Origin of the sequence: Halopenitus persicus (assembly GCF_900107205.1) — an archaeon.
GTDB lineage: Archaea > Halobacteriota > Halobacteria > Halobacteriales > Haloferacaceae > Halopenitus > Halopenitus persicus.
In genome coordinates this window covers 305288-361177 of sequence record NZ_FNPC01000001.1, presented here as the reverse complement: position 1 = coordinate 361177, position 55890 = coordinate 305288, and the positions used below count along the sequence as shown (strand labels likewise).

Annotated in this window: 55 protein-coding genes, 1 tRNA gene and 2 pseudogenes (2 of these 58 only partly in view); 27 read left to right on the top strand and 31 right to left on the bottom strand. The window is 66.7% G+C overall.

The features are described 5' to 3' along the window. From BLV25_RS01850 to BLV25_RS17220, 3 genes are all read right to left on the bottom strand, one after another. Positions 1 to 531: the 5' end (the start) of an extracellular solute-binding protein gene (locus BLV25_RS01850; protein ID WP_092730495.1), read on the bottom strand. 666 nt of this gene lie to the left of the window's left edge; 531 of the gene's 1197 nt are visible here — the first part of the coding sequence; its start codon is at positions 529 to 531; its stop codon lies off the left edge, out of view. Between the two features lie 38 nt (positions 532 to 569). Next, the gene (locus tag BLV25_RS01845) at positions 570 to 1748 is read right to left on the bottom strand and encodes a hypothetical protein (protein ID WP_021072896.1); all 1179 of its coding nucleotides are present in this window, start codon (positions 1746 to 1748) and stop codon (positions 570 to 572) included. A gap of 362 nt (positions 1749 to 2110) precedes the next feature. Continuing rightward, complete coding sequence (locus BLV25_RS17220; protein WP_021072897.1) at positions 2111 to 2275, bottom strand: DUF7838 family putative zinc beta-ribbon protein; 165 nt, start codon at positions 2273 to 2275, stop codon at positions 2111 to 2113. A 391-nt stretch (positions 2276 to 2666) separates the two neighbouring features. Here BLV25_RS17220 and BLV25_RS01840 point away from each other — a divergent pair, with 391 nt between their 5' ends. Beyond that, positions 2667 to 3755, top strand: coding sequence for a sensor histidine kinase (locus BLV25_RS01840; RefSeq protein WP_081758066.1), 1089 nt, complete (start codon positions 2667 to 2669; stop codon positions 3753 to 3755). A gap of 64 nt (positions 3756 to 3819) precedes the next feature. Here the strand turns inward: BLV25_RS01840 and BLV25_RS01835 are convergent, their stop codons facing one another. Then, positions 3820 to 6234, bottom strand: coding sequence for a putative sodium/potassium/calcium exchanger (locus BLV25_RS01835; RefSeq protein ID WP_092730493.1), 2415 nt, complete (start codon positions 6232 to 6234; stop codon positions 3820 to 3822). 225 nt (positions 6235 to 6459) lie between these two features. Between BLV25_RS01835 and BLV25_RS17215 the strand changes: the two genes are divergently transcribed. Continuing rightward, entirely contained in the window at positions 6460 to 6624 is a 165-nt protein-coding gene (locus BLV25_RS17215; RefSeq protein WP_021072901.1) for a hypothetical protein, read from the top strand. 279 nt (positions 6625 to 6903) lie between these two features. Here the strand turns inward: BLV25_RS17215 and BLV25_RS01830 are convergent. Then, positions 6904 to 6977 (bottom strand) — tRNA-Ile (locus BLV25_RS01830). Between the two features lie 119 nt (positions 6978 to 7096). Beyond that, entirely contained in the window at positions 7097 to 7813 is a 717-nt protein-coding gene (locus tag BLV25_RS01825) for an FxsA family protein (RefSeq protein ID WP_049817653.1), read from the bottom strand. 176 nt (positions 7814 to 7989) lie between these two features. Between BLV25_RS01825 and BLV25_RS01820 the strand changes: the two genes are divergently transcribed. Beyond that, positions 7990 to 8742, top strand: a complete 753-nt coding sequence (locus BLV25_RS01820) for a DUF1405 domain-containing protein (protein ID WP_092730491.1) — start codon at positions 7990 to 7992, stop codon at positions 8740 to 8742. A 30-nt stretch (positions 8743 to 8772) separates the two neighbouring features. Here the strand turns inward: BLV25_RS01820 and BLV25_RS01815 are convergent, their stop codons facing one another. Further along, a complete protein-coding gene (locus BLV25_RS01815) occupies positions 8773 to 9627 on the bottom strand; it encodes a TatD family hydrolase (RefSeq protein ID WP_092730489.1) in 855 nt (284 codons plus the stop codon). Between the two features lie 216 nt (positions 9628 to 9843). Then, positions 9844 to 10341: pseudogene (locus BLV25_RS01810) on the bottom strand (HIT family protein); the annotation flags it as partial. 132 nt (positions 10342 to 10473) lie between these two features. On the opposite strand from BLV25_RS01810, the gene BLV25_RS01805 reads away from it, so the two are divergent. The 3 genes from BLV25_RS01805 (at position 10474) to BLV25_RS01795 (ending at position 13519) form a co-directional block, all read left to right on the top strand. Beyond that, complete coding sequence (locus BLV25_RS01805) at positions 10474 to 11649, top strand: aminopeptidase (RefSeq protein WP_092730485.1); 1176 nt, start codon at positions 10474 to 10476, stop codon at positions 11647 to 11649. 239 nt (positions 11650 to 11888) lie between these two features. Next, on the top strand, positions 11889 to 12962 hold the full coding sequence (locus BLV25_RS01800; RefSeq protein WP_092730742.1) for a nucleoside recognition protein: 1074 nt from the start codon (positions 11889 to 11891) through the stop codon (positions 12960 to 12962). Between the two features lie 53 nt (positions 12963 to 13015). Then, entirely contained in the window at positions 13016 to 13519 is a 504-nt protein-coding gene (locus BLV25_RS01795; protein ID WP_039400652.1) for an HPP family protein, read from the top strand. Between the two features lie 119 nt (positions 13520 to 13638). On the opposite strand, the gene BLV25_RS17760 is transcribed toward BLV25_RS01795, so the two are convergent. The 5 genes from BLV25_RS17760 to BLV25_RS01775 all read right to left on the bottom strand — a co-directional run bounded on the left by BLV25_RS17760 (position 13639) and on the right by BLV25_RS01775 (position 17431). Further along, entirely contained in the window at positions 13639 to 13767 is a 129-nt protein-coding gene (locus BLV25_RS17760) for a hypothetical protein (RefSeq protein WP_021072910.1), read from the bottom strand. 51 nt (positions 13768 to 13818) lie between these two features. Further along, positions 13819 to 15168, bottom strand: a complete 1350-nt coding sequence (locus BLV25_RS01790; protein ID WP_092730483.1) for an outer membrane protein assembly factor BamB family protein — start codon at positions 15166 to 15168, stop codon at positions 13819 to 13821. Positions 15169 to 15255: 87 nt separating this feature from the next. Continuing rightward, complete coding sequence (locus tag BLV25_RS01785; protein ID WP_092730481.1) at positions 15256 to 15552, bottom strand: hypothetical protein; 297 nt, start codon at positions 15550 to 15552, stop codon at positions 15256 to 15258. 97 nt (positions 15553 to 15649) lie between these two features. Further along, positions 15650 to 15994, bottom strand: a complete 345-nt coding sequence (locus BLV25_RS01780) for a hypothetical protein (RefSeq protein ID WP_092730740.1) — start codon at positions 15992 to 15994, stop codon at positions 15650 to 15652. Positions 15995 to 16087: 93 nt separating this feature from the next. Next, entirely contained in the window at positions 16088 to 17431 is a 1344-nt protein-coding gene (locus tag BLV25_RS01775; RefSeq protein ID WP_092730479.1) for an APC family permease, read from the bottom strand. A gap of 207 nt (positions 17432 to 17638) precedes the next feature. Here BLV25_RS01775 and BLV25_RS01770 point away from each other — a divergent pair, with 207 nt between their 5' ends. Together BLV25_RS01770 and BLV25_RS01765 are read left to right on the top strand one after the other, a co-directional pair. Next, on the top strand, positions 17639 to 18223 hold the full coding sequence (locus BLV25_RS01770) for a nitrous oxide reductase accessory protein NosL (RefSeq protein ID WP_092730477.1): 585 nt from the start codon (positions 17639 to 17641) through the stop codon (positions 18221 to 18223). Next, positions 18220 to 18303, top strand: a pseudogene (locus BLV25_RS01765) (sulfite exporter TauE/SafE family protein); the annotation flags it as partial. The gene BLV25_RS01770 and the pseudogene BLV25_RS01765, both read left to right, overlap by 4 nt. 69 nt (positions 18304 to 18372) lie before the next feature. On the opposite strand, the gene BLV25_RS01760 reads toward BLV25_RS01765, so the two are convergent. Together BLV25_RS01760 and BLV25_RS01755 are read right to left on the bottom strand one after the other, a co-directional pair. Further along, positions 18373 to 19071, bottom strand: coding sequence for an SCO family protein (locus tag BLV25_RS01760; RefSeq protein WP_092730476.1), 699 nt, complete (start codon positions 19069 to 19071; stop codon positions 18373 to 18375). A gap of 127 nt (positions 19072 to 19198) precedes the next feature. Continuing rightward, positions 19199 to 19537: a DUF7471 family protein gene (locus tag BLV25_RS01755; protein ID WP_176819416.1), complete on the bottom strand. Its 339-nt coding sequence runs from the start codon at positions 19535 to 19537 to the stop codon at positions 19199 to 19201. A 143-nt stretch (positions 19538 to 19680) separates the two neighbouring features. Here BLV25_RS01755 and BLV25_RS01750 point away from each other — a divergent pair, with 143 nt between their 5' ends. Beyond that, the gene (locus BLV25_RS01750; RefSeq protein WP_092730474.1) at positions 19681 to 20181 is read left to right on the top strand and encodes a winged helix-turn-helix transcriptional regulator; all 501 of its coding nucleotides are present in this window, start codon (positions 19681 to 19683) and stop codon (positions 20179 to 20181) included. Between the two features lie 29 nt (positions 20182 to 20210). Here BLV25_RS01750 and BLV25_RS01745 read toward each other — a convergent pair whose 3' ends face one another. From BLV25_RS01745 to BLV25_RS01730, 4 genes are all read right to left on the bottom strand, one after another. After that, positions 20211 to 21080, bottom strand: a complete 870-nt coding sequence (locus tag BLV25_RS01745; protein ID WP_092730472.1) for a copper ABC transporter permease — start codon at positions 21078 to 21080, stop codon at positions 20211 to 20213. A 29-nt stretch (positions 21081 to 21109) separates the two neighbouring features. Next, positions 21110 to 21904, bottom strand: coding sequence for an ABC transporter ATP-binding protein (locus BLV25_RS01740; protein ID WP_092730470.1), 795 nt, complete (start codon positions 21902 to 21904; stop codon positions 21110 to 21112). Beyond that, complete coding sequence (locus tag BLV25_RS01735) at positions 21901 to 24060, bottom strand: NosD domain-containing protein (RefSeq protein WP_256335625.1); 2160 nt, start codon at positions 24058 to 24060, stop codon at positions 21901 to 21903. Before BLV25_RS01735 ends, BLV25_RS01740 begins: the two co-directional genes overlap by 4 nt. A gap of 742 nt (positions 24061 to 24802) precedes the next feature. Beyond that, a complete protein-coding gene (locus BLV25_RS01730; protein ID WP_092730466.1) occupies positions 24803 to 25555 on the bottom strand; it encodes an IclR family transcriptional regulator in 753 nt (250 codons plus the stop codon). A 121-nt stretch (positions 25556 to 25676) separates the two neighbouring features. Between BLV25_RS01730 and gcvT the strand changes: the two genes are divergently transcribed. From gcvT to ilvA, 5 genes are all read left to right on the top strand, one after another. After that, positions 25677 to 26828, top strand: coding sequence for a glycine cleavage system aminomethyltransferase GcvT (gene gcvT / locus BLV25_RS01725; protein WP_092730464.1), 1152 nt, complete (start codon positions 25677 to 25679; stop codon positions 26826 to 26828). A 4-nt stretch (positions 26829 to 26832) separates the two neighbouring features. Then, the gene (gene gcvH, locus BLV25_RS01720) at positions 26833 to 27222 is read left to right on the top strand and encodes a glycine cleavage system protein GcvH (protein WP_092730463.1); all 390 of its coding nucleotides are present in this window, start codon (positions 26833 to 26835) and stop codon (positions 27220 to 27222) included. A gap of 3 nt (positions 27223 to 27225) precedes the next feature. Then, entirely contained in the window at positions 27226 to 28614 is a 1389-nt protein-coding gene (gene gcvPA / locus BLV25_RS01715; protein ID WP_092730461.1) for an aminomethyl-transferring glycine dehydrogenase subunit GcvPA, read from the top strand. Then, positions 28614 to 30041 (top strand): aminomethyl-transferring glycine dehydrogenase subunit GcvPB, encoded by a 1428-nt coding sequence (gene gcvPB, locus BLV25_RS01710; RefSeq protein ID WP_092730459.1) that lies wholly within the window; start codon positions 28614 to 28616, stop codon positions 30039 to 30041. The genes gcvPA and gcvPB overlap by 1 nt, the downstream gene beginning before the upstream one ends. A gap of 132 nt (positions 30042 to 30173) precedes the next feature. Beyond that, the gene (ilvA, locus tag BLV25_RS01705; RefSeq protein WP_092730457.1) at positions 30174 to 31445 is read left to right on the top strand and encodes a threonine ammonia-lyase; all 1272 of its coding nucleotides are present in this window, start codon (positions 30174 to 30176) and stop codon (positions 31443 to 31445) included. Between the two features lie 58 nt (positions 31446 to 31503). Here the strand turns inward: ilvA and lpdA are convergent, their stop codons facing one another. After that, the gene (gene lpdA, locus BLV25_RS01700) at positions 31504 to 32922 is read right to left on the bottom strand and encodes a dihydrolipoyl dehydrogenase (RefSeq protein ID WP_092730455.1); all 1419 of its coding nucleotides are present in this window, start codon (positions 32920 to 32922) and stop codon (positions 31504 to 31506) included. Between the two features lie 298 nt (positions 32923 to 33220). Next, on the bottom strand, positions 33221 to 33853 hold the full coding sequence (locus BLV25_RS01695; protein WP_176819424.1) for a trimeric intracellular cation channel family protein: 633 nt from the start codon (positions 33851 to 33853) through the stop codon (positions 33221 to 33223). A gap of 289 nt (positions 33854 to 34142) precedes the next feature. Between BLV25_RS01695 and BLV25_RS01690 the strand changes: the two genes are divergently transcribed. The 3 genes from BLV25_RS01690 to BLV25_RS01680 are packed head-to-tail and all read left to right on the top strand — an operon-like array spanning position 34143 to position 36936. After that, positions 34143 to 34853 (top strand): DUF5058 family protein, encoded by a 711-nt coding sequence (locus BLV25_RS01690; protein WP_039400628.1) that lies wholly within the window; start codon positions 34143 to 34145, stop codon positions 34851 to 34853. 1 nt (position 34854) lies between these two features. Next, positions 34855 to 35601 (top strand): hypothetical protein, encoded by a 747-nt coding sequence (locus BLV25_RS01685; protein ID WP_092730451.1) that lies wholly within the window; start codon positions 34855 to 34857, stop codon positions 35599 to 35601. A 51-nt stretch (positions 35602 to 35652) separates the two neighbouring features. Next, positions 35653 to 36936, top strand: a complete 1284-nt coding sequence (locus BLV25_RS01680) for an amidohydrolase (protein ID WP_092730449.1) — start codon at positions 35653 to 35655, stop codon at positions 36934 to 36936. Between the two features lie 487 nt (positions 36937 to 37423). Here the strand turns inward: BLV25_RS01680 and BLV25_RS01675 are convergent, their stop codons facing one another. The 4 genes from BLV25_RS01675 to BLV25_RS01655 form a co-directional block, all read right to left on the bottom strand. After that, positions 37424 to 37687 carry a type II toxin-antitoxin system RelE family toxin gene (locus BLV25_RS01675; RefSeq protein WP_021073955.1) on the bottom strand — a complete coding sequence of 88 codons (264 nt, stop codon included), beginning with the start codon at positions 37685 to 37687 and terminating at the stop codon, positions 37424 to 37426. Further along, positions 37680 to 37958 carry a ribbon-helix-helix domain-containing protein gene (locus BLV25_RS01670; RefSeq protein WP_021073956.1) on the bottom strand — a complete coding sequence of 93 codons (279 nt, stop codon included), beginning with the start codon at positions 37956 to 37958 and terminating at the stop codon, positions 37680 to 37682. Before BLV25_RS01670 ends, BLV25_RS01675 begins: the two co-directional genes overlap by 8 nt. A gap of 373 nt (positions 37959 to 38331) precedes the next feature. Then, entirely contained in the window at positions 38332 to 38583 is a 252-nt protein-coding gene (locus BLV25_RS01665; RefSeq protein ID WP_092730447.1) for a hypothetical protein, read from the bottom strand. 679 nt (positions 38584 to 39262) lie between these two features. Further along, complete coding sequence (locus tag BLV25_RS01655) at positions 39263 to 39757, bottom strand: NYN domain-containing protein (protein ID WP_021073959.1); 495 nt, start codon at positions 39755 to 39757, stop codon at positions 39263 to 39265. A 295-nt stretch (positions 39758 to 40052) separates the two neighbouring features. On the opposite strand from BLV25_RS01655, the gene gcvH (BLV25_RS01650) reads away from it, so the two are divergent. After that, positions 40053 to 40433, top strand: coding sequence for a glycine cleavage system protein GcvH (gcvH, locus tag BLV25_RS01650; RefSeq protein WP_021073960.1), 381 nt, complete (start codon positions 40053 to 40055; stop codon positions 40431 to 40433). Positions 40434 to 40453: 20 nt separating this feature from the next. Here the strand turns inward: gcvH (BLV25_RS01650) and BLV25_RS01645 are convergent, their stop codons facing one another. Both BLV25_RS01645 and BLV25_RS01640 read right to left on the bottom strand, forming a co-directional pair. After that, positions 40454 to 41725 carry a CaiB/BaiF CoA transferase family protein gene (locus tag BLV25_RS01645; RefSeq protein ID WP_092730445.1) on the bottom strand — a complete coding sequence of 424 codons (1272 nt, stop codon included), beginning with the start codon at positions 41723 to 41725 and terminating at the stop codon, positions 40454 to 40456. A 158-nt stretch (positions 41726 to 41883) separates the two neighbouring features. Next, complete coding sequence (locus tag BLV25_RS01640) at positions 41884 to 43515, bottom strand: ABC transporter permease (protein ID WP_092730443.1); 1632 nt, start codon at positions 43513 to 43515, stop codon at positions 41884 to 41886. Positions 43516 to 43579: 64 nt separating this feature from the next. On the opposite strand from BLV25_RS01640, the gene BLV25_RS01635 reads away from it, so the two are divergent. The 5 genes from BLV25_RS01635 (at position 43580) to BLV25_RS01615 (ending at position 47776) form a co-directional block, all read left to right on the top strand. Beyond that, positions 43580 to 44179 (top strand): gluconate 2-dehydrogenase subunit 3 family protein, encoded by a 600-nt coding sequence (locus BLV25_RS01635; protein WP_092730441.1) that lies wholly within the window; start codon positions 43580 to 43582, stop codon positions 44177 to 44179. Continuing rightward, positions 44176 to 45828, top strand: coding sequence for a GMC family oxidoreductase (locus BLV25_RS01630; protein ID WP_092730439.1), 1653 nt, complete (start codon positions 44176 to 44178; stop codon positions 45826 to 45828). The genes BLV25_RS01635 and BLV25_RS01630 overlap by 4 nt, the downstream gene beginning before the upstream one ends. 325 nt (positions 45829 to 46153) lie before the next feature. Beyond that, entirely contained in the window at positions 46154 to 46807 is a 654-nt protein-coding gene (locus BLV25_RS01625; protein WP_394327108.1) for a dolichyl-phosphate hexose transferase, read from the top strand. Positions 46808 to 46959: 152 nt separating this feature from the next. Then, positions 46960 to 47349: a ferredoxin Fer gene (gene fer / locus BLV25_RS01620; protein ID WP_039400615.1), complete on the top strand. Its 390-nt coding sequence runs from the start codon at positions 46960 to 46962 to the stop codon at positions 47347 to 47349. 214 nt (positions 47350 to 47563) lie between these two features. Beyond that, entirely contained in the window at positions 47564 to 47776 is a 213-nt protein-coding gene (locus tag BLV25_RS01615; protein WP_092730437.1) for a hypothetical protein, read from the top strand. Positions 47777 to 47794: 18 nt separating this feature from the next. Here BLV25_RS01615 and BLV25_RS01610 read toward each other — a convergent pair whose 3' ends face one another. After that, positions 47795 to 48046, bottom strand: a complete 252-nt coding sequence (locus BLV25_RS01610; protein ID WP_021073968.1) for a hypothetical protein — start codon at positions 48044 to 48046, stop codon at positions 47795 to 47797. Between the two features lie 94 nt (positions 48047 to 48140). Then, entirely contained in the window at positions 48141 to 49229 is a 1089-nt protein-coding gene (locus BLV25_RS01605) for a sensor histidine kinase (protein WP_092730435.1), read from the bottom strand. A gap of 72 nt (positions 49230 to 49301) precedes the next feature. Here BLV25_RS01605 and BLV25_RS16630 point away from each other — a divergent pair, with 72 nt between their 5' ends. The 3 genes from BLV25_RS16630 (at position 49302) to BLV25_RS16625 (ending at position 51208) form a co-directional block, all read left to right on the top strand. Continuing rightward, positions 49302 to 49799, top strand: a complete 498-nt coding sequence (locus tag BLV25_RS16630; protein ID WP_143114370.1) for a hypothetical protein — start codon at positions 49302 to 49304, stop codon at positions 49797 to 49799. Beyond that, positions 49799 to 50791: a tyrosine-type recombinase/integrase gene (locus tag BLV25_RS01600; RefSeq protein ID WP_176819415.1), complete on the top strand. Its 993-nt coding sequence runs from the start codon at positions 49799 to 49801 to the stop codon at positions 50789 to 50791. Before BLV25_RS16630 ends, BLV25_RS01600 begins: the two co-directional genes overlap by 1 nt. Positions 50792 to 50938: 147 nt before the next feature. Continuing rightward, positions 50939 to 51208: a hypothetical protein gene (locus BLV25_RS16625; RefSeq protein ID WP_143114369.1), complete on the top strand. Its 270-nt coding sequence runs from the start codon at positions 50939 to 50941 to the stop codon at positions 51206 to 51208. Between the two features lie 1043 nt (positions 51209 to 52251). Here the strand turns inward: BLV25_RS16625 and BLV25_RS01595 are convergent. Together BLV25_RS01595 and BLV25_RS01590 are read right to left on the bottom strand one after the other, a co-directional pair. Continuing rightward, positions 52252 to 52746: a hypothetical protein gene (locus BLV25_RS01595; RefSeq protein WP_092730431.1), complete on the bottom strand. Its 495-nt coding sequence runs from the start codon at positions 52744 to 52746 to the stop codon at positions 52252 to 52254. A gap of 119 nt (positions 52747 to 52865) precedes the next feature. Next, positions 52866 to 53171: a putative quinol monooxygenase gene (locus BLV25_RS01590; RefSeq protein WP_021073970.1), complete on the bottom strand. Its 306-nt coding sequence runs from the start codon at positions 53169 to 53171 to the stop codon at positions 52866 to 52868. A 146-nt stretch (positions 53172 to 53317) separates the two neighbouring features. Between BLV25_RS01590 and BLV25_RS01585 the strand changes: the two genes are divergently transcribed. Continuing rightward, positions 53318 to 55890: the 5' portion of a heavy metal translocating P-type ATPase gene (locus BLV25_RS01585; RefSeq protein ID WP_092730429.1), read on the top strand. The gene runs 232 nt beyond the window's last position; the window shows 2573 of its 2805 coding nt (coding positions 1-2573); it begins with the start codon at positions 53318 to 53320; its stop codon lies off the right edge, out of view.

The window sequence follows — 55890 nt, the reverse complement described above, 5'->3', positions numbered from 1 at the left end:
GAGGTCGGTGACGTCGCTCGAGAGGGACGCGGCGTGGCCCGCGTCCGCGAGCGCGCCCAGCGACCCGGCGTTGACCGAGTAGAAGACGTCCGCCGGCGTTCCGGCGCCCTCGTTGGCGATCTGGTTGACCAGGTCCGTGGACCCGCCGTATCGGACGGTCAGATCGAAGTCATCGTAGAGGTCGCCGATGTAGCTCACCAGCTCGCCGACGAGGAACTCCCCGCGTCCGGAGTAGACGGTGAGTTCGCCCTCGAGGTCGGGCATCTCCGCCATCGGCGTTCCGCCGGGCGCGTCGCGTCCGGCCCTTCCGGACCCGATCTGCCCGACGTCGGAGCCGGGATCGGAATCGCCGTTGCCGCCGCCGTTACCGTTGCCCCCGCCGTTTCCGTTCCCGTTTCCGTTGCCGCCGCCGTTACCCGTACAGCCGGCGATCCCGACCGCGGCGAGCGTTCCGGCGCTTGCGAGGAACCGTCGGCGGTCGGTCAGTCGCTCCATCGTTGCTCGGTCGTCCGTAATCTCGTCGTCGCTCATATTTTTAGGTTTGCCTAAAACATTAAATACTCGTCGGTTCAGTTCCCGGCCGCCGTCCGCGGTTCCGGCGATCCCGTCGACCGGTCGACGCCGTTGAGCGCGTCCAGGCAGTCGACCCACTCGCACATGTGTTCGCCGACGTAGTTGAAGAACGCGCCGTTGTTGTACGACTCGTAATCGCCCGCCGCGAGCTCCCGGCCCATCGCTTCGAAGACGTCCGCGTAGGTCTCGGCGTCGCCGCCGACGTCGTCGATGATCTCGTAGAGGTGTTCGTTGAGCTCCAGTCCGGCGACCTCGTTCGTCAGATCGTCGAAGGTCGAGCGGGGCGCCTTGTTGTGCTCACACAGCGGGTACCCGTTATAGATCGTCTTCCCGAGGACGTCACAGGCTCGCTTGAGGAACACGCCGCTCCAGATGTCGTCGAACCGGCCGACGTCCCACTCGTTGTCGTCCATCGGCAGCTGGTAGAACGCCGGGATGACCTCCCGCTTGAACGCGAGGTTCATCGAGCAGACCGTCAGGTAGTTGCCCTCGGCCGCGACGAAGTCGCCGGTGAAGTCCGACCGACTCGTCCGCGTCTGCGCCTGTCCCTGCAGGTCGCCGTCCATCAGGATCCGGACCGCATCGAGGTCGGGGACGTTGGTCCACAGGCCCTGGGACGCGACCACGTCGTCGACCGTCTCCGTCGACGTCTCGACGGTCTCGTCCATCGCCGCGTAGGGGTACCCGCGCGGGTAGAGTCCGTGTTCGTCGGCGGTCTGGTGGAGCACGTTCACCCAGTCCGTGTCGGAGGAGACCGACTCGACCTCGCCCTCGAACGCGAGGTTCTCCATGTGTCGGCCGAAGAAGTCGTCCTCCGGCTCCGGCAGCGTGTCATCGTCGATGAAGAAGCCGTACTCGAAGCGGTCGTGGGCCCACATGTAGAGGAGGCCGAAGCTCGTCTCCGCGTGGCTGGCCGCCGGCACGAGGTGGTCGTATTCGTCGATTCCGTGCTCCTCGTACCACTCCTGGCGGCGCGTCCCGTCGAAGACCTCGCCGGAGACGCCCTCCTCCTCGAGCATCGTCGCCATCGCGTCCGTCTCGCAGAAGTCCTCGGTCACGAGCACGACGTGGAGCCGCGAGAGGTCGAACCCGTGCTCGCGTGCGTTCTCGAAATACGTCCGCATACACTCGTACTCCCGAATCGTCGGGACCACGACGCAGATGTCCTGTGTCATTCAGTCACTGCTCTTTAGGACAGCCTAAAAAATGTGGCGAGTTCGGACGAGCCCGGGTCGACCGATGACCCGCGGCCGGTCCGCACCGGTCTTCCCGCGATCACCCGATTTGCTATCGCGTTATATGGTTTATATTCCGTCAACCACGTCGGCTTCGACCACCGGATGGAACGGTGCGCCGCCTCCTGGTGAACCGTGTGAGAACCCGTCACGGATCTCCAGTGACGTGGTCTCCGGCGATGATCCGCCGTCGCCACGGAACTCGTGACTCGCCACAGCGTTCGACACGACCGGCCCTCGTGCGTGCGCGACGGTAGTTGTGGCCAGCCAACGATCGCCGTGTTCGCCGACCGAGTCGGTGGTCAGGCCGGAAGGGTATCGATCCCGTTGATCGCGACGAAGCCGTACTCGCAGTCCGGACACCGCCACTTCTGCTTCTCGCCGAGGTGAAGCGTCATCGCCGCGGTTCGGTAGAACGACTGTTCCTCCTCACATCGGGGACACGTCACCGACCGTTCGAGTGCCATACGTGCCGGTAGCGTCTCGGATCGCTTAATCGTGTTCGTCGCGTGCGCCGTGGCCGATCCTCCGGATAAACCACTCGCAGCGATATATAATATCCATCGAGAGGATGGAGGAACGGGTCACGCAATATCCGCGTCCGTGCGAACGAACCAACCGGTTACGCGACCGGGGAGGTCGTGCCACGCGGATCGCTTCGCCACGCGGATCGCTTCCGGGACCTAAAGCGGCGATGCGTTTTCCGGCTCAAGCCGCAAGGTCGCCGAATTCGACACGGTGTTCCGGCCGGTCGACGTTCGTGACGAGAGTCCCTCCCGGCTCCGCACCGGCGTGTTGGACGGTGATTTTATCATCTGGTGGATAACAATGAGTTATACGACCGGTTGCCGCCCATTCATGTCGTTCAAAATATCCCCCACGTCCGGATTCTATGCGTTGGGGATCTTCTGTTTTGGCCTTGGTACGCAGCACGCGCTGTTCGAGGGACGGGGATTGGAAACCGTTCTCGAATCGTTCATCGTTTGGAGCCTCTCCGCCCTCGTGTTTTTCACCGCGTACACGCTCTCCGACCGGGACATCTCCCTCGACGGCCGGTGGCGGGCCTTGGTGTTGAGCCTCGGCGTCACGGCCGCATTCGTCCTCCTCGCGGTCGCCGTCTGGCTGACGTGGGCCATCAGAGGCCCTTCCCGCGAGCTCTCCTTTCTCGTCTCCTTTGCCGGCGCTCTCGGAGCGGCCGTCGGCACACGAAGCGGCCTCTATGCCGTTGAAGGCAACGAGCGTCTCAAACGGGCACAGGAACTCTCCAAGCTGCTCAAGATCAACCAGCGCGTGTTGCGCCACAACATTCGAAACGAACTTTCGATCGCGCTCGGTCTCCTCGAGGATCTCGAGACGGCCGACAGCACCGAGGAAATACCGGAGACGACGCGCATCATTCGGCGCCATCTGGACGATCTCCTCGAGGCGACCGACCGTACCCGTCGAATCGTGTCGATCTGGGAGACGGACGCCCGACGTGAATTCGACCTCGTGGAAGCCGTTCACGCGGAAGTTACGGCGATTCGGGAGGACCATCCGGAGATCACGCTCACGACCGAACTTCCGGAGACGTGCCGAGTGCGGGCCCATCCGGCACTCTCGCTCGCGATCGAGGAAGCGATACTGAACGCGGTCGAGCACAACGCTCCCGACGTCACGGTGACCGTCTCCATTCACACCCGGGACGACGGCACGGTGATCACCGAGATCGCGGATACGGGGCAGGGGATTTCGGAGGACGACTGGAGGCCGATCGAGCTTCCCGAGGAGACGCCGCTGTCCCACACTGAGGGGCTTGGGTTGTGGATCATTTACTGGACGGCGACGATGTCCGGCGGCAGCGTCGAGTTCGCGGAAAACGAGCCACGGGGTACGATCGTTCGGTTACTCCTCCCTCCGGACCGGTCCGTCCTGTCGATGTTCTCCGACGCGTCGCGTAATCGGTAACCGGTCGAGACCGGGTAACCGGCGTCAGACGAACCGGCCACTTCGACCGCTTCCTCCGGACTCCTCACTCACCGTTCCGCAGCCCCCGTCGAAGTCCCTGAACGATGGCTTCGAGGTCCTCGGAATCGATGTCCAGGTCGAGCGAGACGGCGTGTGGTTCCGTCGCTGGTCCCTCGCTGCCCGCCGTGCCGCCGCTCGCGGCCGCTTCGTTGATCGCGGCTCGGGCCTCCTCGGCGGCCGCCTTCGCGTCTCGGGCCGCTTCCTTGGCTTCCGTCGCGGTCTCCGCGATCCCGGCTACGAGTTCCGGCGCGGACTCGGCTTCGGCCAGCTCCGCGAGTTCGGCCTCGGCCGCTTCGGCTCGGTCCGTCAGTTCTCCGGCCGCCTCTTCGGCTTCCTCTACTGCCACTTCACCCGCCTCTTCGGCTTCCTCGGCCACTTCTTCGGCTCCCTCTTCCACCGTCTCCTTCGCTTCTTTCGCGTCCACTTCTTCAGCCCCTCCCGTCGTTGCCTCCGCTCTTTCCCCCGTCGTCTCGTCCGGTTTCGCTTCTTCGGCGTCCTCCGATTCGGCGTCCGCATCCTCTGCTTCCTCGGCGTTCGCATCCTCTGCTTCCTCGGCGTCTGCTTCCGCAACTGCGTCGGCTTCCTCTCCTTCTTCGTCACCGATGGCGATCGTTATCCCCGGTCCCGCATCGACGTCGATACGAACCGTATCGTCCTCCTGTGCTAGTTCGACCTCGGTCCCCTCGTCGTCTCCTGCTTCCTCGGTACCGCCGTCGGTTTCCAGATCGTCGGTTTCGGACGTCCCCGTGTCACGGTTCCGTCCGCCGGATTCGATCTGTACACGTTCGGGCGGGTCTCCGTCCTGGATGTCGACGTCACCGTCGACGCTGATTTCGACGCCGGATTCATCGTCAACCGCGATTTCGATGCCCGACTCGTCCCCGACCGTGACCTCGATTTCCCCGGCGTCCTCGAGAACTTCGCGCGTCACCTCCTCGGCCGCGTCGGCGATCTCGCCCGACGTTCCGGCGGCGGCCTCGGACGGCACTTCTTCCGCTGCCTCCGCCTGATCCGTCGCCTCGGCGCTCCGTTCTTCTGCTCCGGCTTCCGTAGCCTCCGTTACCTCGTCGACTGCTTCCTCCGTTACCTCCGCCGTGGGCTCAGATGTCGCTTCGGCGGCTGTTTGCTCGGCGTCTTCGACCGCGTCTCCGATTTCGTCTCCGGCTCCTTCGGCGGCTTCCGCGACCGGAGCGGTGACGTCCTCGCCCCCGTCGGCGATGCCCTGGATCGTTTCCGCCGCCACATCCCGTGCCGTTCGCTCGGCCGCCTGGCGGGCCGCGGCCTCCGCGGTTTCCGCGGCCTGCCGTTCGGCTCGCTCCGCGGCGGTTCGCCCGGCGATCTCACGAGCCGTCCGGGCGGCCACCTCCCGCGCGACCGACTGCGCGGTTTCCTCGGCCGACTGGTCCGCAACCGTCTCGGCGGCTTCCCTGGATCGTTCGGCGGCTTCTTCCGCGGTCTCTGCGGCCCGTGTGACCCGTTGTGCCGTCTCCTCCAGTAGTTCCTCGCTGGTGTCCGCCGCGACATCTCGGGCCACTTGGTCGGCGACCTTCGCGGCCGTCTGCCGTGCGGTTTCTTCGGCCGTCTCCGTGGCGGCCTTCCGGGCCGTGGCCTCGGCCGTCTCCGCGACCGTCCGTTCGGTTACCGCTTCGATCGTCCGTTCGATGGTCTCGGCCGCTTCCGCCGACTCCTCGGCCATCGACCCGGCCGCGTCGGTGACTGCTTCGGTCTCCGCGGCCGCTGCGTCGGTGGATTCTTCCGCTGCCTTTTCGGCTGCTTCCGCCGCCGACTCGGCCACCTCGGCCGCCTCCCGGGCCGCTTCTTCGGCTTGCACGGCCTCCGTTACGTCGGCTGCAGGTTCCGTCAGTCCCGCAGCAGTCTCCGCTGCGTCGGCTGCCTCCGCGACCGACTCGGTAGCGGTCTCGGACTCGGGGTGCCGATATCGTCCCTCCGCGTCGCGTTCGAGCAGTCCCGCCCAGTCGTACAGGTCGAGCAGCGTGGTGACCCCGGTTTCGACGCGGCTCGTCTCGAGGTCCTGCTCCGCGAGTTCGGCGACGAGCGGGACGAGCTCCTCTTTCTCCATCGGGCCGTCCTCGAGGACGTCGCGAACGTCCCGCGTGAGCTCCCAGTCGGAGAGGAGCTCCCGCGCTCGCTCTCTGGCGCGTTCCTCGTCGTTTTCCTCGAGGGCGCCTGCGAGCTCCCGTCCGCGATCGGTCAGCTCGTGTTGCTGTTTATGTGGTTCGAGAACGCCGATCTCCTCGAGAAAGCGATTCTGCCGTCCGACCACATCGGAGACGCTCGTAACCGCTTCCACGTCCGCGGTGTACTGGGGCTCTTCCGCGGCACCCGCGGCGCTCCACCCGGCCAGAATCTCGTGCAGCGTGTCGAGACTCACGCCCTTCGGGACGTCGTGTTCGGACATTATCCGGATCTTCGATGGGAATCTCAAAAAGACGTGGCCAATTTGTCACGACCGAAACGAATGAGCCGTTCGACCGAACGGACGAACGGACCGGACTGGCCGTTTCACGGGCGGTATGGGGCAGCCGTCCCGACAGTGAGACCGGTGAGGAAGTCGACGGTTGGTGACGCAGACCGCATCACCCGTAGTTTTACGGCGCTGGGTGAACATAACTGCCGATGGAATATGAGTGACTCCGATAAGACGGACGAGGCACTCAAGCGCGTTCGACATACGTTCGAGGAAGCGGCGGATGAAGCCGAGGAGATGAGCGAGAAGGCTCGGCGAGAGGTCGAAGAGGCGATAGACGACCTCGAAACCCGCATCGAACGACTTCGAAACCGCGACTGAGCGAACGGATCCGCTCCCTGCTTCGCGGCGAATCGTCGATATCGTGACTGACGGGGCGGATCGGCTGGGCCGTTCCGCCGATCACTTGGATCGAGCGGTTCATCGACGCAGTCCCGACGAATCCGTCTGGACCGTTCTATGACGCCACTCCTTGGTGAACGATTCGGTTGCACCTACTGCTCCGGAGGATTCTAACCATCGAGAGGTACGACGGAATTAGGTGGCTGGGGAGTTCCCGGCCCCTAACACGCCACGGCCAAAGACCGTGGACGTTGTAGGTGGGCCAACACGGATTTGAACCGTGGACCTCCCGGTTATCAGCCGAGCGCTCAACCTGACTGAGCTATTGGCCCAGGTGAGCGCATTCACCGCTTGCGGTGGTAAGAGTTTAAGAGTTTCCTTTTGCAGATCGTCGCGCAGTCCGTCGGTTTCAGCCACGGTATCGATCGGCGTGTGCGAGGCTGCCGTGTCGTCAGCGTTCGTCCGTCGAGCGCGTCTCGTCGTTCCCGGCGTCAGCGTCATCCGCGTCCTCGACGGTGTAATCGACGTCGACCACGTCGTCCGCTCCCCGGTCGGTCCCGGAATCGACGCCGGAACCCGAACCGGATCGCCGTCCCGTACCGCCGGATGCACCGCCGCCCCCAGGTCCGTCATCGTCGTTCGGCTGCGTGGCTCCGCCGCCGGCGCCGCCGAATCCCCCTCCCCCGTCGGCACCGCCGAACCCGCCGCCGAAGGCACCGCCCCCGGCGCCGTCGAACTCGTCGCCGTCGGGGAACCCGCCGATGTAGACGTTCCCGCTGAGGAACCCGTCGGTCCGGCGCTCGAGATAGGGGACGAGGACGAAGCGCTTCGTCACCGCCCGAATGGGGATCCGCGTCGGCGGGAACGCGAGCAGGAACCCGATCGCGTCGGTGACGAGCCCGGGCGTGAGCAGGAAGGCGCCCGCCGTGATGAGCAGCGCGCCGTCGAGCAGCTCGTCGGTCGGCGGCTCGCCGCGCGCGGCCTTCCGCTGGAGCCGGGCGAGCGTGTGGCGTCCCTCCGCGCGGACGAGCAGCATTCCCAACAGCGCCGTGAGCACGACCAGCGCGACGGTGAGCTGCCAGCCGAGGTGGTCGGCCACGACGACGAGGAACAGCGCATCCGCAAGCGGGATCAGCAGAAGGAGCGCGATCAGATAGCGCAGGCGCATACCCCGAGGTTCACGACGGGGCCCCATAGCCCTTTTCGTCGGGGATGAGCGGACAGCGGCGACGCCGCGGCGTGGCGGCGGAACCGGATCGTGAGCGAGCGGGCTGGCGGCCACGCCGTGGCGGCCGACCGGTCCCGGACCGCCATCGCTTTGTGAGACGGCGACGACCCACGACCATGCCACGCGGGTCCGCATCCGGATCGACCGACTCCGACCCTTCCGAACCGAACCGGGAACGTGGATCGCCGCGGGACCCGCCGGACCGACTGCCGCTCCCGCGGTGGGCCGCCCCCCTCCCGGCCCGGCTCGAGGCGGTCGCGCTGCGGCTTGTCTGGGTCATCGTCGCGATCAACCTCGTCGGGACCGCCTTCGGGTTCTGGTACTACCGGTTCCAGTTCGCGCAGATCGCGCCCCGGTGGTGGGTCTTCGTTCCGGACAGCCCCGGCGCCACGCTGCTCATCGCGCTCGCGCTCGCGGCGTGGGCGGTCGGTCGACCGAACGACACGCTCGCGTCGCTGGCGTTCGTCGGGAACATCAAGCTCGGGCTGTGGACGCCGTACGTGCTCGTCGCGTTCGCGCCGGGATTCCTCGAGTTCACCGCGCTCCCGATGTACCTCTTTCTGTTCTGGAGCCACGTCGCGATGGCGGTCCAGGCGTTCGTCCTCCACCGGATCTCGGGGTTCCCGCTGCACGCGATCGCGATCGCTGCGGCGTGGTACACCGTCGACCTGCTGTTCGACTACTTCGTCCCGCTCGGCGGACAGGTCACGCACACGTCGCTGCCGTACGCGGGCTCGACGCCCTGGTTCACGACGACCGTGCTCCAGGTTGCGGCCGCGGGCGCCGTCGCGTTGACGATCGCTCCGATCGCGTGGCTGCTTGCGACTCGCGTCCGGATCGTCGCGGCGGGCGGCCAGCCATGGGAATGAGGATCCGAGGGACAGCCGGGATCCGCCCGCTCACGCGTCCAGCGTCGCCTCGGTGTCGATCCCGTAGACTCGGTTCGGCGTCTCGACGTGGGCGATCCGGACCGCGTCCTCGTACCCCTCCTCGAGAAGCCAGCGGACGCGCCGCGGGACGGTCTTCGGACCGAGGACGGCGCCCGGCTTGTCGGGATCGTCGACGAAGTCGGTCTCCATCAGGAACGGCTCGCCACGCTCGGCCGCGCGCTCGAGCCGGTCGCGCTCGCTCATCACGCTCGGGGTCGGTCCGCGGAGCCGGCCGGCGGCGTAGTGTTTGACCACGCGCTCCGGTTCGAGCCCGCGTTCGGCGGCCCAGTCGGCCAGCTCCGAGAGGTCCTCGCTGGCTTCCGTGTGCAGCTGGACCGCGCAATCGTGCTCGGCGCCGAGCGTGAAGGCGTGTTTCGTGACCGCGTTCGAGGCGTCCCACACCGCGTCGGGCACCTCGTAGTGGGGCCGGCCCGACTTGAGCGCGAGCGCGTCGCCGTCGGCGACGTACTCGGCCGCCACGGAGAGCCCGCCCTGCATCAGCTCACGAGCCGCATCGGCCGAGAAGCCCCGTTCGTCCACCAGCCGGCTGATCAGGCCGGGATGGACGCCGAGGACGGGCCAGGCACCGCCGTCGAGCAGCTCGTCCGCCTCGGCGACGACGTCGACGGTTTCCTCGAAGACCGCCCGGAAGTCCTCGGGGTCGTCGGCCTCGACGCCGAGGTGCCAGGACGGCTTGTTGACCACGAGCAGGTGCGTGCCGCCGAGATTCCGAAAGTCCTTGACCGCGTCCATCCCGCGACCGTGTCGCGGATCCAGGTGGAGGTGGTTGTCGAGCACGGGCGTCGGGAGTTCGGGGTCCGTCATCGGCGGATCCTTCGGCCGGCGACGTAAAAGTGCCCTCGGTCGGCGGGGCGATCAGAATGAGAGGCGAACCGCGCCGGCGGTACCGTCGGCGTCGGCGGCGTCCGTAGCATCGGCGGCGTCCGCAGTGTCGGCGGGGGCGTCCGCAGCATCGACGGCGTCCGTAGCGTCGTCGTCGGAGCTACGATCGTCATCGCCGTCGATCGACGGAACCGTGACCGCGGCCTCCAGCTCGCCGAACGCCGCGTGGAGATGCTCGTAGGTCCGGTCGACCGCCTCGACGATCACCTTCGTGTCGCTCACCACCGGCATGAAGTTCGTGTCGCCGTCCCACCGCGGGACCACGTGGGTGTGGAGGTGGTCGTCGATCGAGCCGCCGGCGGCCGACCCGCCCAGGTTCATCCCGGTGTTGATGCCGTCCGGCCCCGAAGCGGACTCCAAGGCCGCGATCGTCGCCGCCTTCAGCCGACCGTGTTCGAGCATCACGTCGTCCTCGAGCGCGCCCCACTCGGCGACGTGGCCGTACGGGATCACCATCGCGTGGCCCGGGTTATAGGGGGCATTATTTAAGAGAACGAAGTTGTGCTCGCCGCGGGCGACGATCCGGGCGTCGACGTCGTCGCCGCGCTCGGGGAGGACGCAGAAGGGGCAGCCGTCGATCGGGTCCCGGTCGCGTTCGACCCACTCGATCCGCCAGGGGGCGTAGATCCGGTCCATATCGTCGATGCGGTCCGCCGGGTCTTGAAAGCAGTCGGTCGTCGACGCCGGGGACGGCGTCCGCCGAAGCGGCCGACCGAAACGGCCGACCGAAGCGACGGTTTTTGTCCGCGCGCGTCGACCTCGGGAGTGATGGACCCACGCGTACGCGACCACGCGGAGACGCTCGTCGACTGGAGCGCGCGGATCGAGCCCGGCGACGACGTGATCGTCGACGTCGACGAGGGGGCACACGAGCTGGCCGTCGCGGTCGTCGAGGCGCTCGGCGAGCGCGGGGCGAACGTCGAGGTGACGTACGGCTCCGACGAGCTCTCCCGGGCATATTTAAAGGGACGCGAGGACGCCGACGAACCGTTCGAGACGGATCCCGCCCACTCGCTCGCGCTGTTCGAGGCGGCGGACGCGTACCTCCGGCTCGGCGGCGGGCGGAACACGATGGCGACCGCGGACGTCGACCCCGAGACGCGGCGGGAACACGCCCGTTCCCGGACCGGGATCCGGGAGGCACGGATGGACACCGACTGGGTGTCCACGGTCCACCCGACGCGGAGCCTCGCCCAGCAGGCCGGGATGTCGATCGAGGCGTACCGCGAGTTCGTCTACGGCGCGGTTCTGCGCGACTGGGAGGCGCTCGCCGACGAGATGGATCGACTCAAGCGGCTCCTCGACGCCGGCTCGGAGGTCCGGATCCGGATCGGCCGTGAGGACCGTCCGGCGACCGAGGACCGTCCGGCGACCGAGGACCGCCCGACGACCGAAGAGCGTCCGGCGACGGACCTGACCGTCGGGATCGAGAATCGGACCGCAGTCAACTCCGCGGCCTCCGTGGCCTACGACTCCCACAACCTCCCCTCCGGCGAGGTGTTCACTGCGCCGGCGACCGTCGCGGGCGAGATCCACTTCGACGTGCCGATGACGATCGACGGGCGCCGCGTCCGGGACGTTCACCTCGAGGTCGCCGACGGCGAGGTCGTCGACTTCGCGGCGGCGACCAACGAGGACGCGCTCGCGTCGATCCTCGAAACCGACGCGGGCGCACGGCGGTTCGGCGAGCTCGGGATCGGGATGAACCGCGGGATCGACCGGTTCACCGACTCGATCCTCTTCGACGAGAAGATGGCCGGAACCGTCCACCTCGCGCTCGGCCGCGCCTACGACGCCTGCCTCCCCGACGGCGAGTCCGGTAACGACTCGGCGGTCCACGTCGACCTGATCGCGGACGTCACCACGGACGCGTCGATCGCGATCGACGGCGAGGTGATCCAGCGGAACGGAACCTTCCGGTGGGAGGACGGCTTCGAGGCGTGACGGGTCCGGGTCGGGGCGGACGAGCGGCGGGAGGGAACTGACGTCCCTCGAGGCGTTCACGGCGAACGGGGAGCGAAGCCGGCCGGGTCCGATGCACCTTTGACGACCGATCGCGAAGGGAGTCCGTGTTCGGAGCCGCGATCGTCGACCCGGTTCTCTGGGCGGTTCACCAGTCGATGATGTCGTTCCAACCGACGATGACGTCGTTCCAACCGACGATGACGTCGTTCCAACCGACGATGACGTCGCTCCAACCGTCGACGCTCGCGCTTCAGATACCGCCGACGAGCGCGATCGCCGCCGAGACGGTCGCGCTCCTCCGGGAGGTCATCCCGCGGCTAACCCGCATCACCGTCTTCATCGCGCTCGGCGTCTTCGTCGCGAACCTCGTCGTCTCGTTCGGGTTGATCCAGTATATCGCCGGGGTGGCGGGCTACCTCACCCGGCCGGCCAACCTCCCCGACGAGGTCGGCACCGCGATCCTGACGACCGCGGCGTCGACGACCGCCGGCTACGCCACGCTCGCGGAGTACCGCGAGTCGGGGCTACTCGACGACCGCGCGACGATCGTCGCGGTGATGATAAACACGTTCTTCGGGTTCGTGCAGCACGTCTTCACCTACTACGTCCCCGTCCTGATACCGATCCTCGGGTTCCACACGGGCGTTCTCTACGTCTCGATCCGCGCCGGGATCTCGCTGGCGATCACGATCGCGGGCGTGGCCATCGGCGGACTCGTCCTCTCCTCGCGGAACGTCGACCGGTCGGCGCTCGCCGACCTCGAGACCGGCCACGGGGACGGCGAGACTGGGGACGCCTCCGAAAGCGGTGCGCCCCCTACTGACGACGACTCACCCGACTCCCCCCGCGACCGAGCCCGGGAGGCCGCCCGGAAGACCGCCGGCACGCTCCGGCGGATCGTGCCCCGGCTGGCGGTCGTCTACACGCTCGTGATCGCGCTCATCACCCACGTCGACGTCGCGGCGCTGACCGGCGTGGCCGAGCCCCTGACCGCGGCGATCGGGCTGCCCGGCGCGTCGGTCGCCATCGTCGCAGTCTACTCGCTGGACACCACCGCCGGGGCGGTCGCGATCGCGCCGCTCATCGGCGAGCCCTTCACCCCGCGGACCGCGGTGATCACGATGCTGCTCGGCGGGATCGTCTCCTTCGCGGTCTCCACGTTCAAGCGGTCGATCCCGTTCCAGTTCGGGATCTGGGGCCCCGAGTTCGGCCTGAAGGTGATCGCGGTCAACACCGCGATGAAGCTCGTGTTCATCACGGTCGCGATCGCCGGGCTCCTGCTGGCGCCGTGAGGGCGATGCTGTGGGATCGGTCGGATTAATGGGCCGGCGCGGGAACCCCGTCCGTGGTCAGACGTCGGGTGTACACGAGCCTGTACGCGAGCCTCCTCTTTACCGTCCTCGGGAGCGTCGCGTGGGTCACCGGGCAGCCGTTCATCTTCCCGAGCCTCGGCCCCTCGGCGTTCGTCCTGGCCTTCGACCGCCACGGCGGGCGCGACCGGGCCCGACGCGTGGTCGGCAGCCACCTGATCGGCGCGGTCGCGGGTCTGGCTGCCTACCTCCTGCTCGCCGCCGGGGTGACCCTCGTGGAGTCGCCGGATCCGGCCTCTCTCGACGGCCTCCGGCTCGCGGCGTCGGGGACGGTCTCCATCGCGGTCACGAGCTGGGCGATGATCGCCACCGACACGAACCACGCGCCGGCGTGTGCGACGACGCTCATCGTCTCGCTCGGACTGCTGTCGACGCCGCGGGCCGCCGCGACGATCGTGGTCGCGGTCGCGGTGCTGGTGGCCGCCCACGAGGTCGCGCTGGCCGTCGCCGGCGAGGTTCGCGAGCGGCTCGTGGGCTAGCCGGCGGGCACGTCGAGTCAATACTCGGGAGCGGCAGGTCCGGATGGCGTCACGGTCGGAGCTGGCGTCACGGTCGGAGCTGGCGTCACGGCGGGCGACGGCGGACGACTCGGTTCCGGCTACAGCACGAACAGCGCCGCTCGATACAGGAAGCCGAGACCGAAGACGCCGAGGAGCGCGATCGTCGCGATCACGACGATCGGGGAGAGCAGTTCGTCGTTCTCGATGTCGACGATGTATCCGTCCATACCCCGCGTTTTCCCGCCGTCGGTATACGCCTTTCGTCGGGCGGTCGACCCCTATGAATCGTCGACGAGACAGTACGCGTGGCCCGGCGTCCGGACGGTCGTGGGCTCGTCGTCGTTCCAGTAACCCGTGATGTCGGCGCGTTCGGCGTAGTAGATCCGGCCGTCGTGGGGCACCGCGGCGCTGGTGACGTGGCCGTTGTTCGGGACCGTCCATCGGACCGCGCCGGTGTCCTTCTCGAGGGCGTAGAGGTTCCGGTCATAGGACCCGACGAGCACCGCGTCGGCCGTGACCGTCAGGGATCCGATGACGTGGCCGCCGACGTCCCGCGACCAGATCACGTCGCCGGTCTCCATGTCCAGAGCGTAGACGTGCTCGTCGTCGTTGCCCATGTACACGATCCCGGTCTCCGGGTCGACGCCGGGGTTGGACATGATTATCTGGCCGGTCTCGAAGGACCACAGCTCCTCGCCGGCGTCGGTGTCGAGACAGTAGAAGTGGCCGTCCCAGGACCCCACGAACGCGCGACCCTCGTACTGCGGGATCGTGCCCTTGATCTCCGCGCCGGTCTGGAAGGACCACTCGAAGTCCAGCGAGGGGAACTCCCAGCAGTAGCAGACGCCGTCGTTCGAGGCGGTGATCAGTCGCTCGTACTCGGGGTCGATCGAGACGGAGGGATGGGGCATCCCCCACAGCCGGTCGTCGCTCCAGAGGGGCCGGCCGGTATCGGCGTCGACCGCCCACAGGGTCCCGGCCGGCGGGTTGTTGTACTCCACGACGACGTAGAGGACCCCGTCCCAGTAGGCCGGGCTCGAGCCGATCGCGATCGCGCCGTCGAAGGCGAACCGCGAGGTGCGCCAGACCTGCTCGCCGGTGCCGACGTCGAAGGCGTACAGGTCCCCGTCGTAGCCGCCGATGTAGGCGACCCCGTCGACGATCGCCGGGGTGCCGTGGATCCCGAGCGAGGTGGCGCCGGTCCGCTGGGTCCACCGATGCCGGCCCTTCGGGCCGACCGCGTGGACGATGCCCGTGTCGCCCGGGATCACGATCGTTTCGTCGTCGGGTGCGGGTCGCGGACTCGCCTTCGCGGCGGTGTGGCCGATGTAATTCACCGGGAACTGCCAGTTGACCGTGACCGCGTCGGGGACGGTCGCGTCCGGGTAATACCCAAGCCGGCGCAGCCCGCGGCGGAACATCGTGACCCCGGGGTCGTCGGGATACGTCCGGTCGCCCGGCAGCGGCTCGGGATCGAAGTCGGCCTGTGATCGGTCGAGGGTCGTATGCCCCCAGCCGTCGAGGCAGCCGGCCGCGCCGGTCGCCGCCGCGGCGGCGACGCCGGCGAGATACCGGCGACGGGAGGGGGAGCGTGGATCGCGGGGCGGCTCGTCTGGCGGGTTCGACATTCGAGTCGGTTTCACTCGCGGGCACTGGGGTATAGCTGTTGTGTTCGACCGGAGGCCGGACGTTCCGTTCGCTCGGCGGTCGGGTCCTCACTCGAGAAGCCGGTCGCGAACCGCCGCGACCGTCTCGGGCCAGTCGTCCTCGAAGTCCCCAAGGGCCTCCCGGACCGCCGACCGGTGGGTTCGGATCCACGCCTCCTCCTTGTCCATCTCCAGCCGCCACTCCGCGAGCGAGTCGATGGCGAAGTCCGCGGCCGCGTACGTCTCGTCGTCGACGCGGACGCGTCCGTGCAGCTCGCCGCAGTCGTGACACCGGAGCGTGGAGACGACGAAGTATCGCTCGAGCCGGTCGTGAACGGATCCGTCGTCGCTGGATGGTGAACGCATCGAGACGGGGTGTGTCGGCATCAGTTATAAACCATCGTGAAGGGGCCCCGTTCCACGGTGTACTCACGAAGCGAAGCCACGACCGCTCGGGACGCCGCTAGGCACCCGGCACGCCGAAGGCACCGATCCCGAGACTGAGCAGGCCGTTGAGCACGAACAGGATGACGAGCGCGGCGATCCAGGCGACGAGCCCGATGATCGCGGCCTGCCCCCATCCGCCGGGGTAGCGCCAGTTGATGACGCCGACCCAGACGACCAGCGCGATCAGCGGGCCGACCAGCGGCACCCAGGAGACGAGCGCCCACGCGACCGCGCCGATCAGGGCGGTGATCACGGCGTGTGAGTAGTCGTCGACGTCGGCGATGACCCGCGCGCCGGCGTAGATGGCGAGTCCGCCCACGAGCAGCGCAACGACGAAACTGACGATCGATCCGAGTACCATGGTGACCGTTTCGGCCGTCGACGTATATATCGTCCGGCGGACGTCATCGATGAGTGACACGTTTGGAACCGCGGGCGACCGTCCGCCGATCGGCTACCGCAGGTCCGGGATCTCCGCCCGGATGACGTCCCGTTCGAAATACAGCGTCTCGACGAGGAACGTCGCGACGGCGATACCCAGGACCGCGTAGAACGTCTCCCGTTCGGCGGTGTAGAGGTGGTAGAACAACAGCACGAAGAAGAGCGCCGCCCCGACCGCCCCGACGGCCGGCCAGACCGCGCGGATGCGCTCGCGATCGCGCTGGGTGAACGCGAGGAGGCTCATCGCGCCGAACACGACGATGAACGACAGCGACGCGAAGGAGGTGATCGCCGAGAGGCTCCCGACCGCGGTGAACGCCGCGGTGACGCCGCCGATGAGGAGCACGGTTCGCGGGGGGACGCCGTCCGCGCTGGCGTCGCCGATCCGGTCGGGCAGGAGGTCGCTCGAGAGCATCCCCTTGGCGAAGTAGCCCGTCGAGAACAGGGTGGCGTTGATCGCGCTCCCGGTCGAGAGCAGCGCCGACAGGGAGATGACGGTCGCGCCCGCGCCCGCATAGCCGACGGTGCCGGCGATCGTCGAGGCGGCATCCACCAGGGCCGTATGTGGACGCGTTCGAAGCGCCTGCGGCGCGAGATCGGAAGTCGCGACCACCACGAGGACGTAGACGACGACCGCGGTGGCGATGGCGATCGCGATGGCTTTGGGGATCCGATCGAGCGGGTTCTCGATGCTCTCCTGGTCGTAAAACAGCAGCTGCCAGCCCTGGAACGCGACGAACGAGACCGCGGCGGCCATAACCGGGCTGAACGACGTGAGCGTCGATGCGCCCAGATCGACGGCCGGCGGCGACGTGGCGATCGCGTAGCCGACGCCGCCGAGGCCGAACGTCACGAGCACGAGGACCTTCCCCGCGACGAGGACGGTCTCCACCGTGCCGGTCGCGCGGGCTCCGAGCAGATTCAATCCGACGAAGGCCGCGATCGCGCCGACCGAGACGATCGGGCGAAGGGGAGCGGCCCCGATCGATTCGGGGACCATCGGAAACGAGATCACGAACTCCGCGAACGCGAACGCGTACATCGCCATCGACCCGATGTAGCCGAGCAGCAGCGTCCAGCCGACCATCCCGGCGATCGTCGTGTTTCCGGTGAACGACCGAATGAAGGTGACCGATCCGCCCCCCGTGTTTCCGTCGTTCGCGGCGATCAGCGCGTTCAACTGGACGTAGGAGTAGCCCGCACAGGCCGCAACGACGCCGGCCAGGAGGAACGCACTCCAGGTCGCCGCCCCGGATATCTGCGTGACGACGCCCAGAACGGCGTATATCCCGCCGCCGATCATCCCGCCGAGCGCGATCGAGACGGCCTCGGTCAGCCCCAGCGTTTCGGTTCCCATCCGACACCGGCCACGTAGCCGACGGAGACTTGTATATGTGGCCGCTTCGGTCGATCGTTCTTCCGCAGGCGGACGAGGGGCCGGTCGTCCGGAGCGCACAGGTTTCTGGCAGGTGGTGGCCGCACCGGAATCGGTTCGAGATCGCACCGGAATCGGTTCGATGATCGCACCAGAATCGGCTTGTAGCGCAGGTGTGAAGGGCAAATCGTGAACCGTCGACGATTTCTCACGGCGTCAGCGGCGATCGGTGGAGTCGGATCGACGGCGGGGTGTCTCGACCGGCTCTCCGCAGGGTCGGCGGACGCCGAGCCGGACCCGGTTGACCTCTCGGGCGGAACGTTCGACGACGATCACGGGATGGAGATCGGTCCTCACGGCGGTGCGAACGGACAGATATACTACGCGAACCACGCTCCGCCGGATCGCGAGGGGGGACCGTTCTGGTTTCACACGCTCGTGTTCAGCCTGTTTCCGTTCCACTTCGACCGACTCGATCGTGGGTGGGAGCCCGAGATCATCTACGTGACCGACTTCTCAACCGTCGACTGGACGATCGAGGATCGAGAGAGCGGTCCGACGATGCCCTCACCCACGGCACCCGAAACGTTCGGCGACGCGACGACGCTCACCTACGTGGTCGAAAGCGACGTCCGTGGCGGGATGGGTCCCGGCCTCCACCCGTTCTCCGAGGCGGACGAGGCCGCGGCGTTCGTCGACGACCACGGCGGGCGGACGATCGGCTTCGACGACATCGATCGGGCGCTCGTACAGGGACTCCGGGACGGCGAGTGAGCGTCTCGTCGGTCCCGGGCGTCGACGTCCTCCTGTTTTTCACGATCGGGCTTCTCGGCGGCGCCCATTGCATCGGGATGTGTGGCCCGTCGGTCACGGTCTCCGCGACTCGGATGGGAAACACGCCGAAACCGACGGCGGGACGACGATCACTCCGCAGTCGAGCCGGACGTTCCCGCGACGACCGCCTCAATATCGTTCGCAACGCGGTCGCGGTCGATCGTCTCGCCGCGGTAGGCTCGTTCCACGATCCCGCTCGGGTTCACGAGCAGCGTCACGACGGCGTGCACGAAGTCGTATCCGGCCACGCGGTCGCTGCTCGTGTCCCGTTCGAACCCGATCCCGAGCCGGTCCTCGACGACGCGTTCCGCGGCGGCGGGCGAGTTCGGACGGAGGTAGTGCCAGTTCCCGGCCCCGATATCGGCGCCGACCCGTCGAGCGTGGTCCCGAAGCGCGGCCGCATCGTCGCGTTCCGGATCGAAGGAGATCGGCAGGAACACCGCCGACTGCGTCAGCCCCCGGTCGGCGACGGCCGCCTGAACGTCGGCCAATCGGCGAAGCAGGACGCCACATTCGGCGGGGCAGGTCGCGAAGAACGCGGTGATGATCGCGGTTCGGTCGAGGTCGCCGGTATCGATCCGTTCGCCGGTCTGGGGGGAGGACAGCTCGACGGCGGGCATCGGCTGACCGTAGGCCGGATACGACAGCTCCTCGCCGTCCGCCTGCTGATCCGACTGCGGCTCGAGAACGACGTTATCGGGACGATCCGCGAGAACGGAGCCGAGACAACCGGTCACAGTGCTGATCGTCCCGGTCGCGACCCCGCACAACAGCGTTCGTCGTCGCATAGCGGCATCGACGTCTCACCCGGCCATAGGCGATCTGGCGCGTTCGACGAACGCACCAGCGTTCGTGTTCGAGAGGTCGGTACTCCCGCCTCGGTCGGGGGTATCCCACTGGTCCGGAACGGCGACCTCACCGGTCCTCGAGGGCGGTTACCGACCCGGGCGCGTACATATAGACCGCATAGAGCACGATCCCGGCGGTCAGCAGATCGAGCGAATGGCTGATGAAGTGGTGTGCGGGCATCGGGACGAGATCGAAAACCGTCCCGGCACCCACCACCGATCGAACCCACAACGCGCCGATCGCGACCGCGATCAGCCCGTATTGGGGTCGCCGACGGCGACGGTACGCGACCACGCTGACGAGGAAGAGCACCCCGGTTCCGATCGACGCGAGCAGGATGACGACGAGGATCGGGAGCGCAGCGTCGATGCCCCACGTGGTCTGCCCCAGTACTGCGCGAATCACACCGGCAATACGGGCGCCCGTATAAGAAGGACATCGGTCCGGATGACCGGGACCGGGCCGCTCGCGGCCGAGCCAGTCGAGGCGTTCCCATGTAATGAAAACCGACACGCGATTAAGCACGCTCGCCGTACGACCATCGATCGATGTCCGACACCAGGGATCGGATCCGTCGACGCGTCCACGCCACGCCCGGCCTCCACTTCCGACGGATCGGCCGCGAGCTCGATCTCGCGACCGGACAAGTCCAGTACCACCTCCGTCGCCTCGAACGTGAAGGGGCGATCGTCGAGGAGCCGGTCAGCGGAAAAACCCACTACTTCGCGCCGTCCTTCGAGCCGTGGGAGCGTCGGACGATCGCCTTCCTGCGACGGGAAACCGCACGCGGAATCATCGTTCGACTCGCTGCGGACGGGCGGAAACGGCCACCCGAGCTCGCGGCCGAGCTCGAGCTCGCCGAGAGCACCATCTCGTGGCACCTCTCGACGCTCGCGGAGCACGACGTCGTCGAAAAATCGGCCGCGTCTCCGATGACGGTCTCGCTGACACGGCCGGACCGAACCACGGAACTCATCGACGTCGTTTCACCGTCCGTCTCCGACCGGCTCGTCGACCGCTTCCTCCGGACGGTCGACGAGATGTTATAGCCGTTTGAAACGTCTGCCCAAGTCCCCGGTCATCGACCTCGGAGCGATTCGACCCGCCCGCGAACTCGCGCAAGCCGATCGGTGACGGCGTCGCCGAACGCCAGTGCGGCGATCGAGGCGCCGACGCCGATCGCCGTCCAGCCGAGCAGACTCCCGACCGCCGCGGCGGACGACACGAACCCGTCGTCCGGAGGGAGGGCGACCCCGATGACGTGTTCGAAGACGAGTCCCCGGAAGGCTCCGTTCGGCGGGATCGCGACGCGAGCCGGGAATGATGCGACCCCGGCGTCACCGCCGAGCGTACCGACCACCGCGAGATCGCCGCCAAGCACGCCGCCGATGAGAACGAGGGCGGCGAGCGCCAACGCCCCCCGCCGGCTGTTTGCAACCGCGCCAACGACCATCGCCAGCGACAGATACGGAAGCCCGAGGAGGACGACGAACGCGAGAAATCGGACGAAAAGCAGCGGCGAGTCGACGCCGGTGTGCGTGGCGTAGATCGTCGTGTCCGGGCTCGCGGTGAGCCAGACGTATCCACCCACCAGTGCGAACGGAACCAGCATCCCGAGGAGCGCGGCGAACCGGGCGGCAACGATGCCACAAACGTATTCGACCGTCGATATGGGATACGTCCGGATCATCGCCAGCTCCTCGGCGTCGGTGAGCAACGCTCGATATCCGAGCACGACGGCCACCACGGGGACGAGCAGTTCGGTCGGGAGCAACAGATCCACGATCGTGGGGACGAATCCGGTCTCACCGCCTCCGCCGACGGCAAGTACTCCGGCAAGCACGACCAGGAGCCCGAGGGAGGCGATCCAGTAGCCCGGCGTTCGGCGGATCGTCGCGATCTCTCGTCGAAGGACCGCGCCGATCACGCGAGCCCGCGATCCGGTCATCGCGTGGACGCCACCGTGGCGTGGACCGGTCATCGCGTGGACACCCCCGTGACGTGGACCGACTCAGCCGAATCCGTCGCTGGGTCGGCCACCGAGCTCGCTCCGGGCACGACCGATCGATAGAGGTCGGCGGCGGTGTCCACGTCGTGATCGGCGTACACCGCCGAAAGCGGCCCCGACGCCGCGACCGCTCCGTGCCGCAGACAGAGCACCCGGTCCGCGTACCGGTCCACCAGTTCGAGGTCGTGCGTGCTCACCACGACCGCGGCGTTCGCCTCCGTATCAGTCGTCGCGTTCACGCCCGCGTCCGTGCCGGCATACTGCCCCGCGAGCTCGAAGATCCGTTCACGCATACCGGGGTCCAGGCCGCTCGTCGGCTCGTCCAACACGAGGACGGGCGGATCGCCGATCGTTGCCTGTGCGATCCCCAGCAATCGACGCATCCCTCCGGAGAGGTCCTCGACCGACCGGTCGGCTGCATCGGAGAGGCCGACACGCTCGAGATATCCGTCCGGCGTCTCGTCGAGCAGCCGTGCATAGAACGCGAGCGTTTCACGGGCGGTGAACGACCCCCGGAACGACGCTCGCTGCGGGAGATAGCCGATCGGGCGGGCGGTGGCCGGTCCGTGATAGCGAACCGTTCCGTCGGTCGGCGCGGTGTCGCCGACGAGCGCTCGGAGCAGCGTCGATTTCCCGGAGCCGTTCGGACCGATGACGGCCGTTATGCCGGCACGGACGTCGAATGCGACGTCGGTCAACACCGCGACACCGCCGTACGTTCGCGTGACGTCGTCGACCCGAACGAGCGGTCGTTCGTCCGTCACTGCGGTACTCCCGTGGTAGCCATCGGTTGCGTCTCCATAATCGGCTTCGTATCCATCCGTCGTGTTGTGGTCGAGTTGGCGTCGTTGCGTGACTCGTTCAGTAGGTCCTGCCGCCACGCCGCGTGGGTTGGGCCGCTCGAGTCGGTCGCTCGCGCGATCCGATCGGGTGCGTGTGGCGTGCGTACCGGTGCCGGATCGATCACGCTCCCGGTGCGGGCACCGGGGACCGACCCGCGGAGCGCGGCGAGCGCACGGACGGACGGGGACTCGGCGAGCGTCGTGGCGGCCGGATTACGGTGAAGCGTAGCATCGACCGGTGAACTCGGTCGGTATGTGCGGTCGAAGGTCCCGGAAGACGTCCGGGCTGGTGCGCCGTTCGGACCGGTCAGCCACAGGGACGGCGACTCGTATGCTCCCTCCCAGTAGTTTCCGTGATCGCCGTCCGCCCAGATCCGTAACGGGCCGGACCCTGCGGACGCGTGTCGGTCGTTCCCGACGAAGTCGTTGCGTGCGATCAAACTCGACGGGATAACGGTCGTCGACCGCGCACCCATCCCGTTGTCGGCGATCACGTTGTACTCGTAGACGGATTCGCGGGCGCTCGTCGACAGCCCGAGTTCGTTGTTCACGAGCGTGTTGTACCCGACATAGCTCCGGATGCCGGACGGCTGGATCGCGGTCGGCGTTCGGCGGATGTCGTTGCCGACGATCGCGTTCCCTTCGGGACGCGTCATCACCGTGATCCCGCCGAACTCCTGATCGCGGATCACGTTGTCGGCGAGCAGCGTGTCGCTCGTGTACATCAGATGGATCCCGTATCGGGTCTCTCGGAACGTGCTGTTCCGAATCACCGATCCGTCGCCCCGGTGGAGGTAGATGCCGTCCCGGCCGCCCGTGAACGTGCTTCCGGCGACGGTGATCCGGGAGTTCAACGCAGTAACGCCCATAAACCCGTTCTCCCAGCCTTCCGTGCCGGTCACGCGAACGTTCCGGATCACCGCATCGGACCCCTCCCGAAGCAGGATCCCGCTCGCGTTGGTCTCGATCGTCGTGTTCGTGACGACGAGCCCGGGCGAGTCATCGGCCAGAATTCCGGCGTCCCCGTATCCGTATCCGGTTCGGATGAGCTCGTCCCACGCCGCGTCGTCGTCGGCATCGGAACCGGGCGGCTGGCTGATCGCCTCGTCGTCGCGCGTTCGATTTCCGGTTCCCGAGATCCGAATGCCGGTGATCGAGACGTTCGCCGAGCGCACCGTGATCACCGATTCGGTCCCGTTCCCGCGAAGCCGCGCGCCCCGGCCGGTAAGGGTGATCGGCTTCTCGATGCGTATCCGCTCCTCGTAGGTTCCCTCAGGAACCACGACCGTCGTGTTCGGCGGCGCGACGTCGACCGCCTCCTGGATGGATCCGGCCCGCCGGATCGAGTCCGCTTCGTGGTTCGCGTCCGCTTCGTGGTTCGCGTCCGTCTCCCGGTCGACGACGACGGACACCGGACGATCTGTTCGTGCGGTGGCCCGATCGATCCGCTCGGTTGCCCGGGTCCACCGCTCGGGAACCGCCTCCCGAACGGTCGCCGCCGTGTCCACCTCGAACCGGCGCTCGCGAAGCGTCGTCCACGTACTGACCGTTCCGCCCTCGGCCGTCACGAACGAGTCGGCGGCATCCCGATCGGCGAACGGGACGACGGTCTCGCCGGCCGTGGTCCGGGCATCACTCCCGATAACGTAAACCGCCTCGTCCGCCGGCGTCCACGTCGTCGATCCCGTCGCCGTCAGCCGACCGCGATCGTCGACCGACGGCGCAGCGTCGTCGTACGTCTGCACGTATGCCGCCGTCGGATATCCAAGCTGCCGGCGCGTGTACGAGTCGTCGAGATCCGAGACCATCGTCTCGATGCCGGCATAGCCGACGACGTATTGGAACTGGGAGTAGAAGACCTGTGCCTTCGGGATCTCCCGCCGGCCGGCCATCACGTCGTCCGTCTCGGCCGAGACGCCGAGTTCGGCGGTCCGGTCGTATGCGACCGGATCAGGTGCCGCCACGCCGACGTCGACGACGAAGGCGGCCACGACGAGGACCGTGATCAGCGCCACCGTGGACCAGGCGAAATGGCGGAGGAGTCGTGCGCCGTCGCCGGAGAGGTCGATCCGCGACACGTTCGGATCGACGACGCGTGCGGATATAGTCCGTCTGGTACATCCCTCGAACTCATCGGCCGTCGGAGTCACGCGAGCCGCCCGGCCGATCACGAGCGCGGAAAGATAAATAATAAACAATATATAAATATGTGTTGCTTTCATTTTAATTAGATGACTGCCGGTCGGGTTCGGAACGGAAAGGAACGGCCCGGATGCCGCCCATATCGGTCCGAGAAACGGATCCCTCCCGACGAGCAGCACCACCGACCGTAGCGGGTGCTTCCGATCGAGTCGTCGACGGATCGAACCGGATGACGGCTGCCGGAACCGCCTCGGAAGCTGCAGTGTGGCGGCTTGCCGGTCGATCCCGGTGACCCGTCGCCGTCGGTGTGACCCCGTTCCGTAGACCACGATCGCGTCCGTCGAGTACTAAATATAACGAGGTATCTCAAAACGTATCTGGATCCATATAGAAACGTCGTATGAATGCTGCTAACGCGATCAGCGGGAGACGGACTGGTCCCTGCTAACGCGATCAGCGAAGGACGGACTGGTCCGGTCGAACGAAGAGTTCGTTCACGGGGGACTCCGATGACTTCCGTCGAGCAGCCGCGAGACGACGTCGACCGGTGACCGGGGACCAGGATTTATTACAAATATATGGGTGTAATAGATCGGCTAGCGAGATCCGACCCACCTCGGGTACGCCGAACCGGCTACCGCTTGTTTCGGCTCCTGGGAAACCGGCTGGAGAAAGTCGTTACCCCTGTTCGTAGTCCTCGAGGGCGGCCTCGACGTCCGCGACCGTGGACCGGAGCCGTTCGGCGACGACCTCGTCCTCGGGTAGCCGATACGGGGGTCCGGAGATGTCGAGCGTTCCGAACACGCTTCCGTCCGGCTCCTCGATCGCGATCGCCACGGCCCGCAATCCCTCCAGTTCCTCCTGTGCGTTGACGGCGTAGCCCCGTTTCCGGATCGTCTCGAGCTCCTCGTGGAGGGCGTCGCGATCGGTGATCGTGTTGTCGGTGTGGGCCGGCAGCCCGTATCGGTCGACGAACCCGTCGACCCGGGATTCGGGAAGCTCCGCGAGCGTTGCTTTCCCACATGCCGAACTATGGAGGTCGAAGTACCGGCCGACCTGAAACCCCTCGTCGGAGGGCGTGGTCGTCTCGTCGAAGAGGATGACCATCCGGTCGTTCTCCTTGATCGCGAAGCTCACCTCCTCGCCGACCCGGTTCGACAGGTTCCAGGCCCGCTCCTTCACGATCTGGTAGCGTTCGTCGCGCCACCGCGCCTGCTCGCCGAGGTGGAAGAGCTTCATCCCGAGCTGGTAGACGTCGCCCTCGCGGACCACGTACTCCATCTCGCGGAGGGTTCGGAGGTGGGTGTGGAGCGTGCTCACCGGAATCCCGGTGTGGTCGGAGATCTCCGACAGCGTCGCGCCCTCCAGGTCCCGAATCGCCTCGATCGTGAGGAGGGACGTTTTCGATGTCGTGCGCGATCTGTTTCCCATATTGGAAAACAATATGCGTGTCAACATAAAAGTGGGCGCTCGTGCGAACGCCGGCGAGCGCCGGCGAACGCGCGCCGCAACCACGGAAACGCTTTTATATTGACGCTGCCGAACTCCACTCGTGTCGCTACGCACGCCACCACTCCATCAGGTACACCGCGACGCCGGGGCGGAGTTCACCGACTTCGGCGGGTGGGAGATGCCCGTCTCGTACGCGGGGATCAGCACGGAACACGCCGCCGTCCGGGAGTCCGTCGGAATCTTCGACGTCAGCCATATGGGTGAGGTCGAGGTCCGCGGCCCCGACGCGACGGCGGTTATGGACCACCTGACGACCAACGCCGTGGCGGACCTCGAGCCGGGGGATGCACAGTACTCGTGCATCCTGAACGATGACGGCGTCATCATCGACGACACGGTGATCTACAGGTACCCCGACGAGGACGCGTACCTGTTCGTTCCCAACGCCGGCCACGGGACGCAGATGACCGACCGTTGGTCGACGCACGCCGCGTCGCTGGATGCGGACGTCACGGTCGAGAACCGGACCGAGGACCTGGGCCTCGTTGCCATCCAGGGTCCCGACGCGATCGAGACGGTCGACGCGCACGCGCAGGACTCGATCGCCGACGTCGGCCGCTTCTCGACGATCAGAACGACGATCGGCGACGTCGAGTGTCTGGTCGCCCGGACGGGATACACCGGCGAGGACGGCGTCGAGGTCTTCTTCGACGCGGACCGCTCGCGCGAGCTGTGGGGGACGTTCGACGACGTCCAGCCCTGCGGGCTCGGCGCGAGAGACACGCTCAGGCTCGAGGCCGGCCTCCTGTTATCCGGACAGGACTTCGATCCGGAGACCGAACCCAGAACGCCCCTCGAGGCGAAGCTCGGGTTCGTTGTGGACGAGTCGAAGGACGACTTCGTCGGCAAGGACGCGCTGGCCCGCCAGGCGGAAACGGGCCCCGAGGAACTTCTCGTCGGGATCCACCTGAACGGGCGCGGGGTGCCACGCAACGGCTACGAGCTGTACCGCGACGACGAGCACCTCGGCCACGTCACGAGCGGAACGATGAGCCCGACGCTCTCGGAGCCGATCGCGCTCGGCTACGTGGACGCCGACCACGCGTCGACCGGCACCGAGATCGCGGTCGAGGTCCGCGGCCGGAGGATCCCGGCGACGATCGTCGGCCAGCGGTTCCTGGACTCGCTCGGCGGAAACGGCGGGGACGAGGCGAGCGACGGGAACGACGCCACCGACGGAACCGACGACTAACGCTATGGACTACGAGATACCGACCGATCGGCGGTACGCGGAATCGCACGAATGGGTACTGGCCACCGACGAGGAGGGCGTCCTCCGGGTCGGCATCACCGACTTCGCACAGGACGAGCTCGGCGACATCGTCTTCGCGGAGCTCCCGCGGGAGGGCGAGACGTTCGACCGCGGCGACCAGTTCGCGGTCGTGGAGAGCATCAAGGCCGTCTCGGACATCTACCTCCCGGTGTCGGGGACGATCGAGGCGGTCAACGACGCGGTCACCGACCGGCCGGAGCTGATAAACGAGGACCCGCACGGTGACGGCTGGCTCGTCGAGATCAGCACGGACGAGGACGTCGAGGACGTCGACTCCCTTCTCACGGCAGCGGAATACGAGGATCAGATCTAACCCATGAACCAGACACACCCAACGCGTGAAACGGACCTCTCGTTCGACGAGTCCGATGCGGCGCAGGCCGAATCGGGAAGTCCGTTCACGCCACACGATGCCGAGGACGTAACGGAGATGTTGGCCGCCATCGGGGCGGACGACGTCGAGGAACTGTTCGACGTTCCGGAGCCGGTTCGATACGACGGATCGTTCGGGATCGAGGGACGGTCGGAACGGGCGGTTCGACGGCGCCTCGACCGGACGCTGGACGCCAACGCGGACGTCGTCGAGTTCCTCGGCCGCGGGCACTACTCCCATTACGTCCCGTCGGTCGTCGACTCGCTGTCGCTTCGGTCGGAGTTCATCACGTCGTACACGCAGTACCAGCCGGAGGTCTCCCAGGGGTTCCTCCAGGTCCTGTTCGAGTTCCAGTCGCTGGTGACCGAGCTCACCGGGATGGACGTCGCGAACTGTTCGATGTACGACGCCGCGACGGCCCTCGGCGAGGCGGCCACCCTCGCGGACCGGGTCCGCGCCGCGGACGGGTCGACGATCCTCGTTCCCGACTACCTCCGGGCCGAGCGGCGAGCGGTCCTCGAGAACTACGCCGACGGCCCCGGACTCGAGATCCGGGAGTTCCCGACCGCAAACGGGATGGTCGACCCCGACGCGCTGGAGTCGGCCCTCGGGGAGGACGTCCTGCTCGTCTACGTCGAGAACCCGACCACCGACGGCGTCATCGAGGAGCACCTCGACGAGATCGGGTCGATCCTCGAGGACCGGGAGACGTTGTTCTGTCTCGGCTCCGACCTGCTGGCGTTGTCCCTGCTACAGAACCCGGCCGACGTCGGCGCCGACGTCGTCGTCGGGAACGCCGGCGTGCTCGGGCTCCCGAACGTCTACGGGATGGGCATCGGGCTGTTCGCGTGCCGCGAGGAGTTCCTGCGACAGGTACCCGGGCGGCTGGTTGGCGCGAGCGAGGATGCCGACGGCGACCGGACCTACACGCTCACGCTGCAGACGCGCGAACAGCACATCCGCCGCGAGCGGGCGACGTCGAACATCTGTAGCAACCAGGCGTGGGTCGCGCTGCGGACCGCGATCCACGCGGCGTATCTGGGACCGGAGGGGCTCACCGCGCTCGCGGACCGATGTACGCGTCTGCCCGCACGGCTCGCCGCCGAACTCGACGCGATCCCGGGCGTCTCGGCGCCGGCGAACGACGCCTACCACTTCCGGGAGTTCACGGCGGAGATCGACGGCGACGCCGAGGCGGTGGTCTCGGAGTTGGCGGACCGCGGGTTCGCGGTGCACCGGCGCGGCGACGACGCGATACAGGTCTGCGTCACGGAGACGAACGAGGAGCACGCCGCGGAGCTCCTCGAGACCGTCCGGGAGGTGATGGCGTAATGCAACGACATCGACAGGCGAAATGGGACGAGACGGAATCGGACGGCCACGAGCCGCTGTTGGCCGAGAAGGACCTGACCCGCCACGAGCCGAGCGACACGTACCTGCCGGACGATCTGACGCGCGACGGGGTCGAGCTGCCCTCGATCTCGGAGCCGGAGCTGGTCCGCCACTACACCCGGCTCTCCCAGATGAACTACGGGATCGACAGCGGGCCGTACCCGCTGGGGTCCTGTACGATGAAGTACAACCCGAAGTTCACCGAGGACATCGCCGGCCAACCGGCGGCGGCGGTCCATCCGGACCGCGATCCCGAGCTGGCACAGGGGACCCTGCAGGTCTACCACGAGCTGCAGGACTACCTGTCCCGGATCGGCGGGATGAGCGCCGTCACCCTGCAGCCGCCGGCCGGGGCGGCCGGCGAGCTGACCGGGATCCTGGTCGCGAAGGCCTACCACGAGCACAACGACGAGGGCGATCAGCGCGAGGAGATCCTCGTTCCCGCCAGCGCCCACGGCACGAACTTCGCGAGCGCCGCGATGGCCGGCTACGACATCGTCGAGCTGCCGGCCGACGACGACGGGCGGGTCGACCTCGACGCCCTCTCCGAGGCGGTGGGCGACTCGACCGCGGCGCTGATGCTCACCAACCCGAACACGCTCGGCCTCTTCGAGCGTGACATCGAGGAGATCGCGACGATCGTCCACGACGCCGGCGGGCTGCTGTATTACGACGGCGCCAACCTCAACGCGCTGCTCGGGCGCGCCCGCCCCGGCGACATGGGCTTCGACGTGATGCACTTCAACGTCCACAAGACGTTCGCCACGCCCCACGGCGGCGGCGGCCCCGGTGCCGGCCCGATCGGCGTGCGCGAGGGGCTCGAGAAGTTCCTGCCCAGCCCGCAGGTCCGCGTCGACGGCGACGAGTACACGCTCGTCGAGCCGGCCGAATCGATCGGGAAGGTACACGGGTCGATGGGCAACTGGCTCGTGCTTCTCAAGACGCACGCCTACATCTCCCGGCTGGGCGACGAGGGGCTGGTCGACACCAGCGCGAAGGCGGTGCTCAACGCGAACTACCTCGCCGAGCGGATCGACCTCGAGGTTCCCTTCGGCCCCTTCCACCACGAGTTCGTGGCGAGCGCCGGCGAGACCGACGCCGCGGACTTCGCCAAGGCGATGCTGGACAACGGCGTCCATCCGCCGACGACGAAGTGGCCCGAGATCGTCGACGAGGCGCTGATGACCGAGCCGACGGAAGCCGAGAGCAAGCGCTCGCTCGAGCGGCTCGCCGCGGCCTTCAACGCGGTCAGCGAGGCGGACGACGACGCGATCGCGGCGGCGCCACGGATGACCGCCGCGAAACGGATCGACCAGACGACCGCCGCCCGGGATCCGAAACTGAGCTGGCAGCAGCTCTCCGACTGATTCGCGGGTCCCGTCCTCCCGCGCCCGCGGCGACGCCGACCGCAACGACGTCGTCGCGGTCGCCGGGATCGGCGTTCAACGAGCCACTGACCGCTTCGACGTCTCACGCGTCCCGATATCATCACGATTCGAATGACCATCACCATCGAGGACATCACGGCAGCCGAGGACAGGATCGACGACGCCGCGGGCATCCGGCGGACGCCCGTCCAGACGAGCTCGACGCTGGGCGACCGGCTCGGGGCGGACGTCCGGTTGAAATGCGAGCACCTCCAGAAGACGGGGTCGTTCAAGCCTCGCGGCGCGTTCAACGCCATCCACCGGATCGCGGACGGCGACGCGGACCGCGTCGTCGCGGCGAGCGCGGGCAACCACGCGCAGGGCGTCGCGTTCGCGGCGACCGAGCTCGGGCTCGAGTCGGTGATCGTGATGCCGGAGACGGCGCCGCAGGCGAAGGTCGACGCGACCGAGGGCTACGGCGCGACCGTCCGGCTCGTGGGGGACACCTTCGCCGACGCGATGGCGACCGCCCGGTCGCTGGCCGCGGACACGGACACCGAGTTCGTCCACGCGTACGACGACCCCGACGTCGTCGCCGGCCAGGGGACGATCGGCCTGGAGCTGCTCGAACAGGTTCCCGAGATGAGTCTCTTCACGATCCCGATCGGCGGCGGCGGACTGATCGGCGGGATCGCGACCGCGGTCAAGGCCATCGACGACTCCGTCCGGATCGTCGGCGTGCAGGCCGAGACGGCCGCCACGGTGCCGCAAAGCCTGCGGAAGGGGCGGCCGGTCGAGAACGAGACCCCGGACACGATCGCCGACGGGATCGCGACGGGGAGCGTCTCGGATCTCACGCTCGAGATCATCGACGACCACGTCGACGAGGTCGTCACGGTCACCGACACCGAGATCGCGCAGGCGACGCTGTGGCTGCTCGAGCGGACGAAGCAACTCGTCGAGGGGGCCGCCGCGGCCGCCGTCGCGCCGCTGCTCACCGGGGCGGTCGACTGTCGGGGCGAGACCGTGGTGCCGGTGCTCGGCGGCGGGAACATCGACGTCGCGACGCTGCAGGACATCCTCACGCGGGCGCTCGTCGACCGCCGGCAGTTCGTCACGCTCACGGTCAGGATCGACGACCGGCCGGGCGTGCTCGGCGAGGTCGCCGAGATCGTCGGCCACCACGACACGAACGTGCGAAGCGTGCGCCACGACCGATCCGAGGAGGGGCTGCCCGTCGGCACCGCGGATCTGGTCATCCGGATGACGACGCCCGGCACCGCGGCGATCGACCGGATCATCGCGGATCTCGAGGCGGCGGGATACGCCATCAAACGCGTCGTGCCGGCGATCCACTCCGACGGGGACGACGCTGACGGAGACGAGGATGGACTGACGCGGTAGGAACGTCGAGTACCTCGATGGATGCTTCGATCGCGACCGATCGAACCGCTACGCTATCCTATCGATTGAGCGTGTGGATCGCCTGCCCCATCGCGTTCTCCGCGGCCTCCATCACGGCCTCCGCCAGCGTCGGGTGGGTGTGAACGGTGGTCGCGACGTCCTCGAGCGTCGCGCCCGTCTCGACCGCCAGCGTGACCTCCGCGATCAGCTCGGAGGCATCGGCCCCCACGATCTGCGCGCCGAGCACGGCGTGGCCGTCGGCGTCGGCGACGATGCGGACGAACCCGTCCGTCGCGTCCGCCGTCATCGCCCGCCCGGAGGCCCGGAACGGCATCTCGCCGACCACCGTGTCGAACCCCTCCGCGGTCGCCTCCGCCTCGGTGAGTCCGACCGTCGCGATTTCGGGGTCGGTGAACACGGCGCTCGGGACGGCCTGCGCGTCGAGGGCGGCCGGCTCGCCGGCGATGGTCTCGGCGGCGACGATCCCCTCGCGGCTGGCCGCGTGGGCGAGCATCGGGTCGCCCGCCACGTCGCCCACGGCGAAGACGTGATCGAGGTCGGTCCGTCCCTGCGCGTCCGTCTCGAGGAAGCCGTCCGCGTCGGGCTCCAGGCCGGCCGCGTCCAGTTCGAGCGTGTCGGTCACCGGCTCGCGCCCGACCGCGACCAGCACGCGGTCGGCCTGGTAGACCGATTCCTCGCCGTCCTCGGTTTCGGTGACGATTTCGATCCCGTCGGCGGTCTCGCGTCGGTCGCTGGCGCCCTCGCCGAACGAGAACTCGATCCCCAGCTCCTCCGCACGCGAGCGAACGACGCGTTTCACGTCGTCCTCGTAGGTCGGGAGCACGTCGTCGAGCATCTCGACCACCGTCACGTCGGCGCCGAGCTTGGCGAACGTCGTGGAAAGCTCCATCCCGATGTACCCCGCACCGACGACCACGAGGCGGTCGGGAACGGTTTCGGCGCCGAGCGCGTCCCGCGAGGACCACACGGAGTCCGCGGCGAACGGGAAGTTCGGGATCTCGATGGGCCGGCTCCCGGTCGACACGATCGCGTGCTCGAAGGAAATCGTCTCGGGCGCCGCATCGGGCCCGGCGACGGCCAGCTCCGATTCGGACGCGAACGTCGCCGTTCCCTCGACGAGCCGCACCCCGTTCGCCTTACACAGCTTCTCGACGGAGCGCGTCATCCGGTCGACGATGCCGGACGTCCAGTCCTGCAGCGTCGGCATGTCGACCTCGAGATCGCCCTCAAGCCCCATCTCCGCCGCGTGGGTCGCGTCGTGGGCGAGGTCGGCCGCGTGGATGTACGCCTTCGAGGGGATACAGCCCGCGTTGAGACAGACGCCCCCGTATGCGTCCCTCTCGACGAGCGTCACGTCGAGGTCGTGTTGTGCGGCGCGGATCGCGGCGACGTAGCCGCCGGGGCCGGCGCCGATGACCGCTACGTCCGTTTCGATGGATGGATCGGTGGTGCTCATGGGTTGGTGAACCGCTGGTGGTCGTGTGAACCGCTGGTGATCGCGTGATTCGGTCGTAGTCCCCGCCCGTGATCCGGGACGCTGCGCCGTCGTTCGGTCATAACGCGGGGAGACACGCGAGAGCCCGCAGCTGGACTCCCGCGAATCGTTCGTTTCTCAGTGATCCGCGAACCGATTTATAAATTCTCATCGAGCGCCGAGGGGGAGTCCCCTGGAGCGGTCGGCGGTCCCGTCGGAACGTGGTTGGCGTCCCGTCGAAGCGTGATCGGCGTCCCGTCGGAACGTGGTCACTTTCCACTCACTTCGAGCCGTTGCCGAACCGCCCGTCGACCGCCGCGCCGACCGACTGGGCGGTCGGGAGGTGCAATCCGAACCGAACCGCGTACAGTCGGGTTCCGACGGTGACCGCCGCACACAGCGCGGCGGCGACGCTCCCGGCGCCGAACGCGACGGCGAGGAGCCAGTAGGTGGTCCCGCCCAAAACGGCACAGCTCGCGTAGAAGTCGGTCACCAGGATGAACGGCGACCGGTCGAGCAGGATGTCGGCGAACGCGCCGCCGCCGACCGCGTTGATCGTGGCGATGGCGACGACGCCGAAACTGGACACGCCCGTCTCGACGGCCACGATGGCGCCCGCGGTCGTGAACGCCGCCAGCCCGATCGCGTCTGAGACCACCGTTATCGGATGGTCGTCGGGGGACTCCAACACGAGATGGAGCGCGACGGCGAGGCTCACCCCGACCATTCCGAGGGTGATCTCGCCCATCGAGCTGAGCGCGAGCGGGATCCGCCCGACCAGGACGTCCCGGGTCGCGCCCCCGACGAACGCCGTGACGAGGCCGACGACGGTGATCCCGAACAGGTCGAACTCCTCGCGGATCGCCTTCGCGGCGCCGACCAGGGCGAACGCGACCAACCCGACGGAGTTCATGATCGCGAACGGGTCCAGCAGAACGGATCGAAGCAACTCGTACACCAGTAACTGTAATTTGGCGGGAAGCGCTATTGAAACCTACGGTTTCGGGGATTCGGGCACATCGTCGAACGCGCCGTCGACCGTGGCTCACGAGGGCCGACGAACGGTCGCCGAGCGACCGTACATCACCGGTCGTCGGTGACGTGTGAGAACACGTACATTACCGATGGGTTTATATATGGGAATGAGAGAGACAGTACCAGCCATGGTATGGCAGGAACTCTTAACGATCGGTCCGACATATATGGATATCGCTAACAGTCGATGGTTGTGGCTCTCCACGATACCCGTCGTCTCGGTGGTGCTGTTGCAGGCGGCGATCTTTCTGCGACGAGCCTGGCAGGACGGCAAGGAGATGGGACTCTCGGACGACCAGCTTCGATCCGGCTTCAAGACCGGGTTCATCTCGGCGATCGGTCCCGCGGTCGCCGTGCTCGTCGGAATGTTGGCGCTGATCGCCACCGTCGGCGGTCCGGTCGCCTGGATGCGTCTGTCGGTCATCGGGTCGGTCGCGTTCGAGCTCCCGGCGGCCGAGCTGGGCGTGAGCCAGTTCGGTTACGGGCTCGGTGACGAGGGCATCACCGAGACCGCGTACGCGACCGCGGTCTGGTCGATGACGCTGGGCGGCACCGGCTGGCTGCTGGTCTCGGCGCTCGGCACGCCCCACATGGAGAAGGCGAGACAGAAGCTGGGGAACGGCAAGGACAAGCTCATCCCGATCATCAGCTCCGCGGCGATGCTCGGAGCGTTCGCCTACTTCCTGACCGGCGAGGTCACGGCGGGGACCCCCGAGACGGGGTCGGTCGCCGTCGGGGGACTCACGATGCTGCTTCTCCTCCGGATCGCGGACCAACGGGACGTCCAATGGATACGGGAGTGGGCCCTCGGCGTCTCGATGATCGTCGGCCTCTTCGTCGGCGTGGCGCTGCAGGTGACCGTGGGGACTGGGTGGTAAGATGTCGGGGAACGACGCATCCGCAGTCGGCGGCTCCGGCGCCGGGTCCGACGTCTACCAGGACAGCTTCATCCCGTACATCAACAGGTGGGGGCGAGTGACGAACCTCCTCGCGGTGCTGCTCTCGCTGGGGCCCGCGGTCGTCCTCCTCACCGTCTTCGACATCCTGCCGCCGACGCAGGCGATCGTCGGGGCGTTCGTCTCGGTGGCGGCGACGTTCGGCATCTTCTGGTTCGTCGAGCCGATCTCCTACTACCCCGTGCTGGGGATCCCGGGCACGTATATGGCGTTCCTCTCCGGGAACATCTCGAACCTCCGGCTGCCCTGCGCCGCCGCGGCCCAGGAGAGCGCGGACGTCCAGACCGGCACGCCGAAGGGCAGCATCATCTCGACGATCGCGATCGCCGCGTCGATCGGCGTGAACACGACGCTTCTGGGCGTGGGCGCGTTCGCCCTCGTGTCCGCGTTCCAGGCGCTGCCCGGCCTGTGGCAGAACGCGCTCGAATCGTACCTCGTCCCCGCGGTGTTCGGGGCGATCTTCGCCCAGTTCGGGCGCGATTACCCGAAGGTTGCCGGCGTCGGGTTCGTGCTCGCGCTGGCGATGACGCTGCTGTTGGAACAGGGACTCCTCAACTTCCTCCCGGGCTACCCGCTATACGTGGTGATCATCGTCTCCGTCTTCGGAACGATCCTGATCGCCCGGTGGATGTGGGAGCAGGGGATGATCGAGGCGCCCGAGGACGCCTGAAAGGAGCAACAATCAAGAACGTTGACGGGAAACGGAGACCATCGGACCACCATGACACCGACACCGACGATCCCATCGGACGCGGAGTTGACGGAATTGCGCCGCGAGTTCCACCGAAACCCGGAGCCGGGGTGGTGTGAGTTCCGAACGACGGTGCGGATCGTCGAGGAACTGGAACGGCTGGGCGTCGACGAGATCCACGTCGGACCTGACGCCCTCGATTCCGACGAGCGGCTGGGCGTCCCCGACGACGACGTCCTCGCGGAGTGGTACGAGCGGGCCGCCGCCGAGACCGACCGGACGGACCTCCTCGAGCAGCTGGAGGGCGGCCACACCGGCGCCGTCGCGGTCGTGCGGAACGGCGAGGGCCCGACCGTCGGCCTGCGCGTGGACATCGACGCGCTGCCGATCACCGAATCGACCGACGACGACCACCGGCCGGTCGCCGAGGGCTTCCGCTCGACGAACGAGGGGTATATGCACGCCTGCGGGCACGACGCCCACATCACGTTCGGGCTCGGGGTTCTCCGGACGGTGCTCGAGAGCGACTTCGAGGGGACGTTCAAGGTCTTCTTCCAGCCCTCCGAGGAGCTGCTCGGCGGCGGCAAGGCGATGGCTTCGGGCCCCCACATCGACGACGTCGACTATCTGTTCGGCGCCCACGTCGGGCTCGACGTCCCCGTCGGAACGGTCGTCGCCGGGCTCGACGAGGCGCTGGCGCTCTCCCGGATGGCCGTCACCTTCGAGGGCGAGTCGGCCCACGCCGGGCTGGCCCCCAACGAGGGGCGGAACGCGGTCCAGGCGTTCATCGCGGCCGCCGACAACGTCTACGGGATCCCGCGCCACCGGGAGGGGAACACGCGCGTGAACGTCGGACAGCTCCGCTCGGACAACGCCGCGAACGTCATCGCCGACCGGGTCACGGCGTCGATCGAGGTCCGCGGCGAGTCGACCGAGCTGATGGAGTATATGCGCGACGCCGTCCGCCGGTACGTCGACGCGGCGGCCGAGATGCACGAGTGTACCGCCGAGATCGAGCTCACCGGCGAGTCGATCCGGCAGGACTGCGACGAGGAGCTCGTGGAGCTCGTGAGCGGGACGGTGACCGACCGGTCCGACTCCCTGTCGCTGGTGCGCCGCGACGCCCTGGCCGCCAGCGAGGACGCCACGTACCTGATGCAGGCGGTCTCCGAGAACGGCGGCGCGGCGACGTACCTCGGCATCGGCGCGAGCAACCCGAGCGGCCATCACACCCCGCGGTTCGACGTCGACGAGGAGTGCCTCCCGATCGGCGTCGAGGTGCTGTCGGCGTCCGTCCTGCAGCTCCTCTCGTAGGGTCCAAGAGACGGGCGACCGGTGGCCGGCGGAAGGTCACAACGGGCGCCGTCCTCGCCGGTCGCGTTCGTGTTCCGGACCACATCGAGACGTCGTGGCGACGATGAGCGGCAACGACCCCGTTCATCCACGAGTTGGTGTATATTGTATAAAATATAAATAGTATTTTTATATTTGAAATGTATTCCGAGCATAGTCGATCGACGATCCATCCGGACCGCACCGACGGGTCGACAGCCGACGGAAGGCGGCTCGCAGTATCGCGGATATCGGAGAGAAAGACTGACATCCGACCAGCGATACTCGAACCAATCGGTATTATCAGTCCAAAAACGAGCAGAAACGCGTTCAAACCGGATAACTTCGCTGGCGGTGATCGGTCACGGATACGTCTCCGAGCCCTTCACGGCACTGATGAACGCAACGGTTAAAATATAATAACTTCTAAAGTAATGCAATCATATCATTATTTATACTATCTAATCTCTCACGGCGGGAGGTGCCGGTCGTAGATGTTCCGGCGATGTCCAACGGCTTCGACGACCAGGCGGTCGTCCTCTCGATCCCACGTGATGATCGCGCGGTAGTCGCCGGCCCGGAGTTTGTAGTAGGGATAGCCAGTTAGTTTCTCCAGTCGGTGGGAGGTCCAGTCTTTCGCTTCGTCGAGTTTCGAGACGAGCCGTTTCTGTGGCTCGGCGTCGAGTCCGTCGAGCAGGTCGAGTGCCTTCGGCGTCCACTCGACCTCAGTCATCGATGCCGAGTCGTTCTTTCACGTCTGCCTGCGATACCGTCTCGTCTCGTTCGCGCTGGTTGCGACTCTCGGCGAGGTGCGCGAGCGCTTCCTCGGAGAGTTGTGTCGGTGGTTCAACGGCGTCGCGGAGCGCGTCGCGGATGAACTCGGACTTGTTCGCGTACCCACGCTCCTCCCACACGTCGTCGATCTGGGCCAAGAGCGCCTGTGGCACCCGAACGTTGATCTTCTCCATTTCGCCGTCGATCCCGGTGTTACTGTCAGTGCTCATATCGCGTGATACGGACGTATCACACAAGAAGGTTCGTCTTCCGCGTGGGGAGTTCACACCATCCCGGGTCGATCGGCGATCTCCCTCAGATCGCGAGTACCCGATCATACCCCGATGGCCAGAACAGACTGGTTTCAGAACGACTTGTGTAGCTGAATCAAAAGATAGCTGGCAATGAGGCGTCGGCGGGTTCCCCAAACCCGGACGCTAATTGAACCAGATCGCCACGGAAAATCACCCGTTTATGGAATTATAAGTTATCGGATGAACAGCGGCCCGATAGTCGTCGGCCTCGGCACTCACGGCTCGTGAACGTGCGTAGTGCGCCGATGGAGTCCACTCGTTCCGCAATGATGAACCGCCACGCAACCCGTCACGCGTTCAAACCCCAGTCGGCATCTCTCGCGACGACCTCACGCTCTCGTTCCGCCCGCTCGACTTTCGTCCGGCCGACGTGCTCGATGGCCTCCTCGCGGTCGCGGTCCCCATCGAGGTACTGCGCGAGTACGAGGTCCTCCCACAGGTCGTCGAGACCACGTTCGAGTGCGCGTTCGAACACTTCGGACTCCGGAAGGCCGCGAGTTTCAGCGATCTCTCGAATCCGGTCGGAGATCTCGGCAGCCATATCGCGTAATTGTTCGGCAATGGTCTTAAATCCGTGTTTGACCGATGTAGTGCGCGGATGATCTCTGGAGGTGAAGAGGCCTCGGCACTCATAGGGCTCGTCGTCGCCGGTGCCGAGCCGGCTCGGAGCGGTGGATCGTCATCGGCCGGGAATCGATAGGACCGGCCGGGTGTTAAACGCTGCTTCACGGCGGCGCCGGCCGCAGCTCGCGGAACCGAACACGTCGCATCACGAACGAGCGTCGCATCACGAACGAGCGTCGCATCACGAACGAGCGTCGCATCATGAACGAGGAACAGCCCGCCCGAGGGGCGGGACGTGAGGGACCGACCGGATGATCGCGCCTATCGTGGCTCGGCCCTCCAGGTGCCGTCGCCGCCGAGGTCGCCCGCGAACGCGTTCTCGGCGTCGATCGTGTTCGGCAACCGACGCCGGTCGGTCGCGTCGAACGTCGCCGGAACCGCCGCGAGCGGATCCGCGGGTCGGTCGCGGGAGGATCGGTCCGCGTCCAGCGGCGTGGTCGTCGGGGCCGAAGCGATGCCGTCGGTCTCGGGTCGCGGGTCAGCCGTGTACTACGGATGCCATCATCGAACCGAACGCCCCAGTTAGTAATAAACGTTCGTGATGGATCAATTCTTTCCGATCGATCAATTATGAACGATCGACACGGCCAACGGCGTCACTCCACGAGGTCGCCGTCGAGGGTGACCGAGTCGGTCGCGGCGTTCCGGAGGGCGTCCGACCGCCCGAACTCGCCGGGCGCGATCGCCACCGTGCGCACGCCGTAGCCGTTTGCCGTCTCCACGACCGGCTTGAAGTCGGTGTCGCGGGAGGCGATCGCGAGGGTCGTCATCCGGCCCTCGGCGGCGAACCGCGTGGCGTCGACGGCCAGCTTCACGTCGACGTCGCCGGAGGTGATGACGACCTCGTAGCCGCGCGCCTCCGCCGCCTGGATCAGCCCCGGCGTCGCGTGCTCGTCGAGGTACAGGCGGGCGGTCACGAGCGCCCCCTCGGCGGCGGCCGCCGCCCGGACGTCGTCCAGGTCAACGTCGAACTCATCGCGCAGGACGTTCGGCCCGTCGACGAACAGCGCCACGCCGGGCGTCCGTTCGACGTGGGGGCCCCCGACCGTCGCCGTGCTCGGTCCCGCGTCCCCGTCGGCGTCCGCATCCATACGCGCCCTACCGGTCGCGGGAGCATAGGCGTCCCGATCCGCGGTCGTCGCGGCGGGTCCGGCGACGGATCGCGAGCGGTTCCGCTCGCGGTTCCACAGTAAAACGTTAAGGGCGCGGGCGGGAGAGGCGTCAGTATGTCCCGACGACCGACGTCGCTGGACGCCGCGAAACGACGGGCGGCCGGCCGACGGCGGACGCCGGAGACGCGACCGTTCGATCCGCGACCGACGCCACGGACGCGCAACCCCACCACCGCACCCAGCCCCACCACGGCACCAAACTGACCCACAACAGATGAGCTTCGACGTCCCATCCGACCGACGCTACCTGGAATCGCACGAATGGACCACCACGGACGACCCGATCCGGATCGGGATCTCCGCGTTCGCGCAGGACGAGCTCGGCGACGTCGTCTTCGTCGAGCTCCCCGACGTGGGCGAGTCGATCGCCGCCGGCGAGACGTTCGGCGTCGTCGAGTCGATCAAGGCCGTCTCCGACCTGTACGCGCCGATCTCCGGCGAGGTCACGGCGGTGAACGAGGACCTCTTCAACGCCCCCGAGCTCGTCAACGAGGACCCGTACGGCGAGGGGTGGATGATCGAGATCGACCCCGACGACGACGCCGCCTTCGAGGACCTGCTGAGCGCCGACGAGTACCGCGAGCAGATCGAGTAGCGAGCAGATCGAGTAGCGAGCTATTCCGCGTCCGTTTTCGACGCGTCCGCCGGGATCGCGCCGGCCTCGCGCAGGCGCTCGATGTCGGCGTCCTCGTAGCCGTACTCGCGCAACACGGCCGTGGTGTGTTCGCCCAGCAGCGGCGGATGCCGCCGGTAGGTCGTCGGCGACCGGGAGAAGTGCATCGGCGACCCGGGCATCTCGACGGTGCCGGCCGTGGGGTGGTCCATCTCCACGCGCATCCCGCGCGCCTCGATCTGGGGGTCGTCGAACACCTCCTCCATGTCGCGGACGTGGCTCGCGGGGACGTCGTGCTCGGCGAGCGCGTCAAGGGCCTGCTCGGTCGTTAGCTCGGCGAACTCGGCCTCGAGTTCTGCGTCGAGGGCCTCGCGGTTGCGCACGCGCTTGGTGTTGGTCTCGAAGCGCTCGTCCGCGAGCAGGTCGGGCCGGTCGAGGGCCGCACAGAGGGGCGGCCAGAACGGGTCCGACGAGCAGGCCACGACGACGTAGCTGTCCGCCGTCTCGAAGGCCTGATACGGGGCGATGTTCGGGTGTTTGCTCCCCATTCGGCCGGGCGACTCCCCGGAGGCGAAGTAGTTCGCCGCCATATAGCTCATCCAGGCGGCCTGCCCGTCGAGGAGGCTGACGTCGATCTTCTGGCCGCTCCCGCCGTCGCCGAGCTCCCGGTCGAGCAGGGCGGCGAGGATCGCCTGCGTGGCGTACATCCCCGCGCCGATGTCGGCGAGCGCGACGCCGACGCGGACCGGCGCGCCGCCCTCGATGCCGGTGATGCTCATCAGCCCGCCCCGCGCCTGCATCATGATGTCGTAGGCCGGCTTGTCGCGGTCGGGGCCCCACTCGCCGTATCCCGAGATGCCGCAGTAGACCAGCTCGGGGTTGACCTCGCGGAGGTCCTCGTATCCGAGCCCCCAGTCGTCCATCGTGCCGACCCGGAAGTTCTCGACGACGACGTCGGCCTCCCGGGCGAGATCCCGGAAGACGGCCTGGCCGGCGTCGCTCGAGAGGTTCAGCTCGACCGAGCGCTTGTTCCGGTTGACGCTGACGTAGTAGGCGCTCTCGCCGGGGTCGTCCTCCCCGCCGCCGAAGGAGGGCGGGTACCAACCCCGGGTTTGATCGCCCTCGTCCGGGCGCTCGATCTTGATCACCTCGGCGCCGAGGTCGCCGAGTTGCATCGTACAGAAGGGACCCACGAGGACGCGCGAGGCGTCGAGTACCGTCACGCCGGACAGCGGCCCGGAGGATCCCTCCGGGGAACGTGCTTCACCGACCATGTGTGTTCATCCCGGGGTGTTCACACGGCGGGGACTTGAAGCCTCCCTCACGCGGCGGGGACTTGAAGCCTCCCTCACGCGGCGGGGACTTGAAGCCTCCCTCACGCGGCGGACGATGAATCGTCACACACCGGCCGGAACGTGGCGCCGCCGTCACCTCACAGTCCTTCCTGACCGCCCTGCGAGAGCAACACCACCATCGAGAGCCCGGAGATGGCGAGCAGCAGCAGTGCCGGGACGGCGGCGTACTGGAAGTAGGCCGCCTTCTGGGCGCGCCAGATCTGGATGACGATCGTCTCGAAGCCGGTCGGTCGGAGGATGAGCGTCACGGGAAGCTCCTTCATCGTGGTGAGGAAGACGAGCGCGGCGCCCGCGGTGACGCTGGGGGCGATCAGCCGGAGGGTGACGCGGCGGAAGGCCCCGCCGGGAGTCTCCCCGAGCGTTCGGGCCGCCTCGACGATCGTCGGGTCGACCTGGAGGACGCCCGACCGGAGCGTGCCGACCGCCTGCGGCGTAAAGCGAATGACGTACGCGAAGACCAAAAGCGGGATCGTCTGGTAGATGCGGGGCGAATAGGGGATCTCGAGGGCCTCGTAGCCCGCGCCGAAGTAGACGAGCGCGAGCGCCAACACGATCCCGGGGACGGCGAACCCGACGTAGGTCGTCCGTTCGGTGACCGCCGCGAGCGGCGACGTATCGCGGGCCGCGAAGTAGGCGATCGGGAGGGCCGCCAGCACGGCGACGACCGCCGCCGCCAGCGCCACCGTCGCGGAGTTGAGCGCGAAGCTCCACTCGAAGGCCAGGGAGGGGCGGCCGGCGTCCGCCCGGACGAGCCAGAGCCCGAGGATCCAGACCGGAACGACCAGCGCGAGAGTGACGACGCCGACCGGCAACAGGGTCGCGGGCCACCGCCAGGCTCCCAACGAGACCGGCGTCCCGCTCCGGCCGCCGGTGCCGCCCTCGACCGACCGGTTCGACCGGATCCGCTGTTCGAGCGCCAGCACGACGAGCACCACCGCAAGCAGCTGTAGGGAGAGCATCGCCGCGTACTCCTGGCCGAAGGCGTTGTACTCGACGTAGATCTGTTGGGTGAACACCGAGACGCGCATGATCGCCGGCGTGCCGAAATCGGAGATCGCGTACAGCGCCGCAAGCAGCGCGCCGGCCGCGGTCGCGGGCCGAATGTGCGGCAGCGTGACGCGACGGAACGCCTCCCAGCGCGTGTGGTCGAGGGTCCGAGCCGCCTCGATGAGCGTCGTGTCGAGCGAGAGCAGCGACGCGCGCGTCGTCAGGTAGACGTACGGATAGGTGTACAGCGTGATGAGAACGATCGCGCCGTGCAGGCCGTAGATCTCGGGCAGCCGCTCGATCCCGAGGGGGGCGAGGAGGTCGTGGAACTCCCCCTGGGGACCGAACGCGGAGACGAACGAGAACGCGCCCACGTAGCTCGGCACGACCAGCGGGAGCGCGACCGCGACGGTGAAAAACCGGCGGAACGGCAGGTCCGTCCGCGTCGTGAGATACGCCAGCGGCACCCCGATCAGGATCGACAGCGCCGTCACGCCGCCCATCAGGAGCAGGCTGTTGAGCAGGATCTCGGCCGTCCGCCAACGAAACAGCAGCTCGCGCGTGCGCTCCGGATCCACCGTGACCGCCTCGATCACGAGCCAGCTCAGCGGGAGCACGAACGCGAGCGCGATCCCCGCACACAGAAGCGCGAGCCCGCGTGAGGTCTCGAGGGACCCGAATCGTGACCGGACCGCGACGAGGGTCGATCGGACGTCTCGCATGAAGGTTCCTACTCGAACGAAGTCGTTCCAACGAGTATAAGGATTAGGTTTGCCTAATCCGCCTATGGAGCTGACGAGACGCGACGCGGTCGCGGCCCTCGCGGCGATGGGGACCGGCGGGGCCGCGGTCGCGGGCGTCGCCCACGTTCGCGACGGGGACGACCGTGACGCCGAGGACGGCCGTGACGGCGGTCCCGGAACGGAATCGTCGAACGGGTCGGGCGGGGACGACGACTCGCTCCTCGCGGACCCCGCGATCGTCGAGTCGTTCGTGGCGGTGGCCGAACCCGTCTATCCGACCGAGATCGCGGGCGTCGAGGAGTTCGTCGGGACGGTCATCGAGGGGCGGCTGCAGTCCGCGCCGACCGCCGACGGGATCCGCGAAACGATGACGGAACTCGACGAGCTTGCGGAGGAGTGGTACGGCGGCCGGCTCCCGACGATCCCGGCCGCCGACCGGGACCGCCTGCTGCGGGAGGTCGGCGCGGACGTCGCCGACGAGGTCCCCGACGGAACCCTCGCCGAACGGGTCCGATATCACGTCGTGAACGAACTGCTGTTCGCGCTGTACGCCTCGCCGACCGGCGGGAAGCTCGTGGGCATCGAGAACCCGCAGGGACACCCCGGCGGCACGGAGAGCTACACGCGGGGGCCGAACCGATGAGCGGCTCGTCAGGGCTCTCGAAAGCCGGCACGGAACCGGTCCAACGGGACATCGACCGAACGCCGGTCCCGGACGCCGACGTCTGCGTGATCGGCGCCGGGCCCGCGGGCGCGATCGTGAGCGACCGGCTCGCCGCCAACGGGCACTCGGTCGTCGTCCTCGATGCGGGACCCCGGTTCGACCCCGCGGACCGCATCGACCGCCAGGAACGGGCGATCCGCCCGTACTACGGCCGGCCGGACGTCTGGGACGGCGACCCGGAGCGTGACGCCTACTCGAGCAGCGGCGACCGCGGCTACCCGCTCAACCACGCCCGCGTGAAGGGCGTCGGCGGATCGACGCTCCACTGGCAGGGAATGGTGATGCGGCTCCACGAGAACGACTTCGCGTCCGCAAGCGAGCGCGGCGTCGGCGTCGACTGGCCGATCGACTACGCCGACCTCCGTCCGTACTACGCGGCGGCAGAGCGGGAGCTCGGCGTCTCGGGAGCCAGCGACAACCCGTACGCCCCGCCCCGGGAGGAGCCGCATCCGATGCCGGCCTTCGAGCCGTCCTACAGCGACAGCCTGTTCGCGGAGGCCTGCGAGGAGCTCGGGATCGACATGCACTCGGTGCCGAACGCGCGCAACTCGGAGGGGTACGACGACCGCAGCGCCTGCGTCGGCTACGGCACCTGTCAGCCGGTCTGTCCCTCCGGAGCGAAGTACGACGCCACCGTCCATATCGAGCGCGCCGAGGAACGCGGCGCGACCGTCATCGACCGGGCGGCGGTCCAGCGGCTCGAGCACGGGCCGGACGGCGAGCGGGTTCGCGCCGCCGAGTACGTCACCCCCGACGGGGAGACGCACCGCCAGGCGGCGGACGCCGTCGTGGTGGCTTGCGGCGGCGTCGAGACGCCGCGGCTGCTCCTGCTTTCGGAATCCGACCGGTATCCCGACGGACTGGCCAACTCGAGCGGGCTGGTCGGACGGTTCTTCATGGACCACCTGTTCGCGGGGACCGGGGGGCTCCTCGGGGAGCCGACCCGGCAGAACCACGTGGGCTTTCTGACCAGCGAGTCGCACCAGTTTTATGACGAGGCCGACGCCGAGACCGCGCCGTTCAAGCTCGAGTTCTTCAACTACGCGGGGCCCTCGCCGGTCGAGATGGCGCTGTCGGGGGAGTCGTGGGGCGACGACCTGCTCGGGGACCTGCGTGACTCCTACGGCAACAACATCGCGATGGGCGCGCTCGTCGAACAGCTCCCCTCCGAGGACAGCTACGTCGGACTGGACCGCGACCGCACCGACGTCCACGGGAATCCCGTGCCGGACGTCCACTGGTCGGTCGGCGACCGCGCGCTCGAAACGATCGACCGGGTGAACGCGATCCAGGAATCGATCCTCGAGGAGCTCGGCGCGGAGATCACCTGGCAGGTCGACGCCGAGAGCACCGGTCCGGCCTACCACCATATGGGAACGACGCGGATGGGGGAAGACCCCGCCGAGAGCGTCGTCGATCCGGACCTGCGGACCCACGACCTGGAGAACTGCTGGATCGTGGGCAGCAGCGTCTTCCCGACCGCCGGCGCGATGAATCCGACGCTGACGATCGCCGCGCTCGCGCTCCGGGCAGCCGAGGCCATCGACGCGGCGCTCGGCGGCTCGTGACTGAGGAGCCGCCAGAGCGACGGGGGACGGCGGGATCGGCGGTCCGTGAGGACCCGGCGGTCGCCGCCGCCCTGTTTTAGGCGAACCTAAAAGATTAAATCCCCCCGGGACCGATGGGGAGATAATGAGTCAGTCAGTCGAGCCCCGAAGCGGGGCCGAGTCAGCTGATATCGACGGTACCGAGGAGACAACCGATCGGGACGACCCGATCGCGGAGCACGCGGACGCGTCCGCGGCGGACGCAGGCACGGACGTGGATGGCGCCGGCGCAGGCGCGGGAACCGCCGACGGGGACCGATTCACGTTCGACGACCTGAGCGTTGTGATGGGAACGTACAACGAGGAGGCGGCCATCGGGACGGTGCTCGAGGACATCGAGCGCGTCACGGGCGGCCGCGCGGAGGTCGTCTGCGTGGACGGGTCCTCGGACCGGACGCCGGAGATCGCCCGCGAGCACGGCGCGACCGTGATCGAACAGGAGCCGCAGGGCTACGGCGTCGCGGTTCGCGAGGCGATCCTGACGCCCGACCGGCCGGTCGTCGTGACCACCGACTGCGACGACACCTATCCGATGGAGCGGCTGCCGGCGTTCCTCGAGGCGATCAACGACGGCGCCGACGTGGTCAGCGGCGACCGGCTCTACCACGGCGCCGAGACGATGCCGGCGTTCAACCGGTTCGGCAACCACGCCTTCGCCGCGATCGCGAGTCTCCTGATGGGAACGCGCGTCCACGACACGACGACCGGGATGCGGGCGTACCGCCGCGAGGTCGTGGAATCCATCGACTGGACCGAGAACACCGGCCTCTCAGCGGAGCTGCTGATCCGGCCGCTGGTGCGCGGCTACGACGTCCGTGAGCTGCCGATCGCCTACGGCGAGCGCGCGGGCGAGACGAAGCTCGATCCGATCGAGGGCGGCGCGGCGATCGCGAAGTCGATCGTCACCGTCTGCCTGGAGGAACGCCTCCGGCAGCTCTAGCGCGTCGACGGGACGCTCCCGGGACGGCCGCGCCGGATCCGGGCCCGGTCACCGAACACGTTCACGCGACCGGGGATCGAACAGCGGTCGCCACGTCGATCGGCCCGTTCGAACAGCAAAGCCTAATGAGGTGGGTGTCAAACCGGCAGGTGATGCCCACAGTAGAATACCTCAACTACGAAGTGCTCGACGACCACGGATGGTCGATGGACGACGACGACCTCTTCGAGAAGGCCGCCGACGCCGGCCTCGACGACGAGGACTACGGCACGCTCGACGTGAACCAGGGCGAGTATATCCTCGAGGCCGCCGAGGCCCAGGGGTACGACTGGCCGTTCTCCTGCCGCGCCGGCGCCTGCGCGAACTGCGCGTCCATCGTCAAACAGGGCGAGATCGACATGGACATGCAGCAGATCCTCTCGGACGAGGAGGTCGAGGAGAAGAACGTCCGCCTGACCTGCATCGGCAGCCCGGCCGCCGAGGAGGTCAAGATCGTCTACAACGCGAAGCACCTCGACTACCTGCAGAACCGCGTCATTTAAACCGGAATCAGGGTTCGTCGACCCGCTTTTTCGCGTCTCCGGGACCCGTAGTCGCGGACTCCCGACCGAACTCGCTTCGCCGCCGCGTTGACACGGTGACCGGAAGCCGATCGCCGCCACATCGACGGACGGACCGGTATATATCACCCACGACCGATCCGGATCCGCGGGAACGCTCATAATATATACAATATAATAATCAAAAACACGGGTGATGTCGGGAACGACGATCGAGACGATCGATACGCTCCTCGAGAGCGTCGAGGAGTCGGTCGCGGACCCTGATCTCGGGTTCAAGCTTCGAACCGCGCGCCAGCTACTACTCCTGATCGACGAGCGGGAGGAAGCCGGACAGGAAGCGCTTCACGACGCCGACCTCGAACCGGAGACGCGCGACCGGCTTCGGGAGTTGGGATACATCGACTAGATCGGCGGTCCCTGGACTTCAACCGTGCCGTGAGAAGTGGTACACGAGTCCCCAGACGAACGAGAGCCCGACCATCACGACCACGGACCCCGCGAACTGGTCCGTGAGGGGGACGGCGATCCCGGTGGACTCGCGGATCACGGTCATCGCCAGGACGCCGGCCTCGCCGAGCGGGGGCGCGACGCTCCAGAGGTACTTCGAGAACATCGTCCCGATGATGAGGGTGACGAACGCCGAGATCGCGTGTGATCCGCCGGTCTTCGCGGGCATATCCGATGGATCCCGGAGATCGGTCTTAACCGTTCGGACGTGTATTCTCTCCAATACGTTTCGGGACCGTCACGCGGGACCGTTACGCGGGGCGTCACTCGAGGACGAACTCGAAGCGGGCACCGCCGTCGTCGCCCTCGCCACAGCGAACGTCCCAGCCGTGGGCCTCGGCGATCGTGTCGACGATCGCGAGTCCGTAGCCGGTGCCGTCGGGGTCGGTCGAGTGACCGGCCTCGAAGATCGTCTCCCGCTCGGCCGCGGGAACGCCCGGTCCGTCGTCCGCGACCGCGAAGCCGGCCGCCGTCGCCTCGATCCGGACGGTCACGTCGGAGCCGGCGTGTTCGACCGCGTTGCGAAAGAGGTTTTCGAGGGCCCGCTGGAGGCGGTCGGGATCGGCCGGGACCGCCCGGTCTGCGTCGACGACCAGTTCCGCGTCGGGCGTCTCGACGAACGCCCATGCGTCCCGGGCGACGATCTCGAGGTCGACGCGGTCGACCTCGCGGATCCGATCGCCCTCCCGCGCGAGCTGGAGGACGTCCTCGATCAGCCGGTCCATCCGGCCGAGCGCATCCTCGATCCGGTCGAAGTACTCGTCACCGCCCGTCTCCCTGGCGATGTCCAGGTAGCCCGTCGCGACGTTCAGCGGGTTCCGCAGGTCGTGGGAGACGGTCCTGGCGAACGCCTCGAGCTGGTCGCTCCGGCGTTCCAGCTCCTCGCGGTGGCGCCGGATCGTCTCCTCGTGGGCCGCCCGGTCGAGGGCGGCGGTCGTGGTCGAAGCCAGGATGCGGGCGGTCGTGGCGTCGACGTCGTCGAAGGCGTTCCGTCGCGTCGCCGCGACGTTGAAGACCCCGTGGTCGCCGAGCGGGACGATGATCTCGCTGCGAACCGGCGTCTCGGCCGGGTCGTAGATCCGCGGATAGTCGTCGACGTCGTCGATCACCCGCGCGGTCCCGCTCTCGAAGACCTCCCAGGAGATGCTCGGATCGGACTCCGCGGCGTAGACGGCGTCCTCGCCGAACAGGCCGGTCGAGGCTTCGGTGAGCGCGGTGGGAACGAGGGCCGCCTCGTCCTCGTCGTGGAGCCAGATCCCGGCGTGGGACATCCCGAACTCCGCGGCGACGGTCTCGACGACGCGGTCACAGACCGCCTCGCGGGTGTGGACGGTCAGCAGCTCCTCGGTCACGCGGTGGATCGTCTCGATCCGATTCTAAATTGCACAAGTTTTATTCAATAGTGCTGTGTTGGTCGAAGTGAAATGGCAGAGAGAAAGCGCGTCAATCTCACAGTCTCGCCCGCACAGAAAGAGAAATGGGACGATGCCGTAGCTGAATCCCCGGAGTATTCCAGTCTCTCCGGCCTAATCCGTACTGCCGTCACACACGAGCTTTCCGACGAGAATGGTGGAGATGCCGGAGAGGTTAGCTCACGCACCGCAGAGGCTAACACAGAGGCATTAGATAAGGTTACAGACACTCTTACCCGGTTAGAATCATCAATCAATAATCTAGATGAACGTATCGGAAGCCTTGAAAAAGAGGTTAACGCATCTGAAAAGACGAACCTGAAAAACGAGATATTCAAAGTACTTCCCCATTCCGGGAGTATATCGAGTGTTGAGGTAGCAGAACGGATCAATCGAGATGAAAAAGAGGTTATAAACACACTTTCCAAGTTAGCTGACAAAACGGGGATGGTCGAACGTGTTGGTAGTCCAATAAATGACGGTCCAACGTACTACAAGAGGGTTGAATGATGAATTTTAAAACCGTACTTTCGGAATACGAAAACCGGCGTAGCAGAAAGTCGGCGGAATCAACGGTTAAGAGGTACGTTAACCACGTTCGCAATTGGAGGGAGTGGCTTACAAACGCCCGTAGTAAGCAAATTTGGGATGCTGATTCTGTTGATCTGCTCATTTTTATCGAAAAACACACCGATGATGGAAAAGCACCCAAAACGATCACTCAACGTGTTTCGGCTATCTCAAAATTCTATCAAGATATGGATAAATTAGCAGAACGTGGTGAAATACCCTACGACGTACCTGATAACCCGTATGATGATTTAGATGATGATGATAGGAGTCTACTAAGAGGAAATACAAAAAAGAAAGAATCACAACAAAAATCGGGCGGAGATGAATATCCGTATCTAGAACCTGATAAAATATCACAACTTATCGACAATGTTCCGGCACCCCGTTTACGTAATGAACTTATCATTATGTTATTATATAATTGTGGTTTTCGTCGTGGAGAGTTGATAAACGCGAAAGTTAAACACATTGATCGGGATGATTGTTCAGTTTTTATTCCACCTCGAAAATCGCCAGAGTGGCGTACTGTCTCCTACAACGAGGAATACTTAGGCTTTCACCTCGATCAATGGCTTGATTTTGGCGGTCGGGAAAGTATGACATATGCCGATGAATCCGATTACCTATTCCCAACCAACGACAGTACCCATATCTCCGCAGATTCGATCAATCGGATAGTGAAACAAGCTGCTGAAAACGCCGGTTTTCAAGAAGTTACTGCTGAATATTCGGACGGTCGAAAACAGCATAAAATCACACCCCACACCCTTCGCCACTCTTTTGCTATGCAATCTATCAATTCGGGAATTGACGTTAGGACCCTTCAAACCCTCTTAGGCCACGAAGATCTTGATACAACCCTCATTTACCTACAACAGTCAAAAGACGAAGCTAAAGAAAACTCAAGGTCGTTCCGACCGGAAGGGTAGGTCTAACCCCCAGAGATAACACATCGAGATACCCTTTCCACGTACTTCTTTGGACAGGCGGCATTACGCACCACAAGTGCCGCCAAAGAATTAATGTCGGCACTTTAAGACCTTAGAACTAAGTAGAAGCGCGCTAAAGAATTCTCTGTGTCTGAAAGCACAATCGGAATACCGGACGACATCGCTACAGAATCACTCTCCTACGCAGATACCGATATGACCCTTCGGGAGATAGCCGGCGATCTACAGGAAGCGCACAGGGAACTTGACGAATACCGTAAAGGCTCGTTGGTACTTGCGCAGAATCTCAAGGAACTACGTATGAAAGCCGAATCTGACGGGGATATACCACTCGCTAATACCACTAAAGAATTAGAAGACTCTGCTATGGCTGTCTTCGAACGTACCAGAGAGTAGCCGACCGTTCCCTCTCTCTTTCAGGGGTTATCACCGCAACGATGGATAACAGTCTGGCCTTTTCGCGTTTTACCTTTCGTCGCGATATTACGCAACGATGTATCGCACAATGTAAAATTGCAGTTTCCCCCCTTAATCAGGGGCAACGACCAATTGACGGAGTTTTCAGCTTATCCGCTCACCCAAATCCTAATCCTCTGTCACATATGCCATACCCCCTTAGGTACGGTCACAGATCACTACTCCCCACTGTCTTAGTTCGACAGCAGTAGAAGTTCACCGAGATGACGAGAAACCGGGCTATTGCTCAAAGCATCCGGGAGCTCTACCTTCGTCGTGAAGATATGGCCCCACAATCTACGGTCGTTCGTGCTTACCGTCTACTCCTATTAATGGTAATGGGTTTATATACCCTATGCTAAAACCACACTACAAGCCTTGAGACGACATTATTGCTATTAGACTTTCCGGAAATTATTGCCGACTCTTTTCCCCCCCTTCAGACGACTATGAAAATTAGACAGCAATAAAACCAATTATAGAGACTATGCTGTAATTTAAGGATCTATCTCACGCGCAGGTTCTACTTTCTCAAGGCGATCACCGCAACGATGGATCGCCCAGTAGTAGCCTGTGAGGAAAAGTTCATAGAGGGAGGGGTATCTGTGTTCTTGTTTCTCTATTCAAGGTTTCTAAACTCTCTAAAGACCCTCTAATAACTTCTAAACTCTCCATACTCCCTGTTTTAATCTTTCTGTACTCTAGAATATTCGCCCGCTCAGAAACTACACACAGTAGCTCAGTGACCTTACAATCACTTTCAGTATTGACGGTATGTTTCCCGTGATATTCCTTCAGACACACACACGGACCACACAGTAGTACACAGTAGTACACAGTGGCATCTCTGGAAACCCTAACCTCACAGTATAAATTTCGGAGAGGGAGTTACTTATACACGCAGGCACAGGCGGGTATCAATGTTCTAACCGGCCGTACTCTCACGGTCCGCCCTTCGCACAGCATAGGGTCTTACTCATATCTTATATACTTTGGCCGCGGATCGTCTCGATCCGTCGCGACCGGCGGACGCGCTGGGCGTCGTAGATCCCGACGAGCGTCCCGCCGAGCGCGCCGCCGGCGGCAACGGTCGCGAGCACGTACCGGGTTTCATAGACCGACTCGACGGCGATGCCCTGGTCGAACACGACCAGACTGGCGACCGCGCCCATCGTCGCCGCGCCGCCGTAGGCCCACCACCAGACGCGACCGGGCGGGATGCGGGGGGCCGCGGTCCGCAGGCCCAGCGCGGCGGCGACGACCGCGAGCGAGACCACGAGCGGGATGACGCCCACGAGCAGGACCACCGGCGAGAACGTCTCGTGGCTGACGACGTGTTCGAGGTGGATGCCGGATAGCGCCGTGCCCAACCCCGCGAGCAACAGCGTGCCGAGGAGGTCCTCGTTGATCCTAGTCCGGAATCGGGACCGATCGGGCCAGCGCCCGGACGCGTCGACGCGTGGCCATCGTCTATCCATACTAATTTCATAATATATGATCCGAACCCAACATAGTTCTGGTGGCGGTCGGCGGGTCGTAACCCCGAACCGAGCACGTCGCCGGGAGTGCTTCCGGGACGCCGGGTACGGCGACCCGACTAGAGCTCCAGCTCGGCGGCGTCCGCGACCTCGAACCGCATCACCTCGGGCTCGCCGTCGAGCAGCTCGGGGAGTCGGTCGGCGAACGACCGAAAGTGCTCGGAGTCGGCGTGCGCCTCGAAGGCGGCCGCGTCCTCGTAGCGCTCGACGAACCGGAGAACGGTCTCGTCCTCGAGGTCCGTCGCGGCGTGATACTCGATCGCCCCGGGCTCCTCGGTCGTCTCGGCGACGAGGTCCGCGGCCAGCTCGAGCGCCCGCTCGCGCTCGTCCGGATCGATCGGGAACGTCGCGTGGATGATGATCATCGCCGGGCGACGGTTCCGTCGGCGGCGAAATATATCCGGCGGTCGGGGAAGATGCGGTTGCCGAGCGGTCGCTCCGGGATCGAACGAGACCACCCCGAACACGTTCGTGGACAGCGACTCCGGGACGGCCCGACAACCGATCGACGATGAGCGACTGTCGGCTCTGTGGCCTCCCGACTCCGGACCAGCCCGTCACGGCCAGCGACGTCGACGGCGCGTTCTGCTGTCGGGGCTGTCTGGAGGTGGCCCGACGGCTCGACGACCTGGACGACGTCGGAGGCACAGCGGGCGGCGTCGGGGGCACAGCGGACGGCGTCGGAAGCGGCGCGGCCGCACTCGAGGCGGCGTCGGACGGCGTCGTGTCCGACTCCGACGCGAACGCGGCACCGGATGCTCCCGAGGCCTACCTGGCGGTCGAGGGGATGCACTGTACGACCTGCGAGGCGTTCCTCCGCCTGCGCGGCGACGACGTGGCGGGCGTCCACGCGGTGCAGGCGAACTACGGCACCGAAACCGCCCGCGTGGTCTACGACCCCGACGAGATCGACCGCGAGGCGCTCCCGGAGGCCCTCTCGGGGTACGGCTACGCGCTCCGGTTTATGGAGGGGGAGCGGACGACCGACGGGACCGGAAAGCGATCCAACGGCGACGACGCGAAACCGGCTCGCCGGGAAGGCGACCCCGGCTCCACGAGCGGCCGGTCGACCGACCCGACGCTCGAGCGGCTCGCGATCGGCGGCTTCCTCGCGATGCTCGTGATGCCGTGGTACGTCCTCTCGCTGTATCCCAGCTACCTCGGGATCGAGACGAACGTGCTGGCGATCGACACGACCACGCCGGTGGGTCGATACCTGCCGCTGGTCTTCATCGCCCTGGTGACGACGATCCTGGTGGCCACCACCGGCGCGCCGCTCCTTCGGGGGGCGTACGTGAGCCTCCGGGCGCGCCGGCCCAATATGGACCTCCTCGTGACCGTCGCCGCGCTGTCGGCGTACGCCTACAGCACCCTCGCGCTCGCGACCGGGAGCACGCACCTCTATTACGACGTCACCGTCGCGGTCGTGATGGTCGTCTCGCTGGGGCGCTACTACGAGGGCCGGGTTCGCTCGCGGGCGACCGACCTGCTGGAGACGGTCACGGCCGCCCGCGTCGAGTCGGCGACGCGGATCACCGACGCCGGTCGGGAGACGGTCCCGATCGGAGCCCTCGAGCCCGGCGACCGGATCCGGGTCGCGCCGGGCGAGCGCGTGCCGGTCGACGGGACCGTGATCGAGGGGGTCGCCGACGTCGACCAGTCCGTCATCACCGGCGAGTCGCTGCCGGTCCGGGCGGAGCCGGGCGAGGAGGTCGTCGGCGGGGCGAGGGTGCTCGGCGACGTCGGCCATGGAGGGAGGGACGCCGGGTGCGAAAGCGGGGACGGCAACGACGATGGAGCCGCGGGCGGCGCGATCGCGGTCCGGGTCGGCGAGGACGCCGAGAGCACGGCCGACCGCCTCGCCGCCGCGCTCTGGGAAGTCCAGACGACCACGCCCGGGATCCAGCGGTTCGTCGACGCGCTGGCGACCGTCTTCGTGCCGGTCGTGTTGACGCTCGGGCTGGCGGTCGCAGCGTGGCAGCTCGTGGCCGGCGAGACGGTCGCCGCGGCGATGCTCGCCGGGCTGACCGTGCTCGTCGTTTCCTGCCCGTGCGCGATGGGGCTGGCCACCCCGCTGGCCGTCTCCGGAGGCCTGCGGGACGCCATCGCGCGCGGCGTCGTCGTCACGGACGGGTCCGTCTTCGAGTCCGCGCGGGAGGCCGAGACGGTCGTCTTCGACAAGACCGGCACCCTCACCGCCGGGGAGATGCGGGTGGGCGCGGTCCACGGCGACGACCGGACCCTCGCCCGCGCCGCCGCGGTCGAACGCCGTGCCGACCACCCGGTCGCCGACGCGATCCACGAGGCGGCGGCCGCCAGAGCTGACGGCGGCGGGAAGAGCGGCGGCGTGGTCGAGACGACCGAGACGGGCGGAGCAGCGGCATCGGCCGCATCGGGGACCGACGGTCCCACGGTCGAATCGTTCACGCACCATCCGGGGATGGGCGTCTCGGGGACGCTCGTGGACGCCGCTCGTGACGATCGGGTTATCCCATCGGAAACGGCGGGAACCGACGCGGGGGGCGAGCGCGTGGTCGTCGGAACGCCCGATCTCGTCGAGCGCGAGTGCGGGCCGCTGCCGGCCGCCCTCGCCGAGCGCGTCGACGCCGCCACGGACGACGGGGCGTTGCCGATCGCGGTCGGCTGGGGCGGCGCTGCCCGCGGCGTGATCGTGGTGACGGACCGCGACCGGGCCGGGTGGACGGCGGCGCTCGAGGCGTTCGCCGACCGCGAGGTCGTGGTCCTCACCGGCGACGACGGGCCGCGTGCCGACCGATTTCGGGGCCACCCGGCGGTCGACGAGGTCTTCGCCGGCGTCCCGCCGGACGGGAAGCTCGAGGCGGTTCGGGGATTCGTCGCGGACGGGACGACCGTGATGGTCGGGGACGGGACCAACGACGCGCCGGCGCTGGCGGCGGCGGATCTCGGGATCGCGCTGGGCGACGGGACGGCTCGGGCGGTCGAGGCAGCGGACGTGGTGATCACCGGCGATGACCTCCGGACGGTCGAGACGGTCTTCGAGCTCGCGGCCGGGACGCGGCGGCGCATTCGCGAGAACGTTGCCTGGGCGCTCTGTTACAACGC

Bases quoted from the DNA above. Each gene is read 5' to 3' on its own strand.
- BLV25_RS01780 (WP_092730740.1), bottom strand. From the start codon at position 15,994: ATGGTACTCGGATCGATCGTCAGTTTCGTCGTTGCGCTGCTCGTGGGC.
- gcvPA (WP_092730461.1), top strand. From the start codon at position 27,226: ATGAACCAGACACACCCAACGCGTGAAACGGACCTCTCGTTCGACGAG.
- BLV25_RS01835 (WP_092730493.1), bottom strand. From the start codon at position 6,234: ATGTCCGAACACGACGTCCCGAAGGGCGTGAGTCTCGACACGCTGCAC.
- BLV25_RS01785 (WP_092730481.1), bottom strand. From the start codon at position 15,552: ATGCGTTCACCATCCAGCGACGACGGATCCGTTCACGACCGGCTCGAG.
- ilvA (WP_092730457.1), top strand. From the start codon at position 30,174: ATGACCATCACCATCGAGGACATCACGGCAGCCGAGGACAGGATCGAC.
- BLV25_RS01630 (WP_092730439.1), top strand. From the start codon at position 44,176: ATGAGCGGCTCGTCAGGGCTCTCGAAAGCCGGCACGGAACCGGTCCAA.
- gcvH (WP_092730463.1), top strand. From the start codon at position 26,833: ATGGACTACGAGATACCGACCGATCGGCGGTACGCGGAATCGCACGAA.
- gcvH (WP_021073960.1), top strand. From the start codon at position 40,053: ATGAGCTTCGACGTCCCATCCGACCGACGCTACCTGGAATCGCACGAA.
- BLV25_RS01790 (WP_092730483.1), bottom strand. From the start codon at position 15,168: ATGTCGAACCCGCCAGACGAGCCGCCCCGCGATCCACGCTCCCCCTCC.
- BLV25_RS01645 (WP_092730445.1), bottom strand. From the start codon at position 41,725: ATGGTCGGTGAAGCACGTTCCCCGGAGGGATCCTCCGGGCCGCTGTCC.
- fer (WP_039400615.1), top strand. From the start codon at position 46,960: ATGCCCACAGTAGAATACCTCAACTACGAAGTGCTCGACGACCACGGA.
- gcvPB (WP_092730459.1), top strand. From the start codon at position 28,614: ATGCAACGACATCGACAGGCGAAATGGGACGAGACGGAATCGGACGGC.
- BLV25_RS01685 (WP_092730451.1), top strand. From the start codon at position 34,855: ATGTCGGGGAACGACGCATCCGCAGTCGGCGGCTCCGGCGCCGGGTCC.
- BLV25_RS01610 (WP_021073968.1), bottom strand. From the start codon at position 48,046: ATGCCCGCGAAGACCGGCGGATCACACGCGATCTCGGCGTTCGTCACC.
- BLV25_RS01760 (WP_092730476.1), bottom strand. From the start codon at position 19,071: ATGCGACGACGAACGCTGTTGTGCGGGGTCGCGACCGGGACGATCAGC.
- BLV25_RS01730 (WP_092730466.1), bottom strand. From the start codon at position 25,555: ATGGGAAACAGATCGCGCACGACATCGAAAACGTCCCTCCTCACGATC.
- BLV25_RS01655 (WP_021073959.1), bottom strand. From the start codon at position 39,757: ATGGATGCGGACGCCGACGGGGACGCGGGACCGAGCACGGCGACGGTC.
- BLV25_RS01775 (WP_092730479.1), bottom strand. From the start codon at position 17,431: ATGGGAACCGAAACGCTGGGGCTGACCGAGGCCGTCTCGATCGCGCTC.
- BLV25_RS01590 (WP_021073970.1), bottom strand. From the start codon at position 53,171: ATGATCATCATCCACGCGACGTTCCCGATCGATCCGGACGAGCGCGAG.
- BLV25_RS01625 (WP_394327108.1), top strand. From the start codon at position 46,154: ATGGGAACGTACAACGAGGAGGCGGCCATCGGGACGGTGCTCGAGGAC.
- BLV25_RS01600 (WP_176819415.1), top strand. From the start codon at position 49,799: ATGAATTTTAAAACCGTACTTTCGGAATACGAAAACCGGCGTAGCAGA.
- BLV25_RS01750 (WP_092730474.1), top strand. From the start codon at position 19,681: ATGTCCGACACCAGGGATCGGATCCGTCGACGCGTCCACGCCACGCCC.
- BLV25_RS01800 (WP_092730742.1), top strand. From the start codon at position 11,889: ATGACGTCGCTCCAACCGTCGACGCTCGCGCTTCAGATACCGCCGACG.
- BLV25_RS01635 (WP_092730441.1), top strand. From the start codon at position 43,580: ATGGAGCTGACGAGACGCGACGCGGTCGCGGCCCTCGCGGCGATGGGG.
- BLV25_RS17220 (WP_021072897.1), bottom strand. From the start codon at position 2,275: ATGGCACTCGAACGGTCGGTGACGTGTCCCCGATGTGAGGAGGAACAG.
- lpdA (WP_092730455.1), bottom strand. From the start codon at position 32,922: ATGAGCACCACCGATCCATCCATCGAAACGGACGTAGCGGTCATCGGC.
- BLV25_RS01670 (WP_021073956.1), bottom strand. From the start codon at position 37,958: ATGAGCACTGACAGTAACACCGGGATCGACGGCGAAATGGAGAAGATC.
- BLV25_RS01805 (WP_092730485.1), top strand. From the start codon at position 10,474: ATGGACCCACGCGTACGCGACCACGCGGAGACGCTCGTCGACTGGAGC.
- BLV25_RS16630 (WP_143114370.1), top strand. From the start codon at position 49,302: ATGGCAGAGAGAAAGCGCGTCAATCTCACAGTCTCGCCCGCACAGAAA.
- BLV25_RS17215 (WP_021072901.1), top strand. From the start codon at position 6,460: ATGAGTGACTCCGATAAGACGGACGAGGCACTCAAGCGCGTTCGACAT.
- BLV25_RS17760 (WP_021072910.1), bottom strand. From the start codon at position 13,767: ATGGACGGATACATCGTCGACATCGAGAACGACGAACTGCTCTCCCCG.
- BLV25_RS01640 (WP_092730443.1), bottom strand. From the start codon at position 43,515: ATGCGAGACGTCCGATCGACCCTCGTCGCGGTCCGGTCACGATTCGGG.
- BLV25_RS01675 (WP_021073955.1), bottom strand. From the start codon at position 37,687: ATGACTGAGGTCGAGTGGACGCCGAAGGCACTCGACCTGCTCGACGGA.
- BLV25_RS01695 (WP_176819424.1), bottom strand. From the start codon at position 33,853: ATGAACTCCGTCGGGTTGGTCGCGTTCGCCCTGGTCGGCGCCGCGAAG.
- BLV25_RS01615 (WP_092730437.1), top strand. From the start codon at position 47,564: ATGTCGGGAACGACGATCGAGACGATCGATACGCTCCTCGAGAGCGTC.
- BLV25_RS01745 (WP_092730472.1), bottom strand. From the start codon at position 21,080: ATGACCGGATCGCGGGCTCGCGTGATCGGCGCGGTCCTTCGACGAGAG.
- BLV25_RS01690 (WP_039400628.1), top strand. From the start codon at position 34,143: ATGGATATCGCTAACAGTCGATGGTTGTGGCTCTCCACGATACCCGTC.
- BLV25_RS01680 (WP_092730449.1), top strand. From the start codon at position 35,653: ATGACACCGACACCGACGATCCCATCGGACGCGGAGTTGACGGAATTG.
- BLV25_RS01665 (WP_092730447.1), bottom strand. From the start codon at position 38,583: ATGGCTGCCGAGATCTCCGACCGGATTCGAGAGATCGCTGAAACTCGC.
- BLV25_RS01825 (WP_049817653.1), bottom strand. From the start codon at position 7,813: ATGCGCCTGCGCTATCTGATCGCGCTCCTTCTGCTGATCCCGCTTGCG.
- BLV25_RS01815 (WP_092730489.1), bottom strand. From the start codon at position 9,627: ATGACGGACCCCGAACTCCCGACGCCCGTGCTCGACAACCACCTCCAC.
- BLV25_RS01820 (WP_092730491.1), top strand. From the start codon at position 7,990: ATGCCACGCGGGTCCGCATCCGGATCGACCGACTCCGACCCTTCCGAA.
- BLV25_RS01840 (WP_081758066.1), top strand. From the start codon at position 2,667: ATGTCGTTCAAAATATCCCCCACGTCCGGATTCTATGCGTTGGGGATC.
- BLV25_RS01595 (WP_092730431.1), bottom strand. From the start codon at position 52,746: ATGGATAGACGATGGCCACGCGTCGACGCGTCCGGGCGCTGGCCCGAT.
- BLV25_RS01845 (WP_021072896.1), bottom strand. From the start codon at position 1,748: ATGACACAGGACATCTGCGTCGTGGTCCCGACGATTCGGGAGTACGAG.